50 protein-coding genes and 1 pseudogene (2 of these 51 only partly in view) are annotated in these 55,563 nt (G+C 71.9%); 12 read left to right on the top strand and 39 right to left on the bottom strand.

Annotated features, from left to right (window positions below; genetic code table 11):
- Nucleotides 1–8, top strand: the 3' end of a protein-coding gene (locus ACIBJG_RS28495) for an SDR family NAD(P)-dependent oxidoreductase (RefSeq protein ID WP_399311660.1). 847 nt of this gene lie to the left of the window's left edge; only the last 8 of its 855 coding nucleotides appear in the window; its start codon lies beyond the left edge, outside the window; it ends in the stop codon at nucleotides 6–8.
- A gap of 13 nt (nucleotides 9–21) precedes the next feature.
- On the opposite strand, the gene ACIBJG_RS28490 is transcribed toward ACIBJG_RS28495, so the two are convergent.
- From ACIBJG_RS28490 to ACIBJG_RS28460, 7 genes are all read right to left on the bottom strand, one after another.
- Nucleotides 22–849, bottom strand: coding sequence for an inositol monophosphatase family protein (locus ACIBJG_RS28490; protein ID WP_399311659.1), 828 nt, complete (start codon nucleotides 847–849; stop codon nucleotides 22–24).
- Between the two features lie 73 nt (nucleotides 850–922).
- Entirely contained in the window at nucleotides 923–2,749 is a 1,827-nt protein-coding gene (locus ACIBJG_RS28485) for a gamma-glutamyltransferase family protein (protein WP_399311657.1), read from the bottom strand.
- Between the two features lie 206 nt (nucleotides 2,750–2,955).
- On the bottom strand, nucleotides 2,956–4,236 hold the full coding sequence (locus ACIBJG_RS28480; protein ID WP_399311656.1) for a lectin: 1,281 nt from the start codon (nucleotides 4,234–4,236) through the stop codon (nucleotides 2,956–2,958).
- 273 nt (nucleotides 4,237–4,509) lie between these two features.
- Nucleotides 4,510–6,201: an ABC transporter family substrate-binding protein gene (locus tag ACIBJG_RS28475; protein ID WP_399311655.1), complete on the bottom strand. Its 1,692-nt coding sequence runs from the start codon at nucleotides 6,199–6,201 to the stop codon at nucleotides 4,510–4,512.
- A gap of 104 nt (nucleotides 6,202–6,305) precedes the next feature.
- Nucleotides 6,306–8,390: a dipeptide ABC transporter ATP-binding protein gene (locus tag ACIBJG_RS28470; protein ID WP_399311653.1), complete on the bottom strand. Its 2,085-nt coding sequence runs from the start codon at nucleotides 8,388–8,390 to the stop codon at nucleotides 6,306–6,308.
- Nucleotides 8,387–9,313: an ABC transporter permease gene (locus ACIBJG_RS28465; RefSeq protein WP_399311651.1), complete on the bottom strand. Its 927-nt coding sequence runs from the start codon at nucleotides 9,311–9,313 to the stop codon at nucleotides 8,387–8,389. The genes ACIBJG_RS28470 and ACIBJG_RS28465 overlap by 4 nt, the downstream gene beginning before the upstream one ends.
- A 1-nt stretch (nucleotide 9,314) precedes the next feature.
- Nucleotides 9,315–10,298 (bottom strand): ABC transporter permease, encoded by a 984-nt coding sequence (locus ACIBJG_RS28460; RefSeq protein WP_399311649.1) that lies wholly within the window; start codon nucleotides 10,296–10,298, stop codon nucleotides 9,315–9,317.
- A gap of 353 nt (nucleotides 10,299–10,651) precedes the next feature.
- Here ACIBJG_RS28460 and ACIBJG_RS28455 point away from each other — a divergent pair, with 353 nt between their 5' ends.
- Nucleotides 10,652–11,716 (top strand): biotin/lipoate A/B protein ligase family protein, encoded by a 1,065-nt coding sequence (locus ACIBJG_RS28455; RefSeq protein ID WP_399311648.1) that lies wholly within the window; start codon nucleotides 10,652–10,654, stop codon nucleotides 11,714–11,716.
- 48 nt (nucleotides 11,717–11,764) lie between these two features.
- Here ACIBJG_RS28455 and ACIBJG_RS28450 read toward each other — a convergent pair whose 3' ends face one another.
- Together ACIBJG_RS28450 and ACIBJG_RS28445 are read right to left on the bottom strand one after the other, a co-directional pair.
- The gene (locus ACIBJG_RS28450; RefSeq protein WP_399311647.1) at nucleotides 11,765–12,448 is read right to left on the bottom strand and encodes a response regulator; all 684 of its coding nucleotides are present in this window, start codon (nucleotides 12,446–12,448) and stop codon (nucleotides 11,765–11,767) included.
- Nucleotides 12,445–13,593 carry a sensor histidine kinase gene (locus ACIBJG_RS28445; RefSeq protein ID WP_399311645.1) on the bottom strand — a complete coding sequence of 383 codons (1,149 nt, stop codon included), beginning with the start codon at nucleotides 13,591–13,593 and terminating at the stop codon, nucleotides 12,445–12,447. Before ACIBJG_RS28445 ends, ACIBJG_RS28450 begins: the two co-directional genes overlap by 4 nt.
- 169 nt (nucleotides 13,594–13,762) lie before the next feature.
- Between ACIBJG_RS28445 and ACIBJG_RS28440 the strand changes: the two genes are divergently transcribed.
- Nucleotides 13,763–14,746 (top strand): carboxymuconolactone decarboxylase family protein, encoded by a 984-nt coding sequence (locus ACIBJG_RS28440; RefSeq protein WP_399311643.1) that lies wholly within the window; start codon nucleotides 13,763–13,765, stop codon nucleotides 14,744–14,746.
- Nucleotides 14,743–15,549, top strand: a complete 807-nt coding sequence (locus tag ACIBJG_RS28435) for a class I SAM-dependent methyltransferase (protein WP_399311641.1) — start codon at nucleotides 14,743–14,745, stop codon at nucleotides 15,547–15,549. Before ACIBJG_RS28440 ends, ACIBJG_RS28435 begins: the two co-directional genes overlap by 4 nt.
- 173 nt (nucleotides 15,550–15,722) lie before the next feature.
- Here the strand turns inward: ACIBJG_RS28435 and ACIBJG_RS28430 are convergent, their stop codons facing one another.
- Nucleotides 15,723–17,174 (bottom strand): amidase, encoded by a 1,452-nt coding sequence (locus tag ACIBJG_RS28430; protein ID WP_399311640.1) that lies wholly within the window; start codon nucleotides 17,172–17,174, stop codon nucleotides 15,723–15,725.
- Between the two features lie 184 nt (nucleotides 17,175–17,358).
- Nucleotides 17,359–17,721 (bottom strand): hypothetical protein, encoded by a 363-nt coding sequence (locus tag ACIBJG_RS28425; RefSeq protein ID WP_399311638.1) that lies wholly within the window; start codon nucleotides 17,719–17,721, stop codon nucleotides 17,359–17,361.
- 208 nt (nucleotides 17,722–17,929) lie between these two features.
- On the opposite strand from ACIBJG_RS28425, the gene ACIBJG_RS28420 reads away from it, so the two are divergent.
- Entirely contained in the window at nucleotides 17,930–18,703 is a 774-nt protein-coding gene (locus ACIBJG_RS28420) for a hypothetical protein (protein WP_399311636.1), read from the top strand.
- On the opposite strand, the gene ACIBJG_RS28415 is transcribed toward ACIBJG_RS28420, so the two are convergent.
- Together ACIBJG_RS28415 and ACIBJG_RS28410 are read right to left on the bottom strand one after the other, a co-directional pair.
- On the bottom strand, nucleotides 18,666–20,216 hold the full coding sequence (locus ACIBJG_RS28415; protein WP_399311634.1) for an NCS1 family nucleobase:cation symporter-1: 1,551 nt from the start codon (nucleotides 20,214–20,216) through the stop codon (nucleotides 18,666–18,668). The two genes, ACIBJG_RS28420 and ACIBJG_RS28415, sit on opposite strands and share 38 nt — an antisense overlap.
- A 68-nt stretch (nucleotides 20,217–20,284) precedes the next feature.
- Entirely contained in the window at nucleotides 20,285–21,286 is a 1,002-nt protein-coding gene (locus ACIBJG_RS28410) for a TIGR03842 family LLM class F420-dependent oxidoreductase (RefSeq protein WP_399311632.1), read from the bottom strand.
- A gap of 528 nt (nucleotides 21,287–21,814) precedes the next feature.
- On the opposite strand from ACIBJG_RS28410, the gene ACIBJG_RS28405 reads away from it, so the two are divergent.
- Nucleotides 21,815–22,483 (top strand): hypothetical protein, encoded by a 669-nt coding sequence (locus tag ACIBJG_RS28405; protein ID WP_399311630.1) that lies wholly within the window; start codon nucleotides 21,815–21,817, stop codon nucleotides 22,481–22,483.
- Between the two features lie 52 nt (nucleotides 22,484–22,535).
- Nucleotides 22,536–23,150: a class F sortase gene (locus ACIBJG_RS28400; RefSeq protein ID WP_399311628.1), complete on the top strand. Its 615-nt coding sequence runs from the start codon at nucleotides 22,536–22,538 to the stop codon at nucleotides 23,148–23,150.
- 161 nt (nucleotides 23,151–23,311) lie between these two features.
- On the opposite strand, the gene hydA is transcribed toward ACIBJG_RS28400, so the two are convergent.
- From hydA to ACIBJG_RS28370, 6 genes are all read right to left on the bottom strand, one after another.
- Nucleotides 23,312–24,703, bottom strand: a complete 1,392-nt coding sequence (gene hydA, locus ACIBJG_RS28395) for a dihydropyrimidinase (protein ID WP_399311626.1) — start codon at nucleotides 24,701–24,703, stop codon at nucleotides 23,312–23,314.
- 153 nt (nucleotides 24,704–24,856) lie between these two features.
- Nucleotides 24,857–26,140, bottom strand: coding sequence for an aspartate aminotransferase family protein (locus ACIBJG_RS28390; RefSeq protein WP_399311624.1), 1,284 nt, complete (start codon nucleotides 26,138–26,140; stop codon nucleotides 24,857–24,859).
- Nucleotides 26,137–26,979 (bottom strand): nitrilase-related carbon-nitrogen hydrolase, encoded by an 843-nt coding sequence (locus ACIBJG_RS28385; protein WP_399311622.1) that lies wholly within the window; start codon nucleotides 26,977–26,979, stop codon nucleotides 26,137–26,139. The genes ACIBJG_RS28390 and ACIBJG_RS28385 overlap by 4 nt, the downstream gene beginning before the upstream one ends.
- Nucleotides 26,980–27,157: 178 nt before the next feature.
- Nucleotides 27,158–28,498: a hypothetical protein gene (locus ACIBJG_RS28380; protein ID WP_399311620.1), complete on the bottom strand. Its 1,341-nt coding sequence runs from the start codon at nucleotides 28,496–28,498 to the stop codon at nucleotides 27,158–27,160.
- Nucleotides 28,499–28,649: 151 nt separating this feature from the next.
- Nucleotides 28,650–29,030 (bottom strand): PPOX class F420-dependent oxidoreductase, encoded by a 381-nt coding sequence (locus ACIBJG_RS28375; protein ID WP_399311618.1) that lies wholly within the window; start codon nucleotides 29,028–29,030, stop codon nucleotides 28,650–28,652.
- Nucleotides 29,031–29,068: 38 nt separating this feature from the next.
- Nucleotides 29,069–29,338 (bottom strand): helix-turn-helix domain-containing protein, encoded by a 270-nt coding sequence (locus ACIBJG_RS28370; RefSeq protein ID WP_399311617.1) that lies wholly within the window; start codon nucleotides 29,336–29,338, stop codon nucleotides 29,069–29,071.
- A gap of 41 nt (nucleotides 29,339–29,379) precedes the next feature.
- On the opposite strand from ACIBJG_RS28370, the gene map reads away from it, so the two are divergent.
- Nucleotides 29,380–30,147 (top strand): type I methionyl aminopeptidase, encoded by a 768-nt coding sequence (map, locus tag ACIBJG_RS28365; RefSeq protein WP_399311615.1) that lies wholly within the window; start codon nucleotides 29,380–29,382, stop codon nucleotides 30,145–30,147.
- Nucleotides 30,148–30,172: 25 nt separating this feature from the next.
- On the opposite strand, the gene ACIBJG_RS28360 is transcribed toward map, so the two are convergent.
- Both ACIBJG_RS28360 and ggt read right to left on the bottom strand, forming a co-directional pair.
- On the bottom strand, nucleotides 30,173–30,994 hold the full coding sequence (locus ACIBJG_RS28360) for a glycoside hydrolase family 75 protein (protein WP_399311613.1): 822 nt from the start codon (nucleotides 30,992–30,994) through the stop codon (nucleotides 30,173–30,175).
- 160 nt (nucleotides 30,995–31,154) lie between these two features.
- Entirely contained in the window at nucleotides 31,155–32,957 is a 1,803-nt protein-coding gene (gene ggt, locus ACIBJG_RS28355) for a gamma-glutamyltransferase (RefSeq protein ID WP_399311611.1), read from the bottom strand.
- Nucleotides 32,958–33,061: 104 nt separating this feature from the next.
- On the opposite strand from ggt, the gene ACIBJG_RS28350 reads away from it, so the two are divergent.
- On the top strand, nucleotides 33,062–33,805 hold the full coding sequence (locus ACIBJG_RS28350) for a hypothetical protein (protein ID WP_399311610.1): 744 nt from the start codon (nucleotides 33,062–33,064) through the stop codon (nucleotides 33,803–33,805).
- A gap of 108 nt (nucleotides 33,806–33,913) precedes the next feature.
- Here ACIBJG_RS28350 and ACIBJG_RS28345 read toward each other — a convergent pair.
- The 10 genes and pseudogenes from ACIBJG_RS28345 to ACIBJG_RS28300 all read right to left on the bottom strand — a co-directional run.
- A pseudogene (locus ACIBJG_RS28345) lies at nucleotides 33,914–34,242 on the bottom strand (transposase); the annotation flags it as partial.
- Nucleotide 34,243: 1 nt separating this feature from the next.
- Nucleotides 34,244–34,990, bottom strand: a complete 747-nt coding sequence (locus tag ACIBJG_RS28340) for an arylmalonate decarboxylase (RefSeq protein WP_399311608.1) — start codon at nucleotides 34,988–34,990, stop codon at nucleotides 34,244–34,246.
- Nucleotides 34,987–35,712, bottom strand: a complete 726-nt coding sequence (locus ACIBJG_RS28335) for a hypothetical protein (RefSeq protein ID WP_399311607.1) — start codon at nucleotides 35,710–35,712, stop codon at nucleotides 34,987–34,989. The genes ACIBJG_RS28340 and ACIBJG_RS28335 overlap by 4 nt, the downstream gene beginning before the upstream one ends.
- Nucleotides 35,709–36,572, bottom strand: a complete 864-nt coding sequence (locus ACIBJG_RS28330; protein ID WP_399311606.1) for an SDR family oxidoreductase — start codon at nucleotides 36,570–36,572, stop codon at nucleotides 35,709–35,711. The genes ACIBJG_RS28335 and ACIBJG_RS28330 overlap by 4 nt, the downstream gene beginning before the upstream one ends.
- Nucleotides 36,569–37,552 carry a hypothetical protein gene (locus tag ACIBJG_RS28325; protein WP_399311605.1) on the bottom strand — a complete coding sequence of 328 codons (984 nt, stop codon included), beginning with the start codon at nucleotides 37,550–37,552 and terminating at the stop codon, nucleotides 36,569–36,571. Before ACIBJG_RS28325 ends, ACIBJG_RS28330 begins: the two co-directional genes overlap by 4 nt.
- Nucleotides 37,549–38,319, bottom strand: a complete 771-nt coding sequence (locus ACIBJG_RS28320; protein WP_399311604.1) for a hypothetical protein — start codon at nucleotides 38,317–38,319, stop codon at nucleotides 37,549–37,551. The genes ACIBJG_RS28325 and ACIBJG_RS28320 overlap by 4 nt, the downstream gene beginning before the upstream one ends.
- Complete coding sequence (locus ACIBJG_RS28315; protein WP_399311602.1) at nucleotides 38,316–39,575, bottom strand: Rieske 2Fe-2S domain-containing protein; 1,260 nt, start codon at nucleotides 39,573–39,575, stop codon at nucleotides 38,316–38,318. The genes ACIBJG_RS28320 and ACIBJG_RS28315 overlap by 4 nt, the downstream gene beginning before the upstream one ends.
- A 40-nt stretch (nucleotides 39,576–39,615) precedes the next feature.
- The gene (locus ACIBJG_RS28310; RefSeq protein WP_399311600.1) at nucleotides 39,616–40,608 is read right to left on the bottom strand and encodes a hypothetical protein; all 993 of its coding nucleotides are present in this window, start codon (nucleotides 40,606–40,608) and stop codon (nucleotides 39,616–39,618) included.
- Nucleotides 40,605–41,411 carry a hypothetical protein gene (locus tag ACIBJG_RS28305; RefSeq protein WP_399311598.1) on the bottom strand — a complete coding sequence of 269 codons (807 nt, stop codon included), beginning with the start codon at nucleotides 41,409–41,411 and terminating at the stop codon, nucleotides 40,605–40,607. The genes ACIBJG_RS28310 and ACIBJG_RS28305 overlap by 4 nt, the downstream gene beginning before the upstream one ends.
- A 118-nt stretch (nucleotides 41,412–41,529) precedes the next feature.
- A complete protein-coding gene (locus tag ACIBJG_RS28300) occupies nucleotides 41,530–43,272 on the bottom strand; it encodes a nitrilase-related carbon-nitrogen hydrolase (RefSeq protein WP_399311597.1) in 1,743 nt (580 codons plus the stop codon).
- Nucleotides 43,273–43,376: 104 nt separating this feature from the next.
- Here ACIBJG_RS28300 and ACIBJG_RS28295 point away from each other — a divergent pair, with 104 nt between their 5' ends.
- The gene (locus ACIBJG_RS28295) at nucleotides 43,377–43,670 is read left to right on the top strand and encodes a Dabb family protein (RefSeq protein WP_399066304.1); all 294 of its coding nucleotides are present in this window, start codon (nucleotides 43,377–43,379) and stop codon (nucleotides 43,668–43,670) included.
- A 59-nt stretch (nucleotides 43,671–43,729) separates the two neighbouring features.
- Here the strand turns inward: ACIBJG_RS28295 and ACIBJG_RS28290 are convergent, their stop codons facing one another.
- Complete coding sequence (locus ACIBJG_RS28290; protein WP_399311595.1) at nucleotides 43,730–44,725, bottom strand: hypothetical protein; 996 nt, start codon at nucleotides 44,723–44,725, stop codon at nucleotides 43,730–43,732.
- A gap of 270 nt (nucleotides 44,726–44,995) precedes the next feature.
- Here ACIBJG_RS28290 and ACIBJG_RS28285 point away from each other — a divergent pair, with 270 nt between their 5' ends.
- Nucleotides 44,996–45,922 (top strand): alpha/beta hydrolase family protein, encoded by a 927-nt coding sequence (locus ACIBJG_RS28285; RefSeq protein ID WP_399311593.1) that lies wholly within the window; start codon nucleotides 44,996–44,998, stop codon nucleotides 45,920–45,922.
- Between the two features lie 67 nt (nucleotides 45,923–45,989).
- On the opposite strand, the gene ACIBJG_RS28280 is transcribed toward ACIBJG_RS28285, so the two are convergent.
- The 5 genes from ACIBJG_RS28280 to ACIBJG_RS28260 form a co-directional block, all read right to left on the bottom strand.
- Nucleotides 45,990–47,447 (bottom strand): aldehyde dehydrogenase family protein, encoded by a 1,458-nt coding sequence (locus ACIBJG_RS28280; RefSeq protein ID WP_399311592.1) that lies wholly within the window; start codon nucleotides 47,445–47,447, stop codon nucleotides 45,990–45,992.
- 31 nt (nucleotides 47,448–47,478) lie between these two features.
- Complete coding sequence (locus tag ACIBJG_RS28275; protein ID WP_399311591.1) at nucleotides 47,479–48,756, bottom strand: FAD-dependent oxidoreductase; 1,278 nt, start codon at nucleotides 48,754–48,756, stop codon at nucleotides 47,479–47,481.
- Nucleotides 48,753–50,312, bottom strand: a complete 1,560-nt coding sequence (locus ACIBJG_RS28270) for an aldehyde dehydrogenase family protein (RefSeq protein WP_399311590.1) — start codon at nucleotides 50,310–50,312, stop codon at nucleotides 48,753–48,755. Before ACIBJG_RS28270 ends, ACIBJG_RS28275 begins: the two co-directional genes overlap by 4 nt.
- A complete protein-coding gene (locus ACIBJG_RS28265; protein ID WP_399311588.1) occupies nucleotides 50,309–51,592 on the bottom strand; it encodes an acyl-CoA dehydrogenase family protein in 1,284 nt (427 codons plus the stop codon). The genes ACIBJG_RS28270 and ACIBJG_RS28265 overlap by 4 nt, the downstream gene beginning before the upstream one ends.
- 268 nt (nucleotides 51,593–51,860) lie before the next feature.
- On the bottom strand, nucleotides 51,861–53,138 hold the full coding sequence (locus ACIBJG_RS28260; RefSeq protein WP_399311586.1) for a flavin reductase: 1,278 nt from the start codon (nucleotides 53,136–53,138) through the stop codon (nucleotides 51,861–51,863).
- A 239-nt stretch (nucleotides 53,139–53,377) separates the two neighbouring features.
- Here ACIBJG_RS28260 and ACIBJG_RS28255 point away from each other — a divergent pair, with 239 nt between their 5' ends.
- Nucleotides 53,378–54,163, top strand: a complete 786-nt coding sequence (locus tag ACIBJG_RS28255) for an IclR family transcriptional regulator (RefSeq protein ID WP_399311584.1) — start codon at nucleotides 53,378–53,380, stop codon at nucleotides 54,161–54,163.
- A 51-nt stretch (nucleotides 54,164–54,214) separates the two neighbouring features.
- Here ACIBJG_RS28255 and ACIBJG_RS28250 read toward each other — a convergent pair whose 3' ends face one another.
- Together ACIBJG_RS28250 and ACIBJG_RS28245 are read right to left on the bottom strand one after the other, a co-directional pair.
- Complete coding sequence (locus tag ACIBJG_RS28250; protein ID WP_399311583.1) at nucleotides 54,215–54,907, bottom strand: hypothetical protein; 693 nt, start codon at nucleotides 54,905–54,907, stop codon at nucleotides 54,215–54,217.
- A 72-nt stretch (nucleotides 54,908–54,979) separates the two neighbouring features.
- On the bottom strand, nucleotides 54,980–55,563 hold the 3' portion of the coding sequence (locus ACIBJG_RS28245; protein WP_399311581.1) for a hydroxymethylglutaryl-CoA lyase. The gene runs 358 nt beyond the window's last position; only the last 584 of its 942 coding nucleotides appear in the window; its start codon lies beyond the right edge, outside the window — the gene reads right to left on this strand; its stop codon occupies nucleotides 54,980–54,982.

Genomic DNA, 55,563 nt, shown 5'->3' with positions numbered 1-55,563 from the left:
TGGCCTGAGGAACCCGGCCGCTCAGGCCCCGGCACGCAGCGCGGCCAGAACGCGGTCGGCCGTCGCACGGTCCCGGGCCGCGGTGAAGGGCAGGTCGTTGCCGCCGGTGATCCGGAACGGCGCCCCGGACAGCGTGGCCTGGGCGCCGCCCGCCTCGGTGACCAGGAGGAGCCCCGCCGCGTGGTCCCACGCGAACTCCCAGTTGAAAGCCAGAGCGTCGAGGCCGCCGCGGGCGACGGCGAGGTATTCGAGCCCGGCCGAGCCGCAGGGGCGGGCGTCGATGCCTTCGGTGCGCAGGCCGAGCAGGGCCCGCTTCTGCGCGTCGGTGGTGTAGTCGGGGTGGGACATTGCCACGTGCAGTGCGGCCTCGGGCGCGGGCGAGCCGGCGCGTATCGGAGCGCCGTTGAGCGTGGCCCCCCGGCCGCGGACGGCGACGGCCATCTCGTCCAGGGCGGCGGCGTACGTCCAGGAGGCCAGCAGCTCGCCGTGGTGGGCCAGGGCGACCAGGGTGCAGAAGCCCGGCTCGCCGTGGACGAACTGGCGGGTGCCGTCGACGGGGTCGACGATCCACACGGGGGCCTCGCCGCCCAGCGCCTCGTACACCTTCGGGTCGGCGTGGACCGCCTCCTCGCCGACGACCACGGAGCCGGGCAGGAGCCGGCTCAGGGACCGGGTGAGGTGTTCCTCGGCGAGCCGGTCCGCGGTGGTCACGAGGTCGTGCGGACCGTTCTTCTCGACGATCTCGTGGGCGGCCAGCTGCCGGTAGCGCGGCATGATCTCGGCGGCGGCCGCTGCGCGGACCGCCGCCTCGACCTCGGTCAGGTCCCCGGCAAGGAAGTCATCGATCATGCCCCCAGCTAAGCACGGACGGCCCGGACGCCGGCCACGTGGTCATGACGGGGAGGTGGCCGCCCGGTGGCCGTCAGCGCCCGACCGCGTACCCCTGCATGCCCCGCGGGTTCGCCGCCGCGGACAGCACCCCGGTCTCCGGGTCACGGGCGACCGCGCACATCCGGCCCTCGGACCACGGGTCGCCGACGGTGACGTCGTGGCCGCGCCGGCGCAGTTCCGCGACGACCCCGGGATCCATGCCCTCCTCGACGGTGACGCTTCCCGGGCGCATTCCGCGCGGGAAGAAGGAGCCGGGGAAGCTTTCGTTGTGCCAGTTCGGGGCGTCGATGGCGCCCTGGAGGTCGAGGCCGCCGCGGACCTCGGCGCGCAGGGCGACGGCGAGGAAGAAGTGCAGCTGCCACTGGTCCTGCTGGTCACCGCCGGGGGTGCCGAACGCCATCACCGGGACGCCGTGGCGCAGGGCGAGGGACGGGGTGAGGGTGGTGCGCGGGCGACGGCCGGGGGTGAGGGAGTTCGGCAGCCCCTCGTCCAGCCAGGTCATCTGGAGGCGGGTACCGAGCGGGAAGCCGAGCTCGGGCACGACCGGGTTGGACTGGAGCCAGCCGCCGCTGGGCGTCGCGGAGACCATGTTGCCCCAGCGGTCGACGATGTCGACGTGGCAGGTGTCGCCGCGGGTCGCGCCGTCCTTGGCCACCGTCGGCTCCCCCGCGCCCTCCTTCGCCACCGTCGGCTCCCCCGCGCCGGCCGCCGGTATCCCTGTGGCGTCGAAGCCGGCGGCGACGGCGCGCGCGTGCTCGCTGAGGACGGGAGCGCGGCCGTCGGGGCTGCCCGGGCGGAGCTCGTAGGAGGCCTCGTCGGTGACCAGCGCGCGGCGGGCAGCGTTGTACGGCTCGGAGAGCAGCGTGCCGAGCGGGACCTCGGCGGCGTCGCCGTACCAGGCCTCCCGGTCGGCCATGGCGAGCTTGCAGCCCTCGATGAGCAGGTGGACGTACTCGGCGGAGCCGTACCGCGGCAGCTCGGCGGGGAGCAGGGCGAGCTGCTGGAGGAAGGCGGGGCCCTGGCTCCAGCCGCCGGCCTTGGCGAGCGTCCAGCCGTTCCAGTCGTACGTGGCGGGGGCCTCGTACGACGCGGACCAGCCGGCCAGGTCGGCGGCGGCGAGGGTGCCGGTGTGGCGGGTGCCGCTGGTGTCCATGGTGGGGACGGCCGCCCGGCGGACCAGGGCCTCGGCGATGAAGCCCTCGCGCCAGATCGCGCGGGCGGCCTCGATCTGCGCGGTGCGGTCGTCGCCTCCGGTCTCCTCGGCCTCGGCGATCAGGCGGCGCCAGGTGGCGGCGAGGGCGGGGTTACGGAACAGCTCGCCGGGGACCGGGGGCTTGCCGCCGGGGAGGTAGACGTCGGCGGAGGACTGCCACTCGGTCTCGAAGAGCTCGCGGACGGTCTCCACGGTCCGGCCGAGGCGCTCGACGGGTGCGTGGCCGTCCTCGGCGTAGCCGATGGCGTACCGCAGCACCTCGGCGACGGTCCTGGTGCCGTGGTCGCGCAGCAGCAGCATCCAGGCGTCGAAGGCGCCCGGTACGGCGGCGGCGAGCGGTCCGGTGCCGGGGACCATGTCGAGGCCGAGGAGACGGTAGTGGGCGATCGTCGCACCGGCGGGGGCCGGGCCCTGGCCGCACAACACCTGGACCTCGCCGTCCCTGGGCGCCAGGATCATCGGCACCTCGCCGGCCGGGCCGTTGAGGTGCGGCTCGACGACGTGCAGGACGAATCCGGCGGCGACGACGGCGTCGTAGGCGTTGCCACCGTCCTCCAGGACCGCCATCGCGGACTGCGAGGCGAGCCAGTGGGTGGAGGACACCATGCCGAAGGTGCCCTGGAGGGTGGGCCGGGTGGTGAACACGGGGGCGGCTCCTTGCTTCGACGTCTGAGTTCCGGTGGTGCGTGGTGCGGATCGTACGGACGGGGGGCGGGCCCTGGGAACGGGGCCCCGGCTCCGTACGCGGGTCGGGCGGCAGGGGACATGCCGGAAGGGCCCCTCGGCGCACAAGCGCCGAGAGGCCCCTTCGAGCCGCGGTCACGCCGGCGTGACGGTCGCGCTGTCGCGGATCAGCCGTTCACCGTCCACTTCTGGTTGGCGGCTCCGGTGCAGGTCCAGATCTGGAGCCGGGTGCCGTTGGCCGAGCTGTTGCCGCTGACGTCCAGGCACTTGTCCGCCTGTGGGTTGACGATGTCGCGGGCCCCGCTCACGGCCCAGCGCTGTGCCGCCGAACCGTTGCAGTCCCACAACTGCACGGCGGTGCCGTCGGCCGTTCCGCCCGAGGCCACGTCGAGGCACTTGCCCAGGGCGCGGATCGTGCCGTCGGCGTTCACGCTCCACCGCTGGGCGTTGGTGCCGTTGCAGTCGTAGAGCTGCACCGGGGTGCCGTTGGCCGTGCCCGCTGCGGCGACGTCCACGCACTTGCCGGCCAGGCCCGAGATCCGCCCGCCCGTCTCCGGCTGCGTGTCACTGGTGGTGACACGCACGTGGTCGACGACGAGCTGTTGGGGGAAGGCGGTGTTGCCGTCGGGGTCGCCCGGCCAGTAGCCGCCGACCGCGAGGTTGAGGATGAGGAAGAAGGGCTTGTTGAAGGCCCAGGTGTTGCCGCCGGTGTCGGCGGGCGTGCGGTGCTGGTAGACGTTGCCGTCGACGGACCAGGTCACCGAGTCCGGCGCCCAGTCGATGGCGAAGGTGTGGAAGGCGTCGGCGAAGGCCTGCCCGTTCGGGAGGGTGTATCCGGCGCCGATCCCCGCCGAGCCGGAGTAGCCGGGGCCGTGCAGGGTGCCGTGGACGGTGGAGGGCTCGAAGCCGACGTTCTCCATGACGTCGATCTCACCCGAGTTGGGCCATCCCACCTGTCCGATGTCGTCGCCGAGCATCCAGAAGGCCGGCCACATGCCCTGCCCACGCGGGATCTTCATCCGCGCCTCGACGTGACCGTAGGTCTGGGTGAACTTCCCGGAGGTGTTGAGACGGGCCGAGGTGTACTGACAGCTGCCGTACCAGCACTGGTAGTTGGCCGGGTTCTCCTTGCGCGCGGTGATGACCAGATGTCCCTGGCCGTCCAGCGCGGCATTACTGTTGCCCGCCGTGTAGTACTGCCGCTCATGGTTGTTGACGTTGTCGCCGGTCTCGATCTGCCACTTGCTGCCGTTCACCGCCGAGCCGGCGGCGCCGTCGAACTCGTCGGCGAACGTCGTCACCGCGGCGGCCGCCGCGGTGTCCGCCGCCGGGACGGCGGACGCGGAGGCGGATCCGCCGCCTCCCGCGAGGGTCGTCGTGGCCAGGGCAAGAGCGAGAACCGAGAGTACGGAGTGCAGCAGGCGCCGTGTACGGCGTGGGGAGTCCATGACTCTCCCTTCCGGTGCGTGAGGGGGTGGAAGGGCGGGGCAACGCCTGTCATGCATATGACAGACGTACGGGTAGGACGTGGTGGAGCCGCTTAGTTCACTAGGTGATTTAAGAAGTGAACTAAGCGGGTGTCAAGACCTTGGTACATACCACTGACCGAAGAGGCCTGGATACGTCTCCGGGGTGCGGAAACACACCCGCGCCCCGTGCCGACAGCCCGTCAGGCGGCCGGCACGGGGACAGGAGTCGAAGCTACGGCACCGGCACGGGCATCACTTCTGCCAGCCGACCGTCTCCGGAAGCGGGGTGAGGAAGATGGTCGCGCCGACGTTCGCCAGGCCCTTCTTCACTCCGTAGGTCGACGGACCGCTGAACAGCGGCAGGAAGGCGTACTGCTCGAGCGCCTTCTTCTCGACCTTGTTGACCGCCGCCACCTGCGCGTCGAGGCCGGCGATCTCCGTGGTCGCGCGGATCTCCTTGTCCAGGGCCGGAGTACCCGCACCGGTGATGTTGGAGTCCCGGTCCGAGCAGTAGAAGTCGCACAGGTACCGCGCACCGAACGGGTCCATGGAACGGTTGCCCGACAGGAAGAGATCGAAGCTGCGGTCACTGAGCACCTTGGAGAAGTCCGCGTCGTCACCCTTCTTGATGACGAGGTGGATGCCGACCGGCTTCAGCATTGCGGCGAAGGCACCCGCGGTGGCCTTGCCCAGCGGGTCGTCGCCCAGGAGCGTGTAGCCGACTTCGAGCTTCTTGCCGTTCTTGACCCGGATCCCGTCGTCCCCGGCCTTCCAGCCCGCCGCGTCGAGCGTCTTCTTCGCCTCGTCCGGCGCGTACTTCAGTACAGCGGAGACGTTGTCCGCGTAGCCCTTCTGGAAGCTGTAGAGGACGGCGGAACCGGGCAGCGGCTCCTTGTAGTCGAGCCCCTGGAACTGGATCTTCGCGATCTGTGCCCGGTCGACGCTCTCCTGGACGGCCTTGCGGACGGCCTTGTCCGAGAGGACCGACGACTTCGTGTTCACGTACAGGGCGTACTCGAAGGGGCTGCCACCGCTGCGGATCTCCGTACCCTTGAGCCCCTTGACCTGCTTGAGGCTCTCCGCGTCGACGGCGGAGGTGTAGTCGACCTGACCGTTCTTGAAGGCGTTGACCCCGGCGGTCGGCTCCAGGTTGACGTAGACACGCTTGTCGAGCTTGCCCTTCCTGCCCCACCACTTCGGGTTGCGTACGAAGGTGATGTTGCCCGAGTGCGTGTCCCACTTGCCGACCGTGTACGGGCCCGCACCCCACTCCGGGTGGGCCTTCTTCACGTACGCGTTGTTGAAGTTCGCGACGGTGGCGGCCTCGGGGTGCAGGAAGGTGGTGAACAAGGTGGACCAGGCGGCGTTGACGCCCTTGAAGGTGATGACGGCCTGCTTGGCGTCCTTGCCCTTGGCGACCGAGGTAATCCGGTCGTAGCCGTCCGTCGACGAGGCGGCGAAGTCCTTGTCGGAGCCGTTGTTGGTCTTCCAGGTGGCCTCGATCGCCCGCCAGTCGATCGGTGTGCCGTCGTTGAAGGCCGCCTTCGGGTTGATCGTGAGCGTGACCTTCTGGTTGCCGCCCTCGACCGCGACCTTCACGTCGCTGTAGTAGTCCGGGTTGTACTGCACCTCGCCGGTGGGCGAGTACGTGATCGCGTCGGCGTTGTACCAGCCCCAGACCCGGGACGCGGTCAGCGTGGCGTTCACGTTGAACGGATTGCCCTGGTCGTCGAAGGTGCCGACCGTGGTGTACGTGCCGCCGTCCTTGATGTTCTCGTACGGCTGCGGGTTGTAGTCGACGGCGGCCGACGCCGCCTTGGGGGCGTTCTTCCTGTCCGCGCCGGCCCCGTCGGTCCCGTTGTTCCCGGAGGAGGACTGGCAGGCGGTGGTGGCGACGGAGATCGCGGCGAGGAGGGCAACAGGCAGGGCCAGTCGTGCGCGCATGGCGGATCGGTTCCTTCTGATTCGGTGGGTGGACGGGCCGCCCCGGGGCGGGCGGGGCGGTGGTCGGGGCCGGACCGGCGGATGCGGCCCCGGGCGGGTCGGCCTCAGACGGCGTGACAGGCGTACTGGTGGCCGGGCTGACCGGTCACGGAGGCCGGCACGGGACGTTCCGTACGACAGCGCTGGCGCACCGCCTCGTCGGCGACGCGGAACAAGGGGCAGCGGTCGACGAAGACGCAGCCCGCGGGGAGCCGGGCGGCGCTGGGCTGCTCGCCTTCCAGGACCACGCGCTCGCGGGCGCGTTCCCGGAGCGGGTCGGGGACCGGGATCGCCGACAACAGCGCCCGGGTGTAGGGGTGCTTGGGGTCGGCGAAGAGCGTCTCGGTGTCGCCGGTCTCGACGATGTGCCCCAGGTACATCACCGCGATGCGGTCCGAGATGTAGCGGATCACGGCCAGATCGTGGGCGACCACGAGGTAGGCGAGACCGAGCTCGCGCTTGAGCCGCGCCAGCAGGTTGATCACCCCCGCCTGCACCGACACGTCCAGGGCCGACAACGGCTCGTCGAGCACGAGCAGTTTCGGCTCGGTCGCCAGAGCGCGTGCGATGCCGATCCGCTGGCGCTGACCGCCGGAGAGCGCGGCCGGGAAACGGTCGCTCACCGAGTCGTCCAGCCCGACCAGGGCGAGCAGTTCACGGATCCGGGCACGAATCGACTCGCGGTCCCGTCCGATGGCCTGGAGCGGTTCGGCGAGCAGTTGGAAGACGGGCAGCCGCGGGTCCAGCGCCCCCAGCGGGTCCTGCATCACGATCTGCACGTCACGCCGCAACTCCCGTACGCGCGCCCTCGATCCCTCCGCGCCGACATCGGTGCCGGCGATCTCGATCCGCCCGCCCTCGGGCCGCCCGAGCCGGAGGATCTCCAGCAGCGTCGTGGTCTTGCCGCTGCCCGACTCCCCCACGAGGCCCAGGGTCTCCCCCGCCCGCAGCTCGAAACCGACCCGGTTGACGGCCCGCAGCGTCCCGACCCGGCGCTTGAGGACGGCGCCCTTGGTGACCGGGAAGGTCTTGACGAGGTCCTCGACGCGGAGCACCACGTCGCCGACGGTGCCGGCCTCCGGGAGGACGGACTCGACCGGCTCGGCCTCGCCCGCCGGATCGAGCGACCCGTCCGCGATCTCGTCGGCGCGCAGGCAGGCCACGTCCCCGTGCCCGGTCACCTCGCGCAGCCCGGGTTCATCGGTGCTGCACGCGTCGAGCGCGACGGCGCAGCGGCTCGCGAACGGGCAGCCGGCCGGGAGGCCCACGAGCGCCGGCGGCTCCCCGCCGATCGGGACCAGGGGCCGGTGGACCCCGCTGTCCACGGTCGGCACGGCGGCGAGCAGCCTCGCGGTGTACGGCATGACCGGCCGGCGGAACAGTTCCTCGACGCCCGCCCGCTCCACGAACCGGCCCGCATACATGACGGCGATGTCGTCCGCGTGCCCGGCGACGACCCCGAGGTCGTGTGTGATGAGGACGAGTCCGGCACCCGTCTCCTTCTGCGCCAGCCGCAGGACGTCGAGGATCTGGGCCTGGACGGTGACGTCGAGGGCGGTGGTGGGTTCGTCGGCGACGAGGACGGAGGGTTTGTTGGCGATCGCCATGGCGATGACGACGCGCTGGCGCATGCCTCCGGAGAACTCGTGGGGGAAGGACCTGGCCCGCTCGCGCGGGTCGGGGATGCCGACGAGGTCGAGCAGTTCGACGGCCCGCTCCCACGCTGCGCGCTTCGTCAGGTCCTGGTGGATCCGCAGCGCGTCGGAGAGCAGCCGGCCCACGGTGAAGATGGGGGTGAGGGCCGACAGCGGGTCCTGGAAGACCATGCCGATGGCGTTGCCGCGTACCGCGGAGAGCGCCTTGTCGCCGAGGCCGATCAGGTCCTGGCCGCCGAGCAGCACCCGCCCCCGCACATGTGCCGAGTCCGGCAGCAGACCCATGATGCCCATGGCGGTGGCCGATTTGCCCGATCCGGACTCGCCGACGATGCCGAGGGTGCGGCCCGGCAGGAGGTCGAAGCCGACGCCGCGCACCGCCTCGACGGTTCCGGCCTCGGAGGGGAACGAGATCCGCAGGTCCCGCACCGAGAGCACGGGGGTGACCGCGTCGCCGGGCACGGGGGCCGTCGGCAGGGTTGTCGCGAGGGTCATCGTCGGCCTCCTGCCGCGCCGGTCACTGATGTGGGGTCCAGTGCGTCCCGCAGACCGTCGCCGACGAAGGTCATCGACACGGTGAGCAGGACGACGAGGCCCGCGGGGAAGGCGAACAGCCAGGGTGCGCTCGTGACCGTGCTCGCGCCGTCCGCGAGCATCGTGCCGAGGGAGACGTCGGGGGTCTGGACGCCGAACCCCAGGAACGACAGGGCGGTTTCGCTGAGCACGGTCGCGACGACACCGAGCGTCAGGTTGACGATCAGCAGTGAGCCGAGGTTGGGGATGATGTGGCGCACGATGATGCGCAGCGGGCCGACTCCCATGAACTCGGCCGCGGTCACGTAGTCCCGCTCCCGCAGGGAGGTCGAGACGGACCAGATGACCCGCGCGGTGGACATCCAGCCGAACAGCGTCAGTACGACGATGAGCACCCGCCAGTCGCCGGCGAGGCGGTTGGAGACCAGGGCCAGGATGAGGAACGAGGGGACGATCAGCAGGAAGTGGATGAGGGCGAGCGTCGCCTTCTCCACGCGGCCGCCGAAGTACGCGGCACCGGAGCCGATGACGGCCGCGACGACGACGGTAAGGACGGAGACGCTCACGGCGATGGCCAGGGAGCGCCGGAGCCCGTGCACGGCACAGGCGTAGATGTCGTTGCCGCCCTGGTTGGTGCCGAACCAGTGGGCGGCACTGGGGGGTTGGGTGAGTGCCGCGAAGTCGGCGTCGGAGTACGCGTACGAGGTGAACAGACCGCCGACCACGCTGAACAGCACCAGCGCCACGAAGATCACCACCCCGACGACGGCGAGGCGATTGCGCAGGAAGCGTCTCAGGTACAGCCGGGCGAGGCCGAGGTTGCGCCGGCCGTCAGGGGCGGGCAGCGGCAGGGCGGGGGCTCCGGCGATCAGGTCGGTGGCCATGTCAGCTCACCCTCACGCGCGGGTCGAGGAAGACCGTGGCGATGTCCGCGAGGATGGCGCCGATCGCGGTCAGGGCTGCGGCGAAGGCGGCCGTCGCGACGGTTCCGTGCACATCGTTCTTGCTGATGGTCTGGATGAAGTAGCGGCCCATTCCGTTCCAGCCGAAGATCGTCTCGGTGATGATGGCTCCGGTGAAGATGGCCGGGACGCTGAAGGCCACGGAGGTCGCCGTCGGGATGAGCGCGGTCCGCAGGGCGTGTCTGCGGACGGCCTGGGCCCGGGTGAGTCCGGTGGCCCGGGCGGTGCGCACGAAGTCGGCGTTGATGGTGTCGAGCAGGAGCGAACGCTGCGTCAGGTGGTAGCCGACGTATCCCATCAGAGTCAGTGTCAGGGTCGGCAGGATCAGGTGCAGCAGGCGGTCGCCGATGGTCGGGAGCAGCCCTTCGACGTTCGGCGAGTTCTCCCCGGCCACGTAGAGGAAATGCAGTCCGGCGTGCTGGTTCAGCCAGATTGCCACGAAGACCACGGCGAGGGCGGCGACGGACGTGGGCACGTTGAACACCGCGATGGACACGGCCTGCGAGACACGGTCGGACCAGCCGTACTGCCGCGACGCCGTGTACACCCCGAGTGCCACGCCGATCACCACGGAGAGGATCGTCGCGACGACGACCAACTCCGCGCTGACGAGGGACCGGTAGCCGATCTCGCCGTTCACGGAGACGCCGGTGGGTGACCTGCCCCAGTCGAAGTGGACGGCCACCGAGGTCAGCCAGTCCCACCACCGCTGTACCACCGGCACCTGCGGGTCCAGGTTGTAGGGCGCGAGCGCCCGGTCGATCTGGGCCTCGCTGCGGACGGGACGCAGCTCTTTGAAGTTCGACCGCGGGTCGAGGAACCAACTGGACAGGAAGTACGTGGCGTTGGTCGCGACCACGATCATCAGGAGCCAGCCCGTAGCCTTGCGCGTCACATAGCGCAGCACGGGCGGCACCTCCCCACCGCGTGCGGGAGCTGCGCCGCGAGGGCGCCGGGTCTGGGGGGCGTATGCATGTGCGGTCGGACTTTCTGGGGGGACGGAGCGTGAGCACAGACGTGCGAGCGTCAGTCTGATCCGCCGGTCGCCGCGGACACCAGGTCCTGGCCCGTCCCGCCACGACGTCGCAATACCGCCGTAGCAAACAGTCCGGACAGATCATGATTTACGCGCAGGTGCGTCCCTGCGAGGGACGGGCCCCTCACGGGTGCGATCGATGGACTAAAGGGCGCGGCGACGGCGTTATGCCTGGTCGGAGCCGATTCACGGCATGAGTACCGGGTGGAACTGGAGGCAGGGCAGTGCACGGTGAATACAAGGTCCCCGGCGGCAAACTGGTCGTGGTGGACCTGGACGTCCGGGGTGGGGCGCTGCGCGACGTACGGGTGGCGGGTGACTTCTTCCTGGAGCCGGACGAGGCGATCCTCGCGATCGACGCGGCATTGGAGGGTGCCCCGGCCACCACGGACACCGCAGGGCTGGCCGCGCGGATCGACGCGGCCCTGCCCGAGTCGACGGTGATGCTGGGGCTCACGTCGGAGGGCGTGGCCGTCGCCGTGCGCCGGGCGCTGGCGCACGCCACGGAGTGGAGCGACTACGACTGGCAGCTCATCCACGACGCCCCGCAGTCCCCCGCGCTCCACATGGCCCTCGACGAGGTCATCACGGCCGAGGTCGCCGCGGGCCGGCGCCCGCCGACGCTGCGGGTGTGGGAGTGGGACTCCCCGGCGGTGATCATCGGCAGCTTCCAGTCCCTGCGCAACGAGGTCGACCGGGCGGGCGTCGACCGCCACGGTGTGACGGTGGTCCGGCGCGTCTCCGGGGGCGGCGCCATGTTCGCGGAGCCGAGCAGCACCATCACCTACTCGCTCGCGGTGCCCCACTCCCTCGTCTCCGGCCTCTCCTTCGCCGACAGCTACGCCTATCTGGACGACTGGGTGCTCGAAGCGCTCGGCGACATGGGGATCAAGGCCTGGTACCAGCCGCTCAACGACATCGCGACCGAGGTCGGGAAGATCGCCGGGGCGGCTCAGAAGCGCGTGGTCGGGCCGGACGGAGGGCCCGGCGCGGTGCTGCATCACGTGACGATGTCGTACGACATCGATGCCGACAAGATGCTCGACGTCCTGCGCATCGGCAAGGAGAAGATGTCCGACAAGGGCACGAAGAGTGCGAAGAAGCGCGTCGACCCCTTGCGCCGGCAGACGGGTCTCCCCCGTCAGGCCGTCATCGAGCGGATGATCGAGTCGTTCCGCAACCGCCACGGCCTGTCGCAGGGCCACGTGACCCCTGAGGAACTGGCCAGGGCCGAGGAGCTCGTGCGTACCAAGTTCGGCACGGCAGAGTGGACCGCCCGGGTGCCGTAGGGCCTGTGCGACCCTGATCCGCCGGACGGGCCCCAGGGATGCGGGACATCACCGCTCGCGCGGCGTGACCAGCCCCGACTCGTAGGCGAATACAACGAGTTGGGCGCGGTCGCGGGCGCCGAGTTTGGTCATGGCGCGGCTGATGTGCGTCTTGGCGGTGAACGGGCTGATGACCATGTGCGCGGCGATCTCCTCGTTCGTCAGCCCCCGGGCCGCCAGCGCGCTGACCTCCCGCTCCCGGCGGGTCAGCGTCTCGAAGCCCGGTGCGGTCGTCCGGTCGGGGGGCCGGGCGACGAACTCGCCGATCAGTCTGCGGGTGATGGCGGGCGAGAGCAGGGCGTCGCCGCGGGCCGCGACGCGGACGGCGTGGAGCAGTTCGGCGGGTTCGGTGTCCTTGAGCAGGAAGCCCGCCGCACCGGCGCGCAGCGCGTCGAACACGTACTCGTCCAGGCCGTAGTTGGTCAGGATCACCACGTGGACCCCGTCCAGCAGCGGGTCGGCGGCGATCGCCCGGGTCGCCTCGATGCCCGTCATCACGGGCATCTGTACGTCGACGAGGGCGATGTCGGGGGTGTGCAGCCGGGCCAGCTCCAGCCCCTCGCGGCCGTTGGCGGCCTCGCCGACCACCTCGATGCCGTCCTCCGCGTCGAGCAGCGCCCGGAAGCCGGCCCGCATCAGGGCCTGGTCGTCGACGATGAGGACCCGGAGGGGCGCTTCGGCGTCCGCGTTCATCCGGTGGATCCGACGGTGTTCAGGGGCAGTTCGGCGTGTACGGAGAAGCCTCCGGCCCGGCGCGGTGCCGCGGCCAAGGTGCCGCCGAGCGCCGTGACGCGTTCCCGCATGCCGGTGAGGCCCGTGCCGGCGGTGACCGTGTCGTCCGGGCCGCAGGGGCCGTGGTCGTCGACGTGCACGGTCAGCGCGCTCGGCCCGTAGGCGAGCCGGACGGTGGTCGGGGCCCGGTCGGCGTGCCGGGCCACGTTGGTCAGGGCCTCCTGCACGATGCGGTACGCGGCACGGTCCACGGCTGCGGGCAGCGGCCGCTCCTCGCCGCTGACGGTGACCGCGAGCGCGATGCCGGCGCTGCGGGCCCGGTCGGCGAGTTCGCCGATCCGGTCGAGTCCGGTGCCGGGTTCGACCACATCGGTGCGCAACACCTCCAGCGTGGCGCGCAGTTCCCGCATCGCCTCGCCGCTGGCCTCCTGGATGGCGAGCAGCGCGGGTTCCACCTCGGTGCCGCGCTTGCGGGCGAGGTGGACGGCGACTCCGGCCTGGAGCTTGACGATCGAGATGGAGTGGGTGAGCGAGTCGTGCAGTTCGCGGGCGATCCGAAGCCGCTCCTCCCCCGCCCGTCGCAGCGCGGCCTCGTCCCGTGTGCGTTCGGCGTCCAGGGCCCGCTGCTCGGTCTGGCGCAGATACGCCTGCCAGTTCTTGTCGATGAGTCCGGTGACCCCGGCGCAGAGGAACCAGCCGAGCAGCAGCAGGGTCCGCTCCACGACGCTCTCGGCGGCGGGCGATGCGGTGACCAGGACGGTGAAGTATCCGGTGAGGAAGAGTGCACCGGCCGCGACGCCCCAGACGCGGTGCCCGCTGCGGGCGGCGGCGTGCACGGCGGCCAGCACGGGGAACGCCGCCCAGGTGCCCGGATGCGCGTGGAGCACGTAGCCGGACATGGCGAGCGTGGTGACGGCGAGCACCGTGCGAGGCGCGCGGTGGTGCTCGGCGAGGGCCAGTGAGCCGATCGCGACGAGCACCAGGTCGAGCACGCCGGGCGCCGACGCCGCGAGGGCGGCGACGGTGACCGCCGCACCGATCGCCACCGCGAGTACCGCGTCCAGCAACCGGGTGCGGCGCTCCGCGTCCCCCGTGTCCCCCGTCATGTGCCGCACCCTAACTCCCGTACGGCCAAGGGGGCATCAGCCCTGAGGACCGGCCGGGCACTACTCCCCGGGCAGTAGTGCCCGGCCGTCGCCGGCCGGAGGGGACCAGCGGCGACTGCCTTCGGCGGTACGACGACCGGGCCCCGGTCCGCGGGCGAGCATCGTCGCCATGACCGGACCTTTCCGCTACACCTCACCCGTACCTCCGAAGTCGGCGACCGGCGTGGTCGCCGACGTGTACGCCCAGATGTCCTCCGACTTCGGGATCGAGCGTGCCTCGGCCTTCGTCGTCCTGTCCGCGTCCCCGCCGCTCCTCACCTCGACCTGGGCGCTGGCACGCGAGTCGCTGCTGGCCGGGCAGGTGCCCCGTACGGAAAAGGAGGTGGTGGCGGCCGGGGTGTCGCTCGCCAACCGCTGTCCGTTCTGCGTGGACGCGCACACCGTGCTGCTGCACGCCACCGGCGACCACCGGCTTGCGGAGACGATCGCCCGCGGCGAGCAGCCGGCGGACCCCGCCCATCGCGCGCTCCTGGCCTGGGGAAAGGACATGAGTACGCCGCAGCCCTTCGCAGCCGCTGCCGCGCCCGAACACATCGGGACCGCGCTCACCTTCCATTTCATCAACCGGATCGTCTCGTCGCTGCTGACCGAGAGCATGCTGCCCTACGGTCTCCAGCGACTCCGTGCCGTACGGAGTGCGGCGGGCCGATCCCTCTCCCGGACCGTGCGCCGCGAGCTGGTGACCGGTCTGAGCCTGCCCCTGCTCGAAACGGAGGGCGAGGCTCCCCCCTGGGCGGCGGGCACCGCCGTCGGCATCGCGTTCGGCGCCCTGCGCACCGCGGCGGAGCTGGGTGCCGGGCTGCTGAGCGACGAGGACGCGGCGCTCGTACGCGAGTCGGCGGCGGCCTGGGACGGTGTCACCCCGCTCCCCCTGCACGGAGCGGATCTGCCGGACCGGGCCGAGCACCCGGGTGCCCGGCTGGCGCTGCTCGCCGCACGCGCCCCGTACCGGATCACGGACGAGGACGTGGCCGCCTGGCTCGCACCGCCGTTCACCGATCACTGTCTGGTCCATCTGATCGCGTTCGGTGCGATCTGCGCCGTCGGGCGCGTCGAGGCCACGCTCACCACGGAATCGAAGGAGCACGCATGACCGTCGCCGAAGCCTGGAACGGACCGCTCGGGCAGCACTGGGCCGCGCACCCGGACCGCTACAACGCCATGCTGGACGGGTTCGACGCAGCGCTGTTCGACGCGGCGGCGGTCGCCGACGGGGACCGGGTGGTGGACATCGGCTGCGGCAGCGGGCTCACGACGCGGATGGCCGCACTACGGGCCCCGGCCGGCCGGGTCACCGGTGTCGACATCTCGGAGCCGCTCGTCGGACGGGCCCGCGCACTCACCGACGACGCGCAGTTCCCGCATGTCACCTACCGGTTGGGCGATGCACAGAGCTGCGCCTTCGAGCCCGGCGGGTACGACCTGGCCATCAGCCGGGGCGGGGTGATGTTCTTCGCCGACCCGGTCGCCGCGTTCGCCAACATCGCGGGGGCGCTGCGGCCGGGCGGCCGGCTGGTGTTCCTCTGCCCGCAGCCCGCGCAGCCGGACGGCGAGGAGCGCAAGGCGCTGGGCCTGCTGGCCTCGCTCCTGGGCCGGGACCACACGACCGAGAGCGCGGTGGCCACGGCGATGGCCTCGCTCTCGGAGCCGGAGCGCATCCACGAGGTCCTGGGCGCGGCGGGCTTCACGGACATCGAGGTAACGGGCGTGAGCGCCGACACCTGCTGGGGGAAGGATGCGGCGGACGCGGTCGGGTTCTTCGTCTCACGCGCCCCCGGCCTCGCCGTCTCCGACGCCACACGGGCCGCGATGACCAGCGCCCTGCTGCCGTACGAGACACCGCGCGGGGTGATGCTGCGGGCGGGCGTGTGGGTGGTGGCCGCGCGGACGCCCTAGGTTCTGTCCGGAGTCCCGCGTCGTCCGCGCGGAGCGCGGGCGCAGCGGCGGTCGGTGCGTGCGATCGGTGTGCGTGGTCGCAGGTCATGTGGCGGAGTCACCTGTCCTGCGACCACGTGCGGCGAGCGGGCGTGCCGGGCGCCGGGGCGCAGACGCGGGACTCCGGACAGGACCTAAGGTGCGGCCGGCGGGCGGTGCTCGTACCACCGCCGGTCGGCCTCCAACTGGGCGGCCAGCGAGATGAGGCGTTCCTCGCTGCGGGAGGGGCCGAGCAGTTGGGCCCCGACGGGGAGGCCGTCGGGGGTGAAGCCCGCGGGGACGTTGATTCCGGGCCAGCCGAGGACGTTCCACGGCCAGGCGTACGGGCAGGCCTCGGCGATCGCGACGTCGGTGCGCCAGGCGCTCAGCCCGTCGAACCTGCCGACGGGCGGGGGCGGCAGGGCGGTCGTCGGGGTGAGCAGCACGTCAAAGCCCGATCCGGCCCTGCCGCGGGCGGGGTGGAACAGGGCGCCGATCCGCCGGTGCTGGCGTACTTCCCGGCCCCGTGCCGCCCGCACCACCCGGCCGCCGAGGCGGGTTCCGGTGCGCAGGGCGCTGCGGGTGCGGGGGTCCAGGAGCGCGGGCTCGGGGTGCAGGGCGGCGAGTTCGGCGATGCCCGCGGTGGCGCGGGGAAGGAAGCCGAGGCCGATCAGCCCGTAACGGGGCCGGGCCTCCTCGACGTGGTGGCCGAGCCGGGCCAGCGCCTCGGCGAGTTCGGTGACGGCGCGGCGGACGTCGGGGTGGGGGGCCGTGCCGGTGAGGGTGAGCGGGGGGCGCCAGGCAAGCGCGATGCGCAGCCGGCCCGGGTCGCGGCGGGCTGCGGCCGAGGCGTCGACGGGCGGCGGGCGGTGCGGGTCGTCGGGGTGCGCCCCGGCGACGGCGTCCAACAGCAGGGCGGCGTCCGCGACGGTCCTGGCCAGCGGGCCGTTGACGGTGAGCCCCTGGAAGGCGTCGGTGTGGGGGTGCACGGAGATCCGGCCGCGCTGGGGCTTGATGCCGACGAGGTGGGTCCAGGCGGCGGGGATGCGGACGGACCCGGCGCCGTCGGATCCGAGCGCGGCGGGGACCAGTCCGGCGGCGACGGCGGCCGCGGATCCGCCGGAGGAACCGCCGGGAGTGTGATCGGTGTTCCATGGATTACGGGTGACGCCGAAGGCCGATCCCTCGGTGAACGGCCACTGGCCCAGCTCGCAGGAGTTGGTCTTCCCGACGATCACGGCCCCGGCCGCGCGCAGCCTGCGTACGGACTCGCTGTCGGCGGTCGCGGCGGGCAGCTCACCCGCGCAGCCGAAGTGGGTGGGCAGCCCGGCGACATCGGTGTCGTCCTTGACGGCTACGGGCACCCCGAGCAGCGGCAGCCGCTCACCCGCGTCGAGCCGGCGGTCGGCCACGGCGGCCTCGGCGAGTGCGGCGGTCGCGCGCAGGTGCCGGAAGGCGTTGAGGGTGCCCTGGCTCGCCTCGATCCGGGCGAGGGCCTCGGTGACCAGCCGGGTGGCGGTGGTACGGCCGTCCGCGAGGGCGCGGGCGCTGTCGGCCAGACCGGACGGGGCCCCGACGTCCGTTCCGGTGGATTCCACTGAGGACATGGGCTGCCCGCCTCCTCGTACCGTCAGGTGCGCGCACCTGTCCGACCGAACGAACGTGGACCGCCCGGCACATGGGGGGGCGGCCCTACTGGAGGGTAACGAGTCGCGGCCGATCCCTCAACCGTTCGTCCCGGCCCGGGTGGTGCCGCACCCGCAGGAGCGGCACCACGCCAGGCACGCAGGACTACGGCTGAACGCTGATCTCGCCGATACCGGTTCCGAGCCCGGCACAGTGGGCCGTCGACTGGCCCGACTGGCCCGGGTTCAGCGTGACGTGCTCACCGTCGACGTCCGGGGACCAGCCGCAGACCAGGTGCACCCAGAAGGTCTGCGCCGTGCCGCCGTTGTTCCGGCACAGCGCGTAGCCGGTGTAGTCGTCGACGGCGTGCTTGCCCGTGTCGCAGGAGAGCCCCGGTGGTGTCTTCGCCGGAGCGGCGGCCGAGGCCGCCGTGGCGAGGCCGGTGGACACCGCGAGCGCCGCGGTCAGCCCTGCGACCGCGGTGCCCCGCACAGCGGCCCTGGACAGGCTCCCGATGGACTTCTTCATGTTTCCCTCTCGGTCGTGACGAAGACGGTGCCTGGCAACCGTCCCCCCGCCCCCTTAACCGAAAACACCAGAGGACGTCACGCTGCGTACGCACCCGGGTTGTGGCGGAGGTACGCCGGGCGGCCGTCACTCCCCCGGCGTACGCTCGGATGACCGGACCGCAGAACCGGACAGGGACAGTCCCGCCACGACCCTTCGAGGAGGCGACGTGACCGGTCCACACCTCGGCACACGCCCCGCCGCATGGACTGCGGCGATCGTTCTCTCCGTCACCGGCAGCGCCGTCGCCGGAAGCGGCACGGCCCACGCGGAGGACATCGACCACCTCACCGCACAGCAGATCGCCGACCGCTCCCGCGACGCACTGCTCGGCGCGCAGTCCCTGCACCTGAGCACGAGCGGGGACCTGGGCAAGGGCAGCACGCCCATGCACCTGGAGCTCACCCTGGACCGGGCCGGCAACTGCAACGGTTCGGTGGACCTCGGCAGCAGCCAGGGCTCGGCGCTGATCGTGAAACGGGGCGACGACATCTGGATCAAGCCGGACGCGGACTTCTGGAAGAACCAGGTCCCGGGTGGCGGTTCGGCCTTCGCCGCGATCGTGGGCGACCGCTACATGAAGGGGGCGGCCGACGATCCCCGGCTGAGCGCCCTGACCAAGACGTGCGACCTCAACACCTTCCAGAAGCTGGTCAGCGACAACGCGAACGACGACACCGGCACGCTCAACAAGGGCGCGAAGACCACGCTCGGCAAGGCGTCCGTCGTCCCGCTGACCAGGATGCGGGCAGGCACCACTCTGACACTGGACGTGGCGGCCACCGGCAAGCCGTATCCGCTGCGCCTCACCATCGAGGGCAACGGCGCGGACGCGGTCGTGGGCTTCTCCGCCTTCGACGAACCCGTGCCCAGGACCACGCCCTCGCCGGCCGACTCGTTCGACGTCAGCGCGCTGCTGGGCCGGACGACGAGCCCGGTGTGACGCGCTCGCGCCCGGTGAGCACGACGTACAGCACCAGTGAGGACGCCAGGCCGACCGCCCACCCGTAGTCGGCCAGGGGTTTCAGGAACGGGACGAGGCCGTCGGCCGGGAACGGCCCCTTGCCGGGCGCCGAGTGCGAGCCGCCGATCGCCAGGACACCGCCGGCGGCGAAGGCGGCGACGGCCCGCCAGTTCCAGCCGTTCGTGTACCAGTAGCGGCCGCCGGGCCGGTAGAGGTCGGCGAGGTCGAGCACCGTGCGCCGGACGATCCAGTAGTCGGCGATCAGGATGCCCGCCACCGTACCGAGCAGCCCGCCGACGAGTCCGAGCCAGGTGAAGATGTACAGCTCGGGCGTCTCGGTGAGCTTCCACGGCATGATCACGACGCCGACGACGCCCGTGATCAGCGCACCCGTACGGAAGTTGATGAACTTCGGCGCGAGGTTCGCCAGGTCGTACGCGGGTGAGACGACGTTCGCCGCGATGTTCACGGAGATCGTCGCCACCAGCACCGTCACGAGCGCGTACAGCAGACCGAAGACGTTGTCGGTACGGGCGACCAGTTGCACCGGGTCCCAGATCGCCTCGCCGTACACGGCCTGCGAACCCGAGGTCACCAGGACGGAGAGGAACGCGAAGAGCGTCATCGTGGTGGGCAGGCCGAGCGACTGGCCGCGGATCTGGGCGCGTTGGCCGGCGCCGAAGCGGGTGAAGTCGGGGATGTTCAGGGAGAGCGTGGCCCAGAAGGCGATCATGCCCATCAGGGAGGGGAAGAATACCGGCCAGAACTCCTTGCCCCAGCCGAGCTTCGAGGGCTGGTCGAGCAGTGGACCGAGGCCGCCCGCCTTGACGGCGACCCAGACCAGCAGCACCAGCGCGCCGACGATGACGAAGGGCGCCGCCCAGTTCTCGAAGCGGCGCAGGGTGTCCATCCCCCGGTAGATGATGGCGAGTTCGAGGGCCCAGAAGAGGACGAAGCACAGCCAGAGCGTCCACGGCTGCCCGCCGATCTCGTCCGCCCGGGCCCAGCCGCCGAAGATCTTCCCGAGCAGGGTGAAGATGCCGACGCCGCCGATCCAGGTCTGGATGCCGAACCACGCGCACGCCACCGCGGCCCGGATCAGGGCGGGCAGATTGGCACCGCGCAGCCCGAACGAGGCGCGGGCCAGCACCGGGAAGGGGATGCCGTACTTGGGTCCGGCGTGCCCGGTGAGCAGCATGGGTCCGAGGACGATCAGGTTGGCGAGCGCGATGGTGAAGACCGCCTGTTTCCAGTCCATGCCGAGGGCGACGAGGCCGGAGGCGAGGAGCCAGGACGGGATGTTGTGGGCCATGCCGACCCAGAGGGCGGCGAAGTTGTACGTGGTCCAGTTGCGCCGCTCCAGGGGCACGGGCAGGAGGTCCTCGTTGACGAACCGGCTGTCGTCGGGAGCGGCGCCGGCGGGGATTTCGACGCGGTCCGGGGCCGTGGGTATCCGGTCCCGGGGTGGTGGCGGTGGGGCGGTCGATGTCATGGCGGCTGGACCCTTCGCTCGGGAAACGGTGCCGTGCGGGGCGTATGACGGGAGAGGGCGGGCTGCGGTCAGTCCGTGAGTGCGGGGATGATCTCGGAGCCGTAGGCGTCGATGGTCGCCTCGCGGGCGTCATGCATGTTGTAGACGGCGAACTGGTCGACGCCGAGGTCGCGCAGGGCACGGAGTTTCTCGATGTGCGCCTCGGGCGGTCCGAGCAGGCAGAAGCGGTCGACGATCTCGTCGGGGACGAAGGCGGTGTCGGGGTTCCCGGTGCGGCCGTGGTGGCTGTAGTCGTACCCGGAGCGTCCGGCGATGTACTCGGTCAGGGCCTCGGGGACGAGGCCGGAGTGCTCGCCGTAGCGGGAGACCAGGTCGGCGACGTGGTTGCCGACCATGCCGCCGAACCAGCGGCACTGCTCGCGGGCGTGGTCGAGGTCGTCGCCCACGTAGGCGGGCGCGGCGACGCAGATGGTCACGGAGTCCGGGTCGCGTCCCGCATCGGCGGCCGCGTCCCGGACCGCTTTGATCATCCATTCGGTGAGGAAGGGATCGGCGAGCTGGAGGATGAAGCCGTCGGCCTTCTGCCCGGCGAGCGCGAGCGCCTTGGGCCCGTACGCACCCATCCAGACGGGCAGCCGGCCGTCCTTGACCCACGGGATCTGGACCGGCTGTCCGTCGACGACCGCCTCGCGCCCCTCGGCGAGGTCGCGGATGACGTCGATGGCCTCGCCGAGCCGGGCCAGGGTGTTGGGGCTGCGTCCGGCGACGCGCATCGCCGAGTCGCCGCGGCCGATGCCGCAGACCGTGCGGTTGCCGTACATGTCGTTGAGGGTGGCGAAGGTGGAGGCGGTCACCTCCCAGGTGCGGGTTCCCGGATTGGTCACCATGGGGCCGACCACGAGGCGTTCGGTGTGTTCGAGGATGCGGCTGTAGATGACGAAGGGTTCCTGCCAGAGAACCGCCGAGTCGAAGGTCCAGCCGTAGCGGAAGCCGTTGCGTTCGGCGCGGCGCATCAGGCCGACGACGGCCGAGGCGGGCGGGTCCGTCTGGAGGACGAGTCCGAAGTCCATGCCAGGTGCTCCTAGTCCAGGTGCTGACAGAGGGCGCGCGGGGTGTACGTTCCGGCGGCCTGCACGGAGGCGGAGGCGGTGTGCCGTCGTAGCCGCCGAGTGCGCATACCGCCCTCTTCCCCACACCGGCCTTCGGTACTCAAGGGGCACCCCGGTGGAGGCTCGAAGGTGCCGCCCCTGAGTGACGCGCTCCGCCAGATCCTTCCACATGAGTCCGTTCCCAGCCCGGTGCGCGCAGCCTCGAATTCACCCCTGCTCCTCGAAGGGGTACAGCGCGGCTTCGAAGCGGTCCGGCGCGCCTGGTCTGCGGATCTGCCGATTCACCCTGCGGTCACGCTCAGTGTTCGTGGAGACGTTGACGCCTCGTCATAGCCCCGCAGGCGGCGCCGTTCCGGGCTGCAATCGGCTACTCAGGGTACTTGCCTCCCCTTTTCAGAGTGTTCCCGCGCATTTCCTCGAAGGCTTGTGTCATCCCTTAGGCGATCAACCGATCAGTACGACAATCATCCCGGTTTGAAGGAGTTCAGCATGCGTATTCCTGCTTCCGTCCGTACCCGCAGCGTGCGCGCGGGTACCGCCGTCGCCGCCGTGGTCGCTGTCGCCGGCGCCACACTGGCCGGGGCATCCGCCGCGTATGCCGCTCCGGGCGACAGCGGAGACATCGACATCCGATCGGCCGGCTGGAACTCGAGCGGTGGCGACGGAGTCGAGGTCTGCAAGTTCGTCCTCTCCGCCAGCAACTTCGAGTCGTTCCCCGCGGTCGCCTGGACGATCACCGCGCAGCCCCCGACCGTTCCTCCGGGCGACACCCTGCGGAGCACACTGCCCCTCGTGAACGGCTCGGCCCGCAGCCAGGAGTACCTGCTCCCGGAGGGCACGTACCAGCTGGTGTGGATCACCCCGGCGGGCCTCAAGCAGAAGAGCTTCCGGGTCGACTGCACCAAGCCCGCCGCCAACGGCGGCCGCGCCGAAGGCACCGCCCAGAACACCTCCGCGGCAGGTGCCGAGTCGAATTACGAGAAGCCTTCCGGTGGGGTGCCCGCCGGTGGCGGCGGCGTCCCGGACATGGAGAGCGTCGGCTCCGAAAGCGACTCGAACGTCGGGATGACCGCCGCGCTCGCCGCCGGCGCGGCAGGAGCCGCGGGGCTGATCATGGTCCGCCGAGCCGCACGGCGCCGTGCCCGCTACGAGGCATAGGGCCCGCAGCAGGCGGCGGCGACGGGGGCCAAGTCGCGCATGCCGTCTCACGATGACGCTGTGCGTGTTCTCCGCGGTGGTGACCGGCGTCGTCCGGGCGAGTTCGGACTCGCCCGACGACCTGTCGGTCACCACCCGCGGCAGTGACGCCGCGGGCGGTGGCGGCCTGCCGGCCCAGCAGGGCCCGCAGCCGCCGCCGTCACCCTCACGACCGGTGAAGATCGCGGTTCCCGGCATCTTCATCGAGGCCCCGGTCACCGGTCTGGGGCTCGACAAGAACGGCCATCTCGGCGCCCCACCGCTGAGCCGGCCGAGGGTGGTGGGCTGGTACCGGAACGGCCCATCACCCGGTGAGGCGGGAACCTCGCTCATCATTGGTCACCGCGACACCGAGACCGGGCCGGCCATCTTCCTCAACCTCAACGCACTGCACCGGGGCGACACGGTGAGAGTCACCCGCGCCGACCGGGTCACCGCGGTCTTCACCGTCGATGACGTCAAGACCTACACGAAGGACAAGTTCCCGGACGACAAGGTGTACGGGGCCACCAGCCGTCCGGAGCTCAGACTCATCACCTGCGGCGGGCGCTTCAACAAGAAGGACGGCTACTCGGCCAACGTGGTCGTCTTCGCCCACCTGAAGTCGCTGAAGAAGCAGACGGCCTGAGGGCTGTCGGCGGTTCGGGATCGGCCGGTACCCCGGCGCGGGGTACCGGCCGCCCCCCACCCCGCTCCGACTCCCTTGCGATTCCCTTGCGGACGGGCGCGGGCCGCACCGCGGCGAGGCCGGGCCGGTCACCGGCTCCGGCACACGCGGTCCGGTCGAGTTCAGTTGGCGTACTGGCACATCCCCCGAGGCAGGTACACGCCGTGCCCCGCCTCCCCCACATACGCACGGTTGTCGATGACGGGGATCCCGCGAGACAGCACCGTCTCCACCCTGCCCCGCACACGCTTGCCCTCGTAGGCCGAGTAGTCGACATTCATGTGATGCGTCTCCGCAGACATGATCTGCTCGGCCGTCGGGTCGTAGATGACGATGTCCGCGTCCGCACCCGGGGCGATCGTGCCCTTCTTCGGATACAGCCCGAACATGCGAGCGGGCGCGGCGCAGGCGATCTCGATCCAGCGGCGGCGGCTGATATGCCCGTCGACAACGCCCTGGTGCAGCAGGTCCATGCGGTTCTCCACGCCCGGCATGCCGTTCGGGATCTTCGAGAAGTCTCCCCGGCCCATCTCCTTCTGCCCCTTGAAGCAGAACGGGCAATGGTCGGTGGACACCACTTGCAGATCGTTCGTACGCAAGCCACGCCACAAGGCCTCTTGGTGTTCCTTCGGGCGCAGCGGGGTGGAGCAGACGTACTTCGCTCCTTCGAAGTCGGGTTCGGCGAGGTTGTCGGTCGAGAGGAACAGGTACTGGGGACACGTCTCACCGAACACGGGGAGCCCCTCGTCCCGGGCCCGCGCCAGTTCGGCGACGGCCTCCTGGGCCGACACGTGCACCACGTAGAGAGGCGAACCCGCCACCTGGCTCAGCTTGATCACCCGATGCGTCGCCTCCGCTTCGAGCAGAGCCTTGCGGACCTCACCGTGATGGCGCGGGTCCCTCTCCCCGCGTGCCAGCGCCTGCTCGACGAGCACGTCGATCGCGAGGCCGTTCTCCGCATGTGTCATCACCAGGCCGCCGTTGGAGGCGGCGCGTTGCATGGCGCGCAGGATCTGGCCGTCGTCGGAGAGGAAGACCCCCGGGTACGCGGTGAAGAGTTTGAACGAGGTCACGCCGGCCGAGACGAGCACGTCCATCTCTCGCAGCGAGGACTCGTTCACATCGGACATGATCATGTGGAACGCGTAGTCGATCGCGCACTTGCCGTTCGCCTTCTCGTGCCAGGCATCGAGCCCCTCCCCCAGCGAGCCGCCTCTGGGCTGGATCGCGAAGTCGATGATGGTCGTCGTGCCGCCGCAGGCCGCGGCCCGGGTACCGGTTTCGAACGTGTCGGAGGCGAGGGTGCCGCCGAATGGCATCTCCATATGGGTGTGACCGTCGACCCCGCCCGGAATCACGTACTTCCCGGCGGCGTCGATGACGTGGTCGGCCGTCCACCCATGACTGTCATGAGTGGCCATGGCCACGACCCGGCCGCCGTCGACCAGCACATCGACGTGCAATTCGTCGGAGGCCGTGATCACCAGGCCGCCCCTGATGAGAGTGCGTGCCATAGCTTCTGCTCCATTCGAGTCGGATCGACGCCGTCTCAGGCTTCCTGCCCGCCCCACGCCCGTCAGGGCTGTCCCGTGATCAGTCCCCGGCGGGACGGCCCTTCCGTGGGGCACACGCGTGTGCGGGGGCCGGCGTGCCCCCGCACTCCCCTCTCACCCCACCGAGCGCAGCGCCTCGGCGAGGATCGCCGCACCCTCCTCCGCCTCCGGGATGGCCAGCGAGAGCGGCGGGGCGATGCGCAGCACGCTGGTGTCGTGGCCACCGCCCTTGCCGATGAGCAGGCCGCCCTCCCGTGCCGCTTCGAGCACGGCCGCGGCCGCTTCGGGGTTCGCCTCGTCCGTGCCCGGCTTGACCAGTTCGATGCCGATCATCAGACCGCGCCCGCGCACCTCCCGTACGCACTCCGAGGCCGCGCCGATCGCACGCAGCCGCTCGATCAGCAGACCGCCGACCCTGCGGGCGTTGCCCTGGAGGTCGTGTTCGAGGAGGTACGAGAGGTTGGCGAGGCCGGCGGCCATCGTGACCGGGGAGCCGCCGAACGTCGAAATGGAGTTGGCGTCCAGGCAGTTCATGACGTCGGCACGGGCGACGACACCGCCGATCGACATCCCGTTGCCGATGCCCTTGGCGAACGTGAGGATGTCCGGCGGCCCGTTCCTCCCGTGCGCCTGCCAGCCCCAGAAGTGCTCGCCGGAGCGACCCCAGCCGGTCTGCACCTCGTCGGAGATCCACAGGATGCCGTGCCGGTCCAGGACTTCGCGGAACGCCGCGTACAGGCCGTCGGGCGGGGAGGTGAACCCGCCCACGCCCTGGATGGGTTCGGCGATCAGTGCGGCGGGCGACCGGGTGTGGCCGAGCAGGTCCTCCAGGTCCGCGACACAGGCGGCGATGAACTCCCCGTCGCCCAGGTGCGCGTACGGCCCCCGGGTGCGGACGCCCCCGTGCACGTACAGCGTCTGGAGCGGCGACAGGCTGGTGGGCGACCAGGCGTTGTTGCCGGTGATGGAGACCGCGGAGAAGGACCGGCCGTGGTAGCTGTTGCGCATCGCGAGGATCTGGTTCGACCTGCGGTACGTGGTGGCGAGCAGCAGGGCCGTGTCGTTGGCCTCGGTGCCGGAGGTGGTGAAGAAGACCCGTGCCTCCGGGATGCCGGAGAGCGTGGCGATGCGCTCGGCGAGTTCGACCATCGGCCGGTTCAGGTAGAGCGTGGAGGAGTGGATGATCCGCCCGGCCTGCTCGCTGACCGCCTTGGTGACCTCGGGCAGCGCGTGAGCGGTCATCGTGGTGAGGATGCCGCCGAAGAAGTCCAGGTAGCGGTTGCCGTCCGCGTCCCAGACATGACGGCCCTCGCCGTGGGTGATCTCCAGCGGGTGCCGGTAGTAGAGCGCCAGCCACTCGGGACTGACGGCGAGATGGCGGTGGTGCAGGCTGCTCACGGCTCCACCAGTCCCTCGTACGCGTCGGGTCGGCGGTCCCGGTAGAAGGCCCACTGCTGGCGGACCTCCTCGATCAGGCCGAAGTCCAGGTCACGGACGAGGAGTTCCTCCGACTTGTCACTGGCCACATCGCCGACGAACTGACCGCGCGGGTCGACGAAGTAGCTGGTTCCGTAGAAGTCGTTGTCGCCGTACTCCTCCTGGCCGACGCGGTTGATCGCGGCGATGAAGTACTCGTTGGCGACGGCGGACGCGGGCTGCTCCAGCTGCCAGAGGTGGCCGGAGAGGCCGCGCGAGGTCGCGGACGGGTTGTACACCAACTGTGCTCCGTTGAGCCCCAGTTGACGCCATCCCTCGGGGAAGTGCCGGTCGTAGCAGATATAGACGCCGACCTTGCCGACGGCCGTGTCGAAGACGGGCCAGCCGACGTTGCCGGGCTTGAAGTAGTACTTCTCCCAGAATCCCCTGACCTGCGGGATGTGGTGCTTGCGGTACTTGCCGAGGTACGACCCGTCGGCGTCGATGACCGCGGCGGTGTTGTAGTAGAAGCCGGACTGTTCGACCTCGAAGACCGGGACGACGATCACCATGCCGGTCTCCCGGGCCAGCTCCCGCATACGCTGCACGGTCGGTCCGTCGGGAACGGCCTCCGCCCAGCGGTAGTGCTCGGGCTCCTGCACCTGGCAGAAGTAGGGGGCGTTGAACACCTCCTGGAACCCGATGATCTTCGCCCCCTGCCGGGCGGCCTCGCGAGCGTGTTCCTCGTGCTTGGCGATCATGGATTCGGTGTCGCCGGTCCAGGTCGCCTGGACGAGTGCGGCGCGTACGACGTGGGACATGAGCTGCTCCTTCGACGCGGCGTCAGAGAGCCTCTTCGCGTTTCTACGCCCGTAGACACGTGCGTAGGCAAGAACGTAAGCCCCGTCACTGGGCAGGGCAAGACCATCGCCGTGAACCAGCGGAGTCGATCATGTTTCGCACCCGTGCGGACCATTGCCCGGGGTGGGCCGGATGGCCCTACCCGATGCCCGCCACCCGCAGGGCGTGCTCCACATCCCGCTCCCGGGCCTCGGACACCGTCCGCGCCGCCGCCAGCAGATGCGGTACGAGGTGACGCGGGTCGCTCTCCGCGATCCTGGCCGCGTCCTGCGGTGTCCGTACGCGGACGAAGGCCCCGAGCAGCGCCTGCGCCTGGGGCCCGCGGCCGGCCCGGCCCAGGGCGGTCACCGCATCGGCGATCTCGGCGGCCGGCCGGGCCACGCCCTGGCGCAGCAGGTGGCCGCAGTCCTCCGGGCGCCCCGCACCGGCAAGCGCGTCCACCGCGGCCGCGAGTCCGGCCGGGGGCAACGAGGAGACCTCCCACAACAGGGTCGACCAGTCCGCGCCCAACCCCGCGCGGTGGAGCTCGACGGCGAGGACCGGCAACAGCTCCGCGGGCCGGCCCGCCGCCTCGCAGAGCACGCCGTGGGCCTCACCGCTGCGCCCCTGCGCCCGGAGCCGTACGAGGGCCCCGACGGTGGCGCGCGCGGACCGCAGCACGGCCGGGTCCTGAGCCACTGGGGCCTGCCCGGCCGGGGCGGGCTCGGCGCCGGGAGCGCCGCCGAAGCGGGCTCCGCGCGGCAGGGCGGCCGCCACGGGCGGGACGGGCAGGACGGGCGCGGCGGCCGCAGGCCCCTGCTCCTCCACCTCCAGCCCGGCGAAACGCGCGCCCCGCGGCTTCCTGCGGGGCGGTGTGCGGGCGGGGGCGGGCGACGGCTCGGGCTGCCGGGCGGGGTCGGAGCCCTGCGGAGCGACCGCGGGATCCTGTGCGGGCCCCGGTGCGGTCCCCTCCCCAGGCGCGCCCCCATCCCCCGCGCGGTCCCGGCCGGTCGGGACGGCCACCGCGGCCAGCCTCCTGCGGAGCTCCGTGCAGCGGGCCGACGCCCGGGCGTGGTCGTCACGGGCCCAGGCGACCGCCTCCACGTCCCCCGCGCCCGCCTCGCCGCCCGTTCGGGCCGCGCTCAGCCGCTGGGCCGCGTTCGCCTGTTCCCGCAGCATGAGCTCCAGCCGCTCCCCGAGTTGCCGCCGGCCACCGGGGCGCCGGTCGTGGGCGGCGGCGGAGGCCGCGTAGAGCTCGCCCGCACGCACGGCCGCGCGCTCCGCGAACGCGGCACCCCGCACCGACGCGAGATCGGCGAAGAGCGATTCCACGACGTCCCAGGGCGGGATCTCGACCCCCGCCAGACAGGCCCGCATCCCCTCCGGATCACGTCGGCAGAAGACTCCGTACCAACCCCGCCCGGGATCGAGTAGCTCGGCCACCTCTCGCAGATGGTGCGCGAACTCCCCCATGGACACCGCATGCTGATGCAACGTCATCAACGCCCTCGGCCGCCGTCGACTGGAGCCTTCCAGTCCGCAGGCATTCGACCGCAGTCGTGTTACGGGGCGGCTACGCGCACTTTTCGCCCAAGGTCCGGCAGGCGCACACCCGTTGGCGCGAGCGCCCCGTCGACGCCCGGCCCGGGGATCAGAAGGTGATGGCGATCCCGGTGTGCTGCCGCTTGCCGAGCCGGACGATCATCGCCGGGTAGTCGAGCAGCCAGTACTTCCAGGTGTACTTGCGGGCCATGACCCGGCGAACCCCTGCGGTGCCCTGCTCGTCGAGCAGCCTGCCGGTGCCCTCGGCGCTCGGGGCGCCCTCCGCGACGCGCCCGCGCATGTCGCAGACGGTGACGCGGACGCGGGTGTCGTTGCGCAGTCGCTTGATCTTCCACGAATCGGTCTTGGTCCAGACGAACAGCTCGTTCCCGTCGGCCGCGGCCCACACCGGCGTGGCGACGGGGGTGCCGTTCTTCCGGTAGGTGGTGAGGCTGACGTACTCGCTGCGGGCGAAGTCCTGGAGGCTCATGACCCAACCCTACTCAGGCCCGCCCGCCCTCCGTCCCGTTACCCGGCGAGTGGAACGGTCTCCGGCTCCGGGGCACATCGCACGAGGAGTTCGTCCATGGACATTCCGAGCGCCCCGGCGACCGCGGCGACGGTGAAGAACGCCGGAGTCGGCGCACGTCCGGTCTCGATCTTGCGCAGCGTCTCGGCCGAGATTCCGGCAGATCCCGCGATGTCGGCCATGCTGCGGCGACCGCGTGCCTCACGGAGCAGCCGGCCGAGCCGTTCGCCGCGCAGGTGCTCTTCAGGGGTGAGAGGAGTTCGTACCATGCCGTCATTCTAATACCGCTCGGACCGGTATAGTAATTGGCATGGTGCAGCTCAAGACAGACACATCCATCGAAGCCATGCGCGAGGCCGGCCGGGTCGTCGCGCACGTACTGACCGCCACACGCGAGGCGGCGGCGGTCGGCGTATCACTGCGCGAACTCGACGAGGTGGCCCGCGGGGTCCTTCGCGAGGCCGGCGCCGGATCGCCGTTCCTGAACTACCGGCCGCACTTCGCGCCGACGCCCTTCCCCGGCGTGATCTGCGCATCGGTCAACGACGCGATCGTGCACGGCATCCCGAACGATCTGCGGCTGCGTGACGGCGATCTCGTGAGCATCGACGCGGGCGCGACACTCGACGGCTGGTGCGGGGACTCCGCGATCAGCTTCATCGTCGGCCGCGCCCGGCCCGCGGACACCCGTCTCGTCGAAACGGCCTTCGAGGCCCTGGAGGCGGGAATCGCGGCAGCCGTCGTCGGCAACCGGATCGGCGACATCGCCCACGCGATCGGCACGGTCTGCCGCACGGCCGGCTACGGCATCCCGGAGGGATTCGGCGGCCATGGCATCGGCCGGTCCATGCACGAGGACCCGGGCGTCCCCAACGAGGGACGGCCCGGCCGCGGAATGCCGCTGCGGCACGGCATGGCGCTCGCCATCGAGCCGATGCTGATCGGCGGTGGCGGGGACGCCTACCACCCGGACCGCGACGGCTGGACGCTGCGTGCGTCCGACGGCAGCCGGGCGGCGCACGCCGAGCACACGGTGGCCATCACGGACGACGGCCCCCGGATCCTGACCGCCCTCTGACCGGTCCCCGGCCGGAAGGCCCCCGTCAGTTGTTCCGCAGGAACTCCCCGGCGAGAGCTTCTCCTGCGGTCACCGCCGCGCCACGGCTCTCGATCGGCGAGACGACGGAGTCCTTGAACAGGATGTACGTGACGCCGGACCCGGCACCGCCGGCCCTCGGGTCCGGGTCGATCCCGAGCGCCTCGGCGGCGGCGTACGAGGCCTCACCGATGATCCCGGCGGGTCCGGTGTCACCGACGACGGCGTACACGACCTTGCCCGCGTGGACGACTGCGACGACGCTGCCGCCCTTGATCCCGGCGTCGGTGGAGTCCCAGAGGGAGCTGCGGCTCGGCACCACGACGTACGGGAGTTCCTCCGCGTTCAGCGGCCGGTCGCCTGAGGTGTGGAACGCGGTGGCGCCCTGGAAGTACGGGTCGGTGTCCACGTTGCAGGCCTTGGTCACCTGACCGTCGCAGTCGATGTCCAGGTCGGCCTTCCAGAACACGGCCCCGTTCATGCCGCACACCGGCACGGAGGGCGAGGCACCCTCGTCCGTACGGTAGGAACCGTTCGAGATCCGCTTGCAGGACGAGACCTTGGCCAGCAACTCGGCCGCGCCGACCGCCCTTTGCCCGGTCTCGTCAGGGGTGGGGGAAGCGGTCGGCGCGGGCGAGGCAGGGCCGTGGTCGCGCCCCGGACGGGCATAGGCGGCGGGGGTGAGGTGCGGCACCGGAGCCGGGTGTGCCTTCCGTACCGGCGTGAACACGTCGGGCCGGAAGGCCGCGCCGCCGTGGGCGGCCGGCGTCAGGGATCCGGACGCGAGCAGGGCGGCGCCGGAGAGCGTGGCGAGGGCAAGCGTTCGCATGCGCACCGTAGGGGGTGCCCTTCTGTGAGGAGTCTTCCCTTGCTGACATCAGCCAAGACGCCCCCCGGCATGCCCCCGTCGAGGCCGCGGGGCCGGCCCGACGCGCGTCTTCCCGCGTCCGACCGACCCCGCCCGTACCACTACTGACACATCATCAGCTCTACCCGGCCGGCCTCACCACCATGGCCGAACCGCCGCCACGCCGCTCCGTCTCGGCGGCCGCCAGCCACCGCCCGTCCGGCAGTCGCTGCACGCCCGTCGCCGCCCCGATCTCCGGGTTGAGCTTGAAGACGTGCCCCAGAGCCTCCAGTTGTTGCCGCACCGGGCTGTTCCACAGCCCCGGTTCGAGCTCCGTGGCCGCCGCGTTGCGCTGACTGGCCCGGGGCGCCGCGATGGCGTCCACCAACGGCAGGCCCCGGTCGACCGCGCCGATCAGCGTCTGGAGCACGGTCGTGATGATCGTGGCGCCGCCGGGCGACCCCAGGGCCAGCACCGGCTTCCCGTGCTTGAGCACGATGGTCGGGGAGATGGACGACCGCGGCCGCTTGCCCGGACCGGGCAGGTTCGGGTCGTGGACGGCCGGATTGGCCGGCGCGAACGAGAAGTCCGTCAGCTCGTTGTTGAGCAGGAAGCCCCGCCCCGGCACCGTGATGCCGCTGCCGCCGGTCTGCTCGATCGTCAGGGTGTACGCGACGACGTTGCCCCACTTGTCGGCGGCCGTGAGGTGGGTGGTGTTCTCACCCTCGTACGTCGTCGGGGCAGCAGTCCCGGCACCGGCGCAGTCACCGGGGTGACGCGGATCCCCCGGGGCGAGCGGGCTGGTGAGCACCGCGTCGTCCTTGATCAGGCACTCACGCGAGTCGGCGAACCGCTGGCTGAGGAGTTCCTTCGTCGGTACGTCCTCGAACGCCGGGTCACCGACCCAGCGTCCGCGGTCCGCGAAGGCGATGCGGCTCGCCTCGATGTAGCGGTGCAGGTACTGCGCCTGGCTCGCCTTCGAAAGGTCGGTGGACTCAAGGATGTTGAGGGCCTCGCCCACGGACGTACCACCGGAAGAGGACGGCGCCATGCCGTAGACGTCGAGCCCGCGGTAGCCGACCTTCGTGGGTGCCTGCCGCAATGCCCGGTAGGAGCGCAGGTCCTTCGTGGTGAGGTCGCCCGGACGCACCACCCGGGTCGATGCGGGGTCGACGGGAGGATTGCGTACGGTCCGCACGATGTCGTCGGCCAGCTTGCCCCGGTAGAGCGCGTCGACCCCCTTGCGGCCGACCTCCTCGTACGTACGCGCCAGGTCGGGGTTCTTGAAGACGGAGCCGACCGCCGGGAGTTCGCCGCCCGGCAGGAAGAGCTTCCGGGTGGCGGGGAAGTCGGCGAACCTGGCCCGGTTGCCCTCCGTCTGCGAGCGGAACGTACCGTCGACGACGAAACCGTCGCGGGCCAGCCGCTCGGCCGGCGCCAGGACCTGCCGGAGCGACTTGCTGCCCCAGGCGTCGAGCGCGGCGTCCCAGGTGGCGGGGGTGCCCGGGGTACCGACACCGAGGCCACTGGTGACGACGGACTCGAACGCGAGGGGCTTCCCGTTCTCCAGGAAGAGCGAGGAGTCCGCGCTGCGCGGCGCGGTCTCGCGCCCGTCGATCGTCTCCACCGTGCGGGTGCGGGCGTCGTAGTGCACGAAGTAGCCACCGCCGCCCAGACCCGCCGAGTACGGCTCGGTCACCCCGAGGGCCGCCGCGGTGGCTACGGCGGCGTCCACCGCGTTGCCGCCCTTGCGCAGCACCTCGATGCCGGCGGCCGTCGCATCGGCGTCGACGCTGGAGACCGCTCCTCCGTAGCCCACCGCCACGGGGGATTTGGGCGGCGGCACGGTCGGCGGAGCGGACGAGGACGGGGCGGCCGCCCCGACCGACACCACGGCGGCGAGAACACCTAACAACGACACATTCCGCGCAACGGAACGCCTCATGCGCACCTCCAGTGAAGGATTGTCCGCGCAGGGTAACGCCGCCCCGGCCGCCCCGTCAGGACCGCCTCGAACTTGAGGCCGAATGCCCGCTAACATGCCCGCCCATGACTGACGACGTACGCAACATCGTGCTGGGCGTGATAGCCGCCGGCCTCAGCGCCGCCCTCGGCTGGCTCGCGCGCACCTATTTCTGGCGCCGAAAGCTCCGCCGCAAGCAGGCGTTCTTCGGACTGCCGGGGAACTCGGAATGCCTGCTCGTCGTCAACCGCGACGCGGGCGGTGACGGCGCCGTCCACCGGCACGACGTCTTCGCCCTGCTCGAACTTTCCGCGCTGATCAAGGACTGCTCGGCGCATGCCCAGATCCTGTCCCACGATCTGGCCCAGCAGGGGTTCGGCGAACGGACCGAGTTCTGCGTCGGCGGCCCTGTCTCCAACCGCCGCATGGCCGCGCACCTGCACTCCCTGCTGCCCGGCGTGAAGGTCAACACGGACGCCGAACCCGGCCCGGACCGCAACGCCTTCCAGATCGGCTCGGAGCGCTACCGGGTGGAGAAGGGCGTCGCCGAGTACGTACTGCTGGCCCGGCTGACGGCCGGTCAGGAGGCCCGTCCGGTCTTCCTGTTCTGCGGGCAGCAGGCGATCACCAACCAGGCGGCGTCCCGCTATCTGGCCCGCAACTACGAGCGGCTGGCCCGCAAGCACGGGAACAGCTCCTTCTGCTTGCTGCTGAAGGTGGTCAACTCCCAGGCGTACGGCCCCGATGTGGTCGAGCTGGTCGGCGACGTGACCCGCGCGGCCCAGGCCCCGGCACCGGCGCCCCGGACCTCGCACCGCGCCGCGGGCTGAGGGCCGCAGGGCCGGAGGCGGCCGGGTCGGAGGCGGCCGGGTCGGAGGCCGCAGGGCCGGAGTCGGCCGGACGGAGTCCACAGCGGCTCCGCCTGCCCGGCTTGATCTTCAACCTGCGCGACGTGGACGTGGAGTCGTCGACTTCTTGGTTCGTCGCTTTGTGGGCTCCAGTTGCCGATTGTGTGCACGTCATAGCGTGGGGTGGGTGGGTTGTTTCTGCGACCGGATGGCCGTCCCGGGCCGGGCTGAGAGGATTTCGGTGCTCCGGCTGGGCAGGCCGCCTTCGGCCGGAGGTGCCGAAAACCGCGGCGGACTCGTGCAGGGGCAAATCCGTCCGCGGGACTTGGCTTCTCCCATGGTCGGTGCAGGTCCACCGCCAGGGGGCGGGCGAGTCGGAGCTGGGTGAGGACCACGAGGATCAGTCAGGTCCAGCGGTCCTCAGTGGTCGCGGAGCAGGCTGCCCGCCCCCTCGATCCGCTCGGTGAACCCGTTGTCCCGCAGCGCCATCCACCAGGTGGCCGCGTTGATGGCGATGACGGGCAGACCGAGCCACCGTTCGGCCTCGTCGGCGAGCCGCACCATCGACAGGTTGGTGCCGCACTGGACAACGGCGTCGACGCCGGGCAGAGCGGCGAGCGAGGTCAGCGCCTCCCGCAGTTCGTCCTCCGCGACATGGGCGATGGACACCGCGGTGGGGCAGCGCAGTCCTGTGATACCGGCGACCTCGAAGCCGAGTTCGGTGAAGAAGCGCCGCACGTTCTCGTCGCCGACCGGCTGGTAGGGCGTCACCACCGCGATGCGGCGGGCACCGTAGAGGTGCAGGGCCCGTTCGCACGCCTGGGCCCCGGTGGCCACTTCCAGGCCGGTGATGTCGTGGATCTGCTTGATGAACTCCCGGTTGCCCTCGACCCCTCCCCAGAAGGTCTCGGCGGACATGCCCATCACCATGTAGTCCGGCTCGCAGGTCATGACGCGGTCACAGGCTCCGCCGATCTCGGCGCGGATCTGGTCCAGGAGGCGCTCCATGCCGGCGTCGCCGTCCATGTCCTGGTCACGGATGTGGATGCGGGAGAAGTGGGCCGTCACGCCGGGCACGGCCATCCGGTAGAAGTCGGGCTCCACGATGGTGTTGGTACTCGGGGCGATCACGCCGAACTTGCGGCGCCAGCCGAGGGCGTCAGTCATGAGGTCACCGTCCGGGCGTCGGGGGCGGAGGGGGTGCCGGGGTCCGCGGGGGTGGCGGCCGCTGCGGACAGCACGGGGGCGAGCCGCCAGGCGGCGAGGACCGCCGCGGCCTGGGTGAGCGTGTTGCAGGACTGCTCCACCCACTGGAGTGCCACGCTCTGGTCCGGGCGCGAGGCGAGTGGGCCGAGGACGTACATGCCCAGCAGCCAGAACCCTGCCGCCGATGCGGCGAGGGTGTCACCGGCGGCGCGGGCCAGGAGGATGAGCCGTACGGCGCACACGGTGACGGCCGCGATGGTCAGCGCCATGACGGGGGCGGTCGAGGCGAATGCCGCCGATGCGCCGGCCACCACCGCCCACAACCCTGCGAACACCCAGGGCAGCCTGCCGCCGGCCGGAGCGCCGCCCCCGCTCTCCGGCCCGCCGGGCAGCCTGAACCGCAGCAGGGCAAGGGCCAGCAGCAGGAAACCGGCGGACAACAGGGGGAAGAGCGCCTTGTTGAGCGGCTGGATGTCGGGGCCGTCGAGTGCCACGATCAGTTTCCACCCGGCCTTGGACAGGCCCCCGGCAGCGATCAGCGCGGTGGCGGAGACGGCCAGGTGACGGCCGGCGCGGCCGGTCCGGGCGGCGGGCGCGACGAGGCGGGCCGCCGCGCACGCGGTCAGCAGCACGGGGACGAAGTCCTCGACGGCCAGCGACACCGGGTAGGCGAGGTCGCTCATCGGCCTGTCTCCTCGTTCTGTGGCGCCGGCACCGGGGTACCGGACGGATGGTCAGGCATGACGTGACGGCGCCGGAAGGCCGCGCCGGCGAAGCGCCCGGCGGCCTTGCGGCGCGTGAGCCAGGCGGCCCGGCCACCGTTGCGGGTGCGGCCGGACAGGACCTGGGCGGCGAGCCAGGGCGTGACGGTCTCGACGGTGTCGGCCAGGATGTCGAAGACCTTGCGGGCCTTCTCGTACTCCTGCGCCGTGTACCCGTGGGTGAGGACGTCGGTGACGACCATGCCGGGCGACAGGGCCATGGCCCGCACGTCGTGCGGGTGCGTGGCGGCGTGCGCGCGGAGGTCGGCGGCCAGGGCGCGGGTCAGGTACGTGACGGCGCTCTTGGTGGCGCCGTACGCGCCGAGGCCGGGCAGCACGCGGCCGTCCGAGCCGAAGCCCTCCATGTTCCACACGGCACCGCGGCCGAGTGCGAGGAACCCTGCCGTGGCGACGGCCGAACCATTCGCCACGCCCATCAGGTTGGCGTCGAGGACCGCCCCGACCTCGACCTCGGTCAGCTCCCACAGCGGGCGGCGGGCGGTCACGGCGCCCGCGTTGTTGATCCACACGTCGACGGTGCCGAACGCGTCGAGAGCCGCCTCCCACAGCGCGGCGAGCTGTACGCGGTCGGTGACGTCGGCGGGTCTGCCGATCAGCCGGTCCGGCGGTGCGTCGAGGCGGACCACGGCCTCCCGGACGGCCTCGGCGGTGCGTCCGCACAGCGCGACGCGGCAGCCCCGGTCGAGGAAGGCGCGGGCCAGTCCGTGGCCGATGCCCCGGGTGCCACCGGTGACGACCACGACGGGCCCTTCGGCGGTCATGACGCGCTCCAGTCCAGGACGCCGTGCAGCACGGCGGCGAGGACCTGCCCGTCGAAGACCTCGTAGGTGACGGCGAGCCGGCCGCCGGCGCTCATCCCGGGGGTGGCGTCGAGCGCGTACTCGCGGCCGACGACGCGCTGCGCACCGCCGTCCGCGAAGTGCCAGACAGGGAAGTTGGCGCGGCCGAAGGCCTGTGCGTTGCCCCAGGCGCCGGGGCCCTCCCAGAACTCGCGGGTGCCGTCGCGGCGGCGAACGACGGTGGCTTCGCGGTCGAGTCCGCTTCCGGACCAGCTGAGGTGGTGCTCGGTGCGCAGCAGGTCCAGCGGGGTGAGGCGGTCCTCGACGAGGACGGTGCCCAGGCGCTTCTGGTGCGCGTCCCACACCTCGCACTCCCCCGCGAACGTGCCCGACTGCTTGGTGGGCAGGATCCACGGCACGGGGCCGCAGCGGGTCTCGGCCGCGAGGTGGGCGGCGACCGCCTCACGGGTGGCGGGGTTCTCGTCGTGGTCGGTGGTGCGCCGGTAGACGCCGTTGAAGCAGCCGACGACGGTCCAGCCCTGGTAGAGCACCGAGGAGTAGACCTGGGTGTCGCCGTCGGGCAGCACGTGGTTCCAGGTGTTGAGGCCCACCTGCCAGCCGGGCCCGTAGTAGCGCGCGTCGACGAACGTGCCGTACGGCTGTCCGCTGCCGTGGAAGTCGGGACCGACGTAGACGCGGTTGTCGTCCGCGTCGGTGACGCCGAAGGCGAACGGGGCGGCGAGCCGGAACCGGCCGGCGAGCGGGCCGCCGCCTTCGAGGCCGCCGTCCATGCGATAGACGGTGGCGCCGTCGGTGTACTCGGACGAACGGCGGATGTCCTCGTAGCCGCACCAGGTGCCGGTGGCGTCGAACAGGGAGGGGCGGCCGTGCCATTCGCCGGCGATGCGCTGCTGCCAGACGCTGGGACCGGCGGCTTCGGCCTGGGCCTGGTTCTCGGTCACGGGGTCTCCTCCACGGCCGGGCGGCCGGTGATCAGCAGGGCGCGCAGTCCGTCCGTCACGACGGGGCCGACCAGGCGCTCGACCTGCGCCCAGACGGCGTCGATCTCCGGGCTGAACAGCAGCTCCCGCATCCGGTGGTCGCGGTCGGCGAGGGCGGTGTGCTCGACGTCGTCGGCGGCCCGGGCGGGGAAGTCGGCGGCGATGGCGAGCCAGTGGTCGAGGTAGGCGTCGGCGATCGGGCCGACCTCGGCGAACGCGGCGTCGTCCGCGCGGTGGGCCAGCATCCACGGTGACATCAGGGCCCGTTGGCGGGGGCCGATGTGCGCCGGGGCGATTCCGGCGATGTCCGCGGCCTTCTCGAACGGTGCGGTGAGGGGTCCGTAGACGTGGTCGGTGTAGTCGCCGTGGGCGGCGAGGTCGGCGCGCTGCACCAGGTCGAGATGGAAGGCGTAGGAGTCGCCGGTCCGCACGGCGTCCAGGGTGAAGTGGGGCAGCGGGTCGTCGGCGGCACCGAAGGCGAACACCATGTGGCTGTCGAGCCCGATGGGCGGGACCACCAGGGAGATGTGGACGACGGAGGCGACCGGGCCGTCACCGGTGAAGCAGCGGACGGAGCCGGCCGGTCCGGGAAAGGCTGTCGAGGTGAGGGCGGCCCAGGGGGTGGGGACCTCGGTGACTCGGGTGGCGGCGACCAGGCGGTCCAGGATGCGCAGGGACAGTGCGGTGGGCGGGCTGGCCGGGGCGGGGGCGCTGTTCATGGTGGTCACTCGCTCTCCGGGTGGGCGGCGGACCGGTCGGCGCTCTCGGCCGTCGGCTGGGCGGGGGGCTGTTCGGCGCTCCGGGGCGCCCGGGCGTCGGGCTGTTCGGCGCCTTCGACCGTCGGGTGGAATCCGTGGGCCTTCTGCTCCCAGGCGCGCCCGAACTCGGGCACGTCGCGGCGGCTCGGCGAGGCGATCACGGTGGATGTGCGTTCGGGCACGTCGCCGGTGATCCGGTCGCCGGACCCCACCGCCCAGCCCTTGGCGGCGAGTTCCTGGCGCCGGCGGCGGTAGGCCACCGAGATCATGTCGGAACGCAGGTGGAGTTCGGCGCCGAGGTCGGCGGGCAGGAGCTCCGGACGGGTCGCGTCCACGACGGGGGCGTCCTGGCCGAAGATGCGGTAGACCCGCTTGCGGGCATTCGCGTCGGCCCAGGAGCCGGTGAAGAAGTCGCGCAGGGCCACCCATTTGACGAGGGTGGTGGTCTCGTCGACGGGGATGTTGGTGTCGTAGATGATCATGTTGCCGAACGGCAGCCGCACATGCAGCTTGACCAGGTTGGGAAGCATCCAGCCTGCGGTGGTGACCACCGGCGGGCGCTCCTCGCCCTGGGACTTGCGGTCGGCGTAGAGCTTGGACCACAGGCCCTTGGCCGCCGGCGGGTGCATCGACACGGTGGCGAACGCCGACCACTCGTCGGGCTGTTCGACGGTGTACTCCTCGACCTCGGGCCGGTCGGGGTTGCCGAAGGCGGCGCCGTGGACGAAGGGGGTGTGGGCGATGTCGCAGCCGTTCTCCAGTACCCGTTCGTAGTTGGAGTTCCACAGGTACTCGCCGGTGACCACGCGGTATCTGCCGCCGTTCTCGACCAGGTCGTCGAACTCGGGCCACACCGGGATCGGGGGGCGTTCCGCCTCCGGCAGGTCGCCCATGAACACCCAGACGAATCCGTAGCGTTCGCACGCCGGGTAGGAGTCGACGCGGGCCTTCCTGGGGATCCCGCGGCCGGGCATGTTGGCCGGGATCGACGTGCACGCGCCCTCGGGGTCGAAACGCCAGCCGTGGTACGGGCAGACGACACAGTCGTCGGAGAGGCTGCCGCCGGAGAGAGCAGCGCCGCGGTGGGCGCAGAGGTCGGACAGGGCGACGGGCTTGCCGTCCTTGGTCCGGTACAGGACCAGGCTCTGGCCCAGACAGACCACTTTGGCGGGTTTGCGGCCGACGCGGTCGGCGAACTCGACCGCGTACCAGAAGTTCTTGAACATGGCGGGGAAGCGCTCCTCGGGTCGTTCGAGGTGGTGCGGGTCAGCGGCGGTGAACGGCGAGCAGTCCGGGGTGCGGCGGCCTGAGCAGCTCGTCGAGGCGGTGTCCGGCGGCGGCGTCGTCGCGCAGCCTCGCCACACAGAACTCGGTGACCAGCCGGCCGAGCAGGGGACGTGGTGCGTCCCGGCCGGCGCCGGTCTCCTCCAGGAAGCCGCGGGCCGTGGTGGGGTCGTGCGGGTGGCAGGCGGTGAAGTGGCCGGCGCCGGCGAGCCGGGCCCACGCGCTGGCGCCGCCCGCGTCGGGCACCGCGTCCCGGAAGGTCCGCAGGACCGGGTCGTGAGCGGCGTCGTCGTCCGCGTAGCGGTCGGCGCTGGCCGCGATGACGCCGTCGTGCTCGCCGGAGAGCAGGAGCACAGGCGGTCCCGGTCCCACCGGCAGGACGGTGCCCTCCGGCCAGCCGAGCATGGAGGCGACGAGGGTGTGGGCGCCGTAGGCGAACACCGCCCGGACGCCCGATGTCAGGGCGGCGGACTGGAGGGCGACGGTGCCGCCCGCGGAGTGGCCGCCGAGTGCCACCCGGTCGAGGTCCAGCAGGCCCTCCAGCGGTGCACGGCGGGCGAGTTCCGCCAGCGCGCCGACGAGCGCGCCGATGAGCGGACTCGTGGGGCGGGAGCCCCAGCCGGCGGGCGAGGCCGCCTCCAGGTCCACGGCGGGTGTGAGGCCGTGGCTGCCTGCGAACAGCTCGCCGACGAGGTCGGCGGTGACCGCGACCAGACCGGCGCGGGCGAGTTCGACGGCGAGCCAACGGTAGGCGTCCTGGCCGACGTTGATGCCGGGCAGCAGCAGGACGACCGGGTAGGGGGCGTCGGCCGGGTCGGCGGGCAGCTCACCGGTCAGCCGTTCGGCGTCCGAGCCGGTGGGACGGGCCGGGTAGAAGACGCGCAGGTGGGCGGTGTCGAAGGGGTCCTTCAGGCCGGGCACCCGGCACGCCCACCACAGCGAGCGGACCGCCGTGTCCGGCGCGGGGGCGGTCACCGGGCTCTCGGCAGTTCGCGGTCGCCGCCCCACAGGCCGCGTACCAGACGGTCCGTCGTCTCCTGGCCGAAGTAGCGCACGCCCATGACGTTGGCGGGGTCGCGTTCGGCGATGTTGCGACGGGTCGCGAGGTCGGCGGCGGCGAGCGCGTCGCGCTCCTCCTCCGGAACGGTCTCGGCGGCGTCGACCCAGCCCAGCCAGCGGTCCACGTGGGCGTGGGTGAGCCGGCGCACGAGGTCGATGTGCTCTTCGTCGCGGGGCATGGAGTAGCAGTACGCGGTCGGCGAGAGGCTCGCGCGGATGAAGGCGGCGCGGCTGGTGAACCAGTCCAGTTTCGGGTGGCTGTCGCGGACTTCGAGCCACTCCTCCTCCAGCGGCGCGTAGTAGCGGTCGTACGCCTCGCCGTCGGCGATGAGGTGGGTACGGGGCACGGAGTCCAGGTAGAACCAGCCGCCGGGCCAGCACAGCAGGGCGATGGCGAGGTGGGGTACGCGGATGTGCGGTCCGAGCCACACCGTCAGATGGAGGTTGGCGAAGCCCTGGGTGGGGTTGCCGAGCCAGGAGTGGACCATCCAGTCGACCTCGGGCCCGCTGTAGGCGGCCAGCGAACCGCCGGGGCTCTCGGGCGGGTTGCCGTAGGAGTCGAGGGCGAGGGTGGCGGGGTCGCGGGTGAGCTCGAAACGGGCGTCGATCTTCGCCTTGAGTTCGCCGAGCAGCTCCTGCCATTGGCGGAAGGTCTCGGTGACGTCGGTGACGGGTGCCATGTCCGTCATGTCCTGCACAGCCTTGAGAGTCTCGGTCATGGCGCTCCTCGGGGGTGACTGGGGCGGAGGAAGGGGCGAGGTGGCCCCCGCCGCGGACGCCGGACGCTCGCCGACGTCCGCCTGTTCGTACGGGTTACGGGCGCGGACGGGGTGGAGATCAGCTGGTACGGGGCCGGGGCTCCGGGGCGGTCAGCGCGCCGGCCAGCCGCCAGGGCCTGCCGTCGACGAGGTCGGTGCGGCGGGAGACCAGGCGTCGGACCGCCTGGGCGGGATGGACGGCGGAAAGGGTGAGCGGACCGGACGCGGGTGTGGTCAGCGGGTGGCTGATCCGGCCGGTGAAGCCGCCGTCGCGGCTCTGCCAGAGCCCGAAGTTCACGGGAAGCGCGTGGATCGCCCCTTGGCCGTGACCGGCCGCGACCACGTTGATCCGGTTCTCGGCGGAGCGCTCGGGCAGGCCGAGGGTGTGCTCCCAGGGCTCGGCGCCCGTGTGGCAGACGGCCGCGGTGTCCGCCCCTGCGAGGGCGGCCAGCCGGAAGGTCTCCGGGTGGAGCGCGTCGTCCCCGACGACCAGGGCGACTCGGCCCCACGGGGCGTCGTGGGTCGACGGCGGGGCCGGCTTCTCGACCGCCCAGCCGGAGTGCCGGGCGCAGGGGTGCAGCTGCGGCACGCGCAGCACCGGGCCGCCCGCGCCCAGCAGGAGCCCGGTGTGCACGCCGGCCTCGGGAAAGGTGCAGGCGAGCAGGGCGTCCGTCCCCCGCAGCGCCCCGGCCAGGGCATCCACGGCGGCGGTCGTGAGGGATGACGGATCGGGGTCGTCGTCGGGAACGACGCCGTCGGGCCAGAGGAACAGTTCCGGCAGCACGATCACCCGCGCGCCGGTGCCGGCGGCCCGGCTGACGAGCGCGACCGCTTCGCGGAGCGCGGCCTGGCCCTGTCCGGCCGGGCGCAGCACCGCGGCGGTGACGCTCGCGGCGCGCTCCGCGGGGAAGGGCGACGACGGGCGCGGCTCGCTCGCGATCGGGCCGTAGAGCCAGGGCCGGCGGGCCGCGAAGAGGTCGGTGCCGTCGGGGCGCCGCTTGTCGTCGGCGGCGGCCGGCTCGATGTCGGCGACCACGACCGCCTCGCGGGTCCGGGGGGCCCGGGCCACCACGGTTCCGTCGGGGCGGACGATCTGGCTCTCGCCCGCTCCGTGCAGCGCCTCGGGCGGCACTCCCAGTCCCGCACTGACGGCGGCGAGATGGTCGTCGGGGATGAGGGGGCCGATCTTGTTGGCGGCCACCACCCAGACCTTGTTCTCGGCGGCGCGTACGGGTATGTGAAGAGACGCCTCGTCGAGCGCGAAGGAGTTGAGGCTGTTGAGCAGTACCTGGGCGCCGCGCAGGGCCAGACCGCGGCAGACCTCGTTGACGACTCCTTCCATGCAGGAGTACAGGCCGAACCGGCCGAGCGGCGTGTCGATCACCGGTCCCTCGGTGTCGGCCGGGTCGAGGTGGTCGTTCTCGCTGCCCATGAGCGTCTGCTTGTCGGCGCGGCCCAGCAGTGTGCCGTCCGGACCGAAGAGAAGGCTCGCGGCGGTGATCCGCATGCCGTCGTCGCGGTCCGGCGCGAAGCCCTTGGTGGCGAGGGTGACGTGCAGCTTGACCAACAGTTTGTGGCGGGCGGCGGCTTGCGCGACCGCCGTGAGGAAGGGGTCTTCGGGCCGGCACGCCTCGCGCAGCGCGTGGGCGCGGTCGCGGTACCAGGAGAGGTGGTTGCAGAACTCGGGAAGCACGACGAGCGCGGCGCCGCGGGACGCCGCCTCATCGACGGCGCGCAGCACGGCCGCGAGGTTCGACTCCTTGTCCTCCCCTACGGCGAACTGGGCCGCAGCCACCCGTACGGAGCCGGCGACGCGGGCCATGGCATCCTCCTGTGGTTCCTCTAGCGGAACAGCGTTTCCCAAACATACACTCGCAGCCGCCCTTGCGACAGAGGGAATTTCACCGTCATATCCCGGAGGCTGCCGTGCTCACCCATGTCGTTCTTATGCGGTTCACCGACCCCGGCGACGCACCCGAGGCGCGTCGCCGGCTGGCCGAACTCGCGCCCCTCGTACCGGAGATACGGTCGATCGAACTCGGCCTCGACACCGTCGGCTCACCGGTGTCGTTCCATCTGTGCATGATCACCCGGCACGACGACGAGGCCGGGCTGAGCGCGTACCAGAACCATCCGCGCCATCTGGAACTCGCCTCGTGGCTGCGTCCGCGCCTCGCCGACCGGGCCGTGGTCGACCATGCCGGGTCCGACGCGGGCTGACCCCCGCGCACGCGAACGGTTCGAAGGTGCCGCGAGCCGGGCTCGCGGCACCCGGGCCGTCAGCTGCCGTTGCCCGCAAGGGTCTCGGTGGTGCCGGCCGTGATGAGTGACTGGTAGTAGGAACCGCCGGGGTAGTAGGTCGCGGTCGTCGTGCCCGACAGGGCGTCCGACGCCCAGCCGACGGCCAGGGTCTGCAGAGCGGTGATGTTCTTGGCCTGCGAGGTGCCACAGGCCAGCGATGCGGCCCCGTCACTGCTCGCGCCCTCGGAGTCCACGTGTGATCCCGTGGTCAGCTCCACGCCGAGGAACGGCGCGTCGGGGTAGGCGTCCTGGAGCACGGTGGTGCCGGAGGCGCTGCTGTTGCACAGGTAGGGCGGCGAGGCGATGACGCGCACGGGGAGCGAGGTCGCCGACAGGCCGGCTAGCGAGTCCGCACTGTTCTTGCCGATGACGGACGTCACGGGATCGAGCAGTACGAGGCCCTTGAGGCGGGCGAACGCGGCCGGCGAGGTGACGCGCAGCCGCTCGGCGACGTACTCGACGGCCTCGCCTCCGGCGGAGTGCCCGGAGAACAGCACCGAGGTGGGCAGCGAGGTGCCGGTGCGCCCGGCCTTCGCCGCGGCACGCTGGTAACTGGCCGCGAGTGCGCTGGCCGAGCCGTCCGCCCCGCTGAACAAGGTCGCCACGTTGTTCAGGAACGGCTTGTTGTTGCCGATGTTCTGCAGCGTACAGCCGAAGATGTCCGCGCTGGGCAGGGTCGGGACGAACACCACGTAGCCGGCGGCGGCGTAGTGGTTGGCGAGGTCCGCCATGTTGGCGCCGGACCGTACGAATCCGTGCTGGAGCCAGATCAGGCCCTTGGCCGTACCGGACGGGAAGTACCAGTCGGCGTCCGGGTGGTAGGTGAAGGCGGCACAGGACACGTCGACGTCGGTCGACGCCGAAGTGACGCCGGTCGACGCCGTGTCCGCCTGCGCGGACGCCGGTACAGCAAGGGCCGACAACGCCACAGCGATGGCCGGCACGAGGATTCTCAGGCGGGAAAGCACACGCATGGAGGCCTCCGAGTACGGGGCGGGCGTTTCCATTGTAGAAACGCTGTTCCACTCCCGTGGTGAGGGAGATGACAGCGAAGACGCGCGCCGCTGTCAAGAGCAGGCCCCCGGATGCGCCCCACAATGTGCCCTGTGTGCCGTTCGTGACGTGAGGCAACCCGGAATTTTCACCGCGTACGGGCCGACCCCTGGCGCAGTTGTCCCCCTGAGTGGAACTCTGTTTCCCGACAAGGAACACCCCGAGTTTCCCCTCCCCTCATCGGAGAGTCCGTGAGAAACCGAAGAGCACGTCTCCTGATCGCGCCGCTGGCCCTGATCGCCGCCCTGTTCGCGGCGCCCGTGCCCGCGTCGGCGGCACCCGCGCAGGTGTCGGCGACGCCCACGGTCGCCATGTACCAGACCACCTACGGCGGTGACGACGCCGACGTGTACTACCCCTCCGGCGGAACCGACCTGCCGGTGGCCCTGCTGCTCCAGGGTGCGAAGGTGGACCGCGCCCAGTACGCCCAGTACGCCACCGCGATCGCCCGGCAGGGCTTCGTCGTCGTCGTGCCCAACCACTACCGTCTGATGATTGTCGAGTGGGAGCGCTACGCGGCCGAGCACCAGGTCACGCGGACGGTCGACTGGATGAAGGACACGAAGTACGACGAGTCCTCACCGCTGTACAAGCGGATCGACAGCGGAAAGATGGTGCTGCTGGGGCACTCCTTCGGCGGGGCCGCCGGGCTCGCCGCCGCCGAGAACTCGTGCAGCGCGGTCTTCTGTCCCGCGCTGAGCTTCAGCCTGCCGAGCCAGGTCAAGGCCGCGTCCTTCTACGGCACCAACAACGCCTTCCTCGGCATCTTCGCCAACATCAACAACAAGATCCCGGTGCAGCTGGTGCAGGGCACGGCCGATGGCATCGCGCCCCCGTCCGACGCCGAGCAGACGTACACCCACCTGAAGAACACGCCCAAGCAGATCGTGCGGGTGGGCGGCGTCAACCACTACGGCATCACGGATGTCCAGAGCCCCTCGCCCGCGGAGAGCGAGACCTCCCCGCAGTCCCTGACGCAGAGCCAGAGCATCGAGGTCGCCGCACGCTGGGCAGGCCGGTTCCTGCGGGCCCAGCTCGGTGACGCGGGCGCGGCCGACTACGTGTGGAACACCGGCGACGCCGCGGACCCGGGCGTGACGGTCACCGGCGCGCACTGATCCGCTCCCCCGGTGCCGGGACGGGTCCCCGTCCCGGCACCGGGTACCCGCCCTCCGATGGGCACGCTCACCCCGGCACCGGGTAGGCGCCCGGCGCCATACCGCCGCCGCCCGGCCGGAAGGCCGCGGGGGCGTGCACCACGCACGGCTGCGTGTATTCCGCGAGCCCCTCCGCGCCGTACTCGCGGCCGTGACCGCTGCGCTTGACGCCACCGAAGGGGGCGCGCAGGGACATGCCGGTGCGGTTGTGGGTGTTGACGAAGCAGAAGCCGGCGTCCAGCCGGGCGGCGAACGCGAACGCACGGTCCTCGTCGGCGCTCCACACCGAGGCACCCAGCCCCAGTTCGCCGGCGTTGGCCCGGTCGGCCACCTCATCCTCACGGTCGTAGGGCAGCACCGGGACCAGGGGGCCGAACTGCTCCTCACAGACCACCGGGACGTCGTCGCCGAGGCCGGTGAGCAGGAGCGGGGCGACGAAGTGGCCGGCCGACACATCGGTGTCGGGGCAGACCGTGCCGAGGGGTGTGGCACGGGCGCCGCGCCGCAGCGCGTCGTCGGTGAGCGCGGTGAGCCGTGCGGCAGCCGCCGCGTTGACGACCGGGCCCACCGTCACCCCGGGGTGCAGCGCGTCGCCGAGCCGGACGACCCGGTCGGCAGCCGCGGTGAAGGCGGCCGTGAAGCGGTCGTGGGCGCGCCGGGGCACGTACACGCGTTTCACCGCCATGCACACCTGGCCCGCGGTGGCCAGGCAGGCCATGACCAGCCGGTCCATGGCCTCGTCGGTGAGCGCCGCGTCGTCCAGCAGGATCGCGGGATCGTTGCCGCCCAGTTCCATCGTCGTCGGGGTGAGCGCCGCCGCGGCGAGCGCGCCGACCGCGCGGCCCGCACGCTCGCCGCCGGTGAACGCCACCTTGAATACGCCGGGATGGCCCACCAGGGCCGCGGCGGTCGCCTCGTGGCCGTGCAGGGTGTGCAGCAGACCCGGCGGGAAGCAGCCGGCCATGTTCCGCAGCAGGCCGTCCAGGGCGAGCGGGGCCAGCGGGGAGGGTTTGACCAGCAGGGCGTTGCCCGCCGCCAGGGCGGGGGCGAGTTTGAGGACGGTGAGCACCACCGGCGCGTTCCACGGGGTGAGCGCCACCACCGGGCCGTAAGGGCGCCTGCGCACCACCAGGCGTCCCTGCCCGTCGTCCACCTCGTGGTCGGCGAGCAGGGACGGGGCGGCGTCCGCGTACCAGCGCAGTACGGCCGCGGAGAACGCCAGTTCGCCGCGGCAGTCGGCAAGCGGCTTGCCGGACTCACGGGCCAGCAGGACGGCCGCGTCGGAGGTTCCGCGCTCCAGTTCTGCAGCGGCGCCGCGCAGCGCCTCGGCGCGCGGGCCCGGGGGCTCTGCCGCCCAGGCCCGGGCGGCAGAGCCGGCCGCAGCCACCGCCCGCCGGACGTCGCCGTCCCGTGCGACAGCCACCGAGCCGACCAGTTCGACTGCGCGGGACGGGTTGTGACGATCGATCAGTTCGTGGTCAGTCATGGCCTCTCCTCGGGCGGGCGCCGCGCACCGCTCAGGAGACGGGCCGCAGCGAGGCGATCATCGAGCTGCGCAGCAAGGCGCCGCGCGCACGGGCGGGGTCGGCGGCCGTGGCGCGCAACTCGGCGAGCAGCTCCGCCCGGGCCTCGGGGTCACGGACCCGTAGCCGTTCCCAGTTGCGGTGGGTCTGCGCGCCGACGTAAGTGAGGGCGCAGGAACGGCGGGCTTCGGCGGCCGCGTCGAGCGCGGCGTCCGCGCCGGGCTCGCCGTGGACGAGGGCCGCCAGCGGGGTGGCGAGGAGGACCGCGTCGTGGATGCCGCTGTTCATGCCCATGCCGCCGAGCGGATTGTTCACGTGCGCGGCGTCACCGCACAGCAGGACGCGGCCCTGCCGGAAGCCGGCGGCGACCCGCTGGTGCACCCGGTAGAGGCTGGCGTGCGCGACCCGCCAGGGACGTTCCGCGCCCATGTCGGCCCGCAGCCGGGCCAACCGCTCTTCCAGTCCGGCGAGTTCGTCCTCGTCCGAGGTTCCGTCCGGGGTGGGGAGGAGGATCCGCCAGTGGTCCGGGGTACGCAGCAGTACCAGCCACTCGTCGGGGTCCAGCACATAGGCGATGGGCGCCAGTCCGGGCAGTTCGGTGGTGAGGTCCTCGTCCAGGGAGGCGACGAGGAAGCGTTCGGGGTACGTCATGCCCTCGAAGCCGACGCCCAGGGAGTGCCGTACAGCGGAGTGGGCGCCGTCGGCGGCCAGGAGATGGCTTCCGCGTACGGTGCGCCCGTCGTTGAGGACTGCGGTCACCGAACTCTCGTCCTGACGGACGTCGGCGACCTTGCATCCGAAGCGCAGTTCGGCTCCTGGGAGTTCAGCGAGTGCGTCTGCCAGCAGGGGTGTCAGTTTGTTCTGTTCGCACTGCACCCGGTAGGGGTACGGGGTGTCCCCGCTCAGGACGGCGAGGTCGAGTTCGGCGACCGGCCCGGTGCGACGGTCCCGGTACTGGAACGTACGGGCGATCAGGCCCCGGGCGACGAGGGCGTCGGCCACGCCGAGGCCGTCCAGCATCTCCAGGGTCGGTGGGTGGAAGGTGGAGGCCCTGGACTCTGCGGCGAGCGCGTCCCCCGCCTCCAGGACGGTGACGGGCACACCCGCACGGGCCAGTACGAGCGCGGCGGTGAGACCGACGGGGCCGGCGCCCGCCACGAGCACCGGAGTGCGGACGGCCGGGCCACCGGGGGCGGCCCGCCGGGCGAGGTCGCGGGGGGCGCTTGGGCCGGCGGGATCCCGGGGGGCCGTACGACCGGTGGGGGTGCTCATCGTGTGCCTCCGCCGGGCGCAGGTGCTGGTGCTGGTGCGGGTGCGGGCGCAGGTGCTGGTGCGGGTGCGGGCGCGGGCGCGGTGTGCAGGGCGAAGCCGCCTTCGACGCCGGTGACCCGGCTGCCGGTGAAGTGCAGCAGAGTCTCGTCGGTGCCCTCGTCGACCAGACCTGACAGGCCCCAGGCGGGGCGCGGGGTGTCCATGTGGAGGCTGAGCACCGAGGAGCCGTTGACCTTGACCTCACCCGCCCGGATCCGGGCGGCCACGGCGAGGGCGGCCTCCTCGTCCTGTCCCGTCACGTATGCCTCCAGTCCGTAACCGGTGGAGTTCGCCAGCGCGACGGCCTCGTCGAGGGTGTCGTAGGGGTGCACGGTTGCCACCGGGCCGAAGATCTCCTCCCTGGCGTGCTCCTCGGGGACGCCCGTGAGCAGCACCGGGGCCAGCCAGTTGCCTCGGCCGGGGACCGGGGTGAAGGTGTGCTCCTTCGCACCGAGACGGGTGAGGGCCGCAATGGAGGTGCGGGCTGAATCCCGGTGCCGGGAGTGCGCGAGCGGCCCGTATCCGGTGGCGGGGTCGAGTGGGTCGCCGGTCCGCAGGGAGGCCAGGACCTCGCCGATGGCCTCCACCAGCTCGCCCTGGCGGGCGGCCGGCACGACGAGTCGTCCCAGGGCCCGGCACCACTGGCCGTTGAGGGTGGTGAGCAGTTCGGCGGCGATCCGGGCCAGGGTGGCGGTGTCGGCGTCCTCCATGACCACCAAGGCGTTGTTTCCGCCCAGTTCGAGCTGAGCCGGCTTCAGGGCGCGCCCGCAGGCGGCGCCGACCTCGCGTCCGGCCGCGGTGCCGCCGGTGAAGGAGACCGCGCGCACCCGGTCGTCGGCGACCAGTCGGGCGCCGGTCGCGGCGTCTCCGTGCAGGAGCTGGAGCAGGGCGGGCGGCGCACCGGCCGCGGTGAGCCCGGCGGCGGCGACCTCCACCATCAACTGCGTTCCGTACGGGTTGAGTTCGGGCGCCTTCACCAGCACCGGGCAACCGGCCGCCAGGGCGGAGGCCGCCTTGTGGGCGGCCATCGGGGCCGGTGCGTTGTAGGGGACGACACACAGGGCGGGGCCGAGGGCCTCCCGCCGTACGGTGACGCGGCGCCCGTCGGGACGGGTGGCCGTGGTGACGAGCACCGAGTCCCGCAGCCGGGCGGCGGCCAGCCGGAAGGCGCCGCCGAGGATGACGCCGAGGACCGCGGTCTGCGCGTGCGGCACCCCGCTGCCGAAGGTCTCGGCCAGGGTGATGCCGGCGGCCCGCGCCTCCACCGCACCTGCGGCGGCGTCGAGGGCGTCGGCCCGTGCGGCGCCCGGCAGCGTGGCCCAGGTGCCGGATCGGTGCACCCGGTCCGCGGCGTCCAGCGCGCTCTCCACCCGTGCGTCGGTGCTGGCCCGCACGGGGTCGAGGTTCTCACCGGTGACGGGGTTCTGCCGGAACAAGCCGCCGGGGAGCGGGCGGCAGACCCCCGGCCGCCCGTCGACGAGGTCGGCGACCGGCTCGGGGAGGAAGGGCGTGGTCATCGACCGCTCTCCACTGTCGCGAAGAGCGCGGTGGCCCGGTCCTCGGAGGCCATCTTGGCGACCTCCAGGCGTCCGCGCTCCGCGGGGAACGTCATCACCAGTCCCATGGCGAGGTCGCGCAGGGTGCGGCCGATGATCCCGTCGAGGGTGGCACCGGACGTACCGCACGCCTTGAGCGCGCCGAGCGCGACGTCGAAGCACGCCTCGGTGACGGAGCCCTTGCCCAGCCGCCATTGCCGGAAGACCTCCGGCTTGGGCCGCAACGGTGGCTCGGATGTCTCCAGTTCGAGCTGGCGGCCCAGCCACAGGTAGGCGGTCTCCAGGCGCTGGGTCATGTCACCGATGAGCACCTGGTGCATGGGGCTGGCGGCGATGGGGCGTCCGGTGTCGGCGAACGTCTTGGTGGTCAGGCGGTCCAGTGTGTAGTCGTAGACGGCCTGGGCGGCACCCGTGTACACCGCGGCGATGGCGAGTTGGTTGCCGACGAAGCTGCCCCGGCTGACCTGGAGCATCCGGGTGAAGGCGCCGGGGACGACGAGCGCGTCGTCGTCCGGCACGGTGACGCCGTCGAGGCGGATGCCGTGGTTGGCGCTGCCGCGCATACCGATGCCGTTCCACGGCTCACGGGACGACACGCCCGGTGCCTCGCGCTGTACGAGGAACAGGGCGAGGCCGTCCGTACCCTCGACGCCGTCCAGGCGGGCGGTGACGAGGTAGACGTCGGCGACGCCGGTGGCGCAGCCGAAGGACTTCTCGCCGTCGAGCCGCCAGCCGCCCTCGGTGCGGCGGGCGGTGGTGGCGATGGAGATGTTGGCGCCGGAGCTCTTGACGGACTCGCTGGCGAAGTTGCCCATCCACTGTCCGCCGGCCATCGCCTTCAGCACCCGCTCGGCGAAGGCGGTGACCTCGGGGATCTCGCTGTCCTCGAACAGGCCCGCGCGGATCGCCTCCAGGGGCAGCAGCCCGCGCGAGGCGCTGGTGTTGTGGAAGAAGAAGGCCAGGGCGGTGGACGGGCACGCGGTCCCCATGGCGAAGGTCGCGGCAGCGAGGTCGCGCAGTCCGCCGCCCAGGCCGCCGTACTCCTCGGGGACGACCAGACCCAGCAGCCCCGCCTCCCTCAGCAGGGCGACATGGCCGCGCGGGAACTCACCGGCGGCGTCGGCCCCGGCGGCGGCCTCGCGCAGGGCAGGCAGTACGGACTCGACCCGTCGGGCACGGTCCTGTTCCTCGGCGGTCATGACATCGATAAGACGCTCGCCTGTCAGACGTGGTGCTGTCATGCGTCGGCTCCTCGGCGGGATGGGTGGGCGGGAGGGAGGGAGGGGGCGGGGTGGAACGGTGCGCCATGCACGGTCCGCGGTGGTGCAGTGTGCGGTCCGCGGTGATGCAGTGTGCGGTCCGCGGTGATGCAGTGTGAGGTCCGCGGTGATGCAGTGTGCGGTCCGCGGTGATGCGGTGGTGCGCGTCCGGCGGGACTTTCGAAACACGCCCTAGAGACGGGCCGGATGGGTCCCGGTCCGCGTCGGGCCAACCGGCAAGGCGCCCCGGTCAGGCGGGGCGGCGGGGCCGGCCGCGCCGCACGAGGCGGTTCAGCTCGGTCCGGCACTCGGCGAGGGGGCCGGACTCGACCGGCACCCCTACGCCCATGCGGGAGCAGAGCAGCAGGAGCCGTTCGGTGTCCAGCGTTCCGTCGCAGCCCGCGAGAGCGGTGTCGAAGTGGCGGACGCCGCTCTTCATCGCGGTGAGCGCGTTGACCAGTCCGAGACCGTGGTCGTCACGCAGACACAGCCGCAGCGGGATCGCGCCGGCCAGTTGGACGGCGTCCTGGAGCAGCAGTCTCAGGTGCAACGGCGAGCTCTGGTCGGGCGAGGCCTCGCCACCGGTGTCCTCGGCCTCCTCCAGAGCGATCTCGTCACAGCCGGCCGCGCGCAGCGCTGCCACGAGGTCCAGCACACGAGGTGCGCGCGAGGGGCCCAGTGCGTCGGGAATACGGCCGACGACGGTGGCGGATCCGGCGAGCGCGGACAGCAGGGCGGGCACATCCGAGAGGGAAACACCCGGCCCTCCGGGGCGGTCGGCCACGGTGAACTCGACGGCGGCGGCTCCCGAGGCAGCCGCCGCTGCGGCCTCCTCGGGTCCGGGCACCAGGACCGACACCGGCGGGATGCGGTCCTCGGCGGCTCCGGCACCGGCGACCTGGCCGGCCGGCAGCCTGACCCGCACCCCGGCGCGGGAGAGCGCGTCGAGCAGGCGGGCGGTGGGCCGGCGGGGGGCGGCACGCAGCGCGAGCTGCACGGCCGACCCCACGTCGGCGACCGTGACCGCGTCCGGCAGCGGGTCGGCGATCTGGCCCCAGGCGCGGGAGTGGAAGAGGAGCGGCGAGACCAGCCGGGGCACGCGGGCGTCGACCACCTCGCCCACGAAGATGGTGTGGTCGCCGCCCGGGTAGGCGTGCCGGACCTTGCAGTCGACCCAGGCGGCGGCATCGGTCAGGACCGGACTGCCCGTGACCCGGGTCTCCCATCCGGCGTCCTCGAAGCGGTCCTTGACCCCGGGCTCCATGCCGGCGAACCGCCGGCCGAGGCCGATGTGGTCACGTCCCAGCACACTGACCGCGAACACGCCGTGCTTCTCGATCAGTTGGTGGGAGCGGATCCTGCGGTCCATGCACACCAGGACGAGGGGCGGGTCGAGGCTCAGGCTGCAGAAGGAACTGGCCGTCATGCCGTGACGGCCGAGGACCCCTTCGGTCGTGACAATCGCGACGCCACTGGGCCAGCGTGCCAGCGTCTGCCGGAAAGTGGACTCGTCGACGGCGGCTCGCATGGCGCCTCCCGGCGGTGTGTTCGTTGGGGTGTGGCATACCGAGCGGGTTTCATGTCGTTTCCTCTAGCGGAACGGTGTCACGATGAGCGTAACGACGGGCTTCATTCGGTGTCAATGCCGAACGGTGACAGCTCGGCGATCGCGTTTCCCTTGGGGAAATCCCGGCCCTATGCTGGGCGGCGGTCGGCGAAAGACGCCCGACCGGCCCCCCAACGGCCCGGCACCGCAGAAGGAAATCCGTGAGCGAGGAGAACAGCAGCAGGTCGATCGCCGCCGTCGAGCGGGCCATGGATGTACTCCTGCTCTTCGGCCGCAGCGGCCGGGCGGACCTCGGTGTCACCGAGATCGCGCAGGAGCTCCACATCACCAAGGCGGTGGTGCACCGCATCCTCACCGCCCTGCGCAACCGCGACCTGGTTCTGGCGGATCCGGTGACCCGCCGCTACGCCCTCGGCCCGGCGGCCATCTCGCTGGGCCGCGCCTACCTGGCCCGGACCGACCTGCGCACCATGGCGGCCCCGGAGCTGCGGCGGCTGGCCGCACAGTGCGGTGAGACGGCGACGCTCTCCATCCGGCGCGGGGACACCCGTCTCTACGTCGACCAGGTGGTGCCGCAGCAGGAGTTGCGCATCGAGGTCGCCATCGGCATCCCCTACCCGCTGCACGCGGGAAGCTCCTCGAAGGTGGTGCTCGCCTTCATGCCGGAGCACGAGATCGAGGAGTACCTGAGCCGGCACGAGCTGGAGCCGTTCACCGACCGGACCGTCACGGACCCGGCGAAGCTCCGCAAGGAGCTCACCGCCATCCGCCGCCGCGGTTACGCCACATCGGCGGGCGAACGCGAGGGCGGGTCCGTCTCGGCCGCGGCGCCGGTGCTCGGACACGACGGACACGTGGTGGCCGCGCTGAGCGTGGCGGGACCACAGTCGCGCTTCAAGCCCCGCATGGCCGAATGCGTTCCGCTGCTGGTGGCCGCCGCGGAACGGATCTCCGGCGAGTTCGGCCACCGCCCCGGCACCAGTTGACGACCCGGCCGGCCCCGTAGCGGGCCGGCCGGCCCCCCGTCTCCCGGACGGTCACAGGGACGCGCCCGGTTTGAACACGCCCAGCGCCGCCGCCACGAGCACAGAGCCCCAGATTCCCGCGACGTACGGCACGCAGCCGTTGACCGCGCGGCGCAGGACGTTCTCCGTCCCGGGCGTGGACCCGTCCCGGGCCAGAGCGGCGAAGGCCGCCCCGAAGGGACGCAGGGTGAGCCGGATACCGAGACCGCAGGCGATGGCCGTCGCGTAGAGCATCACCTTGGCGCCCAGCCAGTGCGGGCTGGTCGTGACACCGAACGGCTCGGCGGCGAAGAGCGTGTACCCGCCCACCCCGAGCAGGACCGCCGTCAGCCCGATGCGTACGGTCCAGTCGACCCGTCGCACCAGCGGATACCGGCCGGGGTGGTGGTGGTCGACCACCGTCAGCCACAGCCAGCACGCGGCGGCGCCCCAGGCGGCCGTGGCGGTCCAGGCGTTCAGCAGGGAGGCGCCATGCGGGTCGAGCGCCATCAGCGTCACCCCGCTGGGCAGGAACAGGACCAGGCAGATCTTCGGTCCCATATCGAGCACACCCATGATGCGCAGGGCTGTCGACCGGGCCTCGAAGCTCAGGTCACGCGCGAGCACATAGCGGCTGGAGACGTAGACACCGAGATCTCCTCCGAGCCAGAACACGAACAGCACGATGTGCAGCAGGACCCACCAGCCGTGCGGGTGCGCTCCCATGACGGTCCCTCAACTTCCTCGTGATGTAAGTGGATCGGTGGCGGACACGGCGGATTCCGGGGACGGCACGGCTCACTTGGCCGCCGCGGTGGCGCCGGGCGGGAAGCCGCCGGCGCGGCCGAGCAGAGCGGGCACCTGACTGCCGAGGCGGGCGCCGAGACCGCGGCCGATGTCCGCGGCGGCCTCGAGGTCGATGCCGGTGCTCACCCGCATCCGCTCCATCAGGTAGACGAGGTCCTCGGTGGCGATGTTCCCGGTGGCAGCGGGGGCGAACGGGCAGCCGCCGATGCCGCCGAGCGACGCGTCCAGCCAGCTCGCGCCGGCGTGCAACGCGGCCACGGCGTTGGCGTAGCCCGTGTTCCGGGTGTTGTGGAAGTGGCAGCGCAGCGTGGTGCCCGGAGCGACTTCGGCCGCCCCGTGCAGCAGCCGGGTCACGGCGTCCGGGGCCGCGACGCCGATGGTGTCGGCGAGCACCACCTCCGCCGCGCCGGTCAGCGCGCCCCGCCGGGCCAGTTCCACCACGCGTTCCTCGGGCGTCTCGCCCTCGAAGGGGCAGCCGAAGGCAGCGGCGATGGTGAGCGAGGGGGCCACACCGGCCGCGTGGGCGCGTGCGGCAACGGCCTCCCAGGCCGCGAAGGCGTCTTCCGTGCCCACTC

This window comes from Streptomyces sp. NPDC050422 (assembly GCF_044458665.1).
GTDB lineage: Bacteria > Actinomycetota > Actinomycetes > Streptomycetales > Streptomycetaceae > Streptomyces.
This window is presented reverse-complemented; position numbering and strand designations above follow the sequence as displayed.

What these genes read in the sequence shown, in the direction of transcription:
- ACIBJG_RS28435 (WP_399311641.1), top strand. Translation starts at nt 14,743, where the DNA reads ATGACCGTCGCCGAAGCCTGGAACGGACCGCTCGGGCAGCACTGGGCC.
- ACIBJG_RS28490 (WP_399311659.1), bottom strand. Translation starts at nt 849, where the DNA reads ATGATCGATGACTTCCTTGCCGGGGACCTGACCGAGGTCGAGGCGGCG.
- ACIBJG_RS28250 (WP_399311583.1), bottom strand. Translation starts at nt 54,907, where the DNA reads ATGGGAGCGCACCCGCACGGCTGGTGGGTCCTGCTGCACATCGTGCTG.
- ACIBJG_RS28405 (WP_399311630.1), top strand. Translation starts at nt 21,815, where the DNA reads ATGCGTATTCCTGCTTCCGTCCGTACCCGCAGCGTGCGCGCGGGTACC.
- ACIBJG_RS28450 (WP_399311647.1), bottom strand. Translation starts at nt 12,448, where the DNA reads ATGAACGCGGACGCCGAAGCGCCCCTCCGGGTCCTCATCGTCGACGAC.
- ACIBJG_RS28340 (WP_399311608.1), bottom strand. Translation starts at nt 34,990, where the DNA reads ATGACTGACGCCCTCGGCTGGCGCCGCAAGTTCGGCGTGATCGCCCCG.
- ACIBJG_RS28475 (WP_399311655.1), bottom strand. Translation starts at nt 6,201, where the DNA reads ATGCGCGCACGACTGGCCCTGCCTGTTGCCCTCCTCGCCGCGATCTCC.
- ACIBJG_RS28370 (WP_399311617.1), bottom strand. Translation starts at nt 29,338, where the DNA reads ATGGTACGAACTCCTCTCACCCCTGAAGAGCACCTGCGCGGCGAACGG.
- ACIBJG_RS28335 (WP_399311607.1), bottom strand. Translation starts at nt 35,712, where the DNA reads ATGAGCGACCTCGCCTACCCGGTGTCGCTGGCCGTCGAGGACTTCGTC.
- ACIBJG_RS28350 (WP_399311610.1), top strand. Translation starts at nt 33,062, where the DNA reads ATGACTGACGACGTACGCAACATCGTGCTGGGCGTGATAGCCGCCGGC.
- ACIBJG_RS28430 (WP_399311640.1), bottom strand. Translation starts at nt 17,174, where the DNA reads ATGTCCTCAGTGGAATCCACCGGAACGGACGTCGGGGCCCCGTCCGGT.
- ACIBJG_RS28380 (WP_399311620.1), bottom strand. Translation starts at nt 28,498, where the DNA reads ATGACGTTGCATCAGCATGCGGTGTCCATGGGGGAGTTCGCGCACCAT.
- ACIBJG_RS28270 (WP_399311590.1), bottom strand. Translation starts at nt 50,312, where the DNA reads ATGACCACGCCCTTCCTCCCCGAGCCGGTCGCCGACCTCGTCGACGGG.
- ACIBJG_RS28305 (WP_399311598.1), bottom strand. Translation starts at nt 41,411, where the DNA reads ATGACCGAGACTCTCAAGGCTGTGCAGGACATGACGGACATGGCACCC.
- ACIBJG_RS28330 (WP_399311606.1), bottom strand. Translation starts at nt 36,572, where the DNA reads ATGACCGCCGAAGGGCCCGTCGTGGTCGTCACCGGTGGCACCCGGGGC.
- ACIBJG_RS28415 (WP_399311634.1), bottom strand. Translation starts at nt 20,216, where the DNA reads ATGACATCGACCGCCCCACCGCCACCACCCCGGGACCGGATACCCACG.
- ACIBJG_RS28315 (WP_399311602.1), bottom strand. Translation starts at nt 39,575, where the DNA reads ATGTTCAAGAACTTCTGGTACGCGGTCGAGTTCGCCGACCGCGTCGGC.
- ACIBJG_RS28465 (WP_399311651.1), bottom strand. Translation starts at nt 9,313, where the DNA reads ATGGCCACCGACCTGATCGCCGGAGCCCCCGCCCTGCCGCTGCCCGCC.
- ACIBJG_RS28480 (WP_399311656.1), bottom strand. Translation starts at nt 4,236, where the DNA reads ATGGACTCCCCACGCCGTACACGGCGCCTGCTGCACTCCGTACTCTCG.
- map (WP_399311615.1), top strand. Translation starts at nt 29,380, where the DNA reads ATGGTGCAGCTCAAGACAGACACATCCATCGAAGCCATGCGCGAGGCC.
- ACIBJG_RS28400 (WP_399311628.1), top strand. Translation starts at nt 22,536, where the DNA reads ATGACGCTGTGCGTGTTCTCCGCGGTGGTGACCGGCGTCGTCCGGGCG.
- ACIBJG_RS28375 (WP_399311618.1), bottom strand. Translation starts at nt 29,030, where the DNA reads ATGAGCCTCCAGGACTTCGCCCGCAGCGAGTACGTCAGCCTCACCACC.
- ACIBJG_RS28300 (WP_399311597.1), bottom strand. Translation starts at nt 43,272, where the DNA reads ATGGCCCGCGTCGCCGGCTCCGTACGGGTGGCTGCGGCCCAGTTCGCC.
- ACIBJG_RS28360 (WP_399311613.1), bottom strand. Translation starts at nt 30,994, where the DNA reads ATGCGAACGCTTGCCCTCGCCACGCTCTCCGGCGCCGCCCTGCTCGCG.
- ACIBJG_RS28445 (WP_399311645.1), bottom strand. Translation starts at nt 13,593, where the DNA reads ATGACGGGGGACACGGGGGACGCGGAGCGCCGCACCCGGTTGCTGGAC.
- ACIBJG_RS28385 (WP_399311622.1), bottom strand. Translation starts at nt 26,979, where the DNA reads ATGTCCCACGTCGTACGCGCCGCACTCGTCCAGGCGACCTGGACCGGC.
- ACIBJG_RS28440 (WP_399311643.1), top strand. Translation starts at nt 13,763, where the DNA reads ATGACCGGACCTTTCCGCTACACCTCACCCGTACCTCCGAAGTCGGCG.
- ACIBJG_RS28470 (WP_399311653.1), bottom strand. Translation starts at nt 8,390, where the DNA reads ATGACCCTCGCGACAACCCTGCCGACGGCCCCCGTGCCCGGCGACGCG.
- ACIBJG_RS28265 (WP_399311588.1), bottom strand. Translation starts at nt 51,592, where the DNA reads ATGACAGCACCACGTCTGACAGGCGAGCGTCTTATCGATGTCATGACC.
- ACIBJG_RS28290 (WP_399311595.1), bottom strand. Translation starts at nt 44,725, where the DNA reads ATGCGTGTGCTTTCCCGCCTGAGAATCCTCGTGCCGGCCATCGCTGTG.
- ACIBJG_RS28260 (WP_399311586.1), bottom strand. Translation starts at nt 53,138, where the DNA reads ATGCGAGCCGCCGTCGACGAGTCCACTTTCCGGCAGACGCTGGCACGC.
- hydA (WP_399311626.1), bottom strand. Translation starts at nt 24,703, where the DNA reads ATGGCACGCACTCTCATCAGGGGCGGCCTGGTGATCACGGCCTCCGAC.
- ACIBJG_RS28425 (WP_399311638.1), bottom strand. Translation starts at nt 17,721, where the DNA reads ATGAAGAAGTCCATCGGGAGCCTGTCCAGGGCCGCTGTGCGGGGCACC.
- ACIBJG_RS28280 (WP_399311592.1), bottom strand. Translation starts at nt 47,447, where the DNA reads ATGACTGACCACGAACTGATCGATCGTCACAACCCGTCCCGCGCAGTC.
- ggt (WP_399311611.1), bottom strand. Translation starts at nt 32,957, where the DNA reads ATGAGGCGTTCCGTTGCGCGGAATGTGTCGTTGTTAGGTGTTCTCGCC.
- ACIBJG_RS28275 (WP_399311591.1), bottom strand. Translation starts at nt 48,756, where the DNA reads ATGAGCACCCCCACCGGTCGTACGGCCCCCCGGGATCCCGCCGGCCCA.
- ACIBJG_RS28410 (WP_399311632.1), bottom strand. Translation starts at nt 21,286, where the DNA reads ATGGACTTCGGACTCGTCCTCCAGACGGACCCGCCCGCCTCGGCCGTC.